Source organism: Pararoseomonas sp. SCSIO 73927, assembly GCF_037040815.1.
Lineage (GTDB): Bacteria > Pseudomonadota > Alphaproteobacteria > Acetobacterales > Acetobacteraceae > Roseomonas.
This window is the reverse complement of record NZ_CP146232.1, coordinates 1,701,678-1,757,871: the sequence shown is the minus strand read 5'-3', so window position 1 is coordinate 1,757,871 and position 56,194 is coordinate 1,701,678. Positions and strand designations below refer to the sequence as shown.

Genomic DNA, 56,194 nt, shown 5'->3' with positions numbered 1-56,194 from the left:
CGTCTCGAGCGGCGTGAGGGCCAGGGTCGTGGAGACGGCCAGGGCCGCGGGCGTGGCGCTGATGCCGATGCAGTCGCCCGGCAGCAGCAAGCGGAAGATCTGCCGCCGGCCGTCCTGCAGCGTCCGCACCGCGCCGGCCCAGCCGCTGCGGATCAGCCGGGGCCGGAGAGGGGCGCCGTGCTCGCCGATCTCGTCGCCGGCCGGGCAGGACCGGGCGGGGCGGGCCAGACCTTCCAGCAGGAGGGCCTCGAAGGGGCCGAAGGGCACCGGCGGGCCCAGGCGACGGGCGAGAAGGTCGCCGTGGGAGAGGGGCCGCGTGGGTTGTGAAAGGGCCAAGGGGTCTCGCTCCCAGAATGTCGTAAGCGACCGTTTGGCGCATTCTCGCACCGTTTGGCCGGACGCCCGGCTAACCTGTATCTAGTCCTGCTGCGTCCCGGTCCGGCGCTCGCGTGGGCGGCGGCGCGGCACGCCAGCAGGAAGAGGCCCCGATGGACCGCTTCCGCACCCGGCGAGGAGGGCTGCCGCCACCAAATCCGATTCTCCGGGCCGAGTATCGGATCATTTCTCCCATCAGCGAAGACTGCCGCGCCTGCGGCGAGACGCGTTCGTGATCATCTCATCGCCATCCCAATATTTCTCCTGCCTGCACAATGATGTGAGTGTCGCCTCGCGCATTTGGGATTCCGCAAGTAACCCCCGACAGGGCGGCACCACCACTCGCGGTCCTAACTCTTCCGGCAGGAAGGAGAACGACCATGACAGACGGTCGCCGCACGACACCTGCCGATCGCGATCACATCGACCTGAGCGATCCGTACTGCGTCCAGCACTGGGCGAGGAGCTTCAGGATTACCGAGCTGGACCTCGCCGTCGCGGTGCAGCGGGCCGGCCCGCTGGCGCGGGACGTGGCCGTGCTGCTCTGCCGGTCCGTTCCCGAGGGTCCGAACCGGGCGCCCGGCTCCGGTGACGCCCGGATGGGATAGGACACGCCGGGTCAGGACTGGGCCGGCCGATCCGGCCGGCCCGTTCGAGGCACGAGCCGGGCAGCACCCGCCCGGGCGGAACGAGGACACAAATCCTTCACCGATCCGCCACAGACGGTTCAAGCGGCGCCGCTAGTTAGCCGCCATGCTGATTATCGAAGGACTGAGCCGCCGCTTCGGCGACCGGCTCGCCGTGGACGACATCTGCCTGGAGGTGCCGCGCGGCAGCTTCGTGGGCGTGATCGGCCGTTCCGGGGCGGGCAAGTCCACCCTGCTGCGCATGATCAACCGCCTGGCCGATCCCACGGCCGGGCGCATCCTGTGGGAGGGCCGGGACGTCACCGCGCTCCGCGGCCGCGAGCTGCGGGACTGGCGGGCGCGCTGCGCCATGGTGTTCCAGCAGTTCAACCTCTCCGGCCGGCTGGACGTGCTGACGAACGTGCTCGTCGGGCGGCTGAACCACGTGCCGGCCCACCGCTCCCTCCTGCGCCTCTGGTCGGACGAGGACCGGGCCATGGCCCTCTCGGCGCTGGAGCGGCTGGACATCGCGACCCTCGCCTCCCAGCGGGCGGAGCACCTCTCGGGCGGGCAGCAGCAGCGCGTGGCGATCGCCCGCACCCTGGTGCAGGAGCCCGACATAATCCTGGCGGACGAGCCCATCGCCTCCCTGGATCCGCGCAACACGCGTGTGGTGATGGATGCGCTGGCGCGCATCAGCCGCGACTACGGCATTACCGTGCTCTGCAACCTGCACTCCCTCGACATCGCGCGCAGCTACTGCGACCGGCTGGTCGGCCTCTCGGCCGGCCGCCTCGTCTTCGACGGCCCGCCCGACGCGCTGGACGAGGCGGCGGCGCGGGAGCTCTACGGGCTCGAGGCGGAGGAGGCGGTGGGCCCCGGCACTCCCGCGCCGGCCACGACCGCCCCGCAGGCCACCCCCTTTACCCTTCACGCCTGACGCCCGGCGCCGCGGCGCCGGACGACACCCCTTCCGCCATCCGGAGAACCACCGATGATCCTGCAACGCCGCGCCCTGCTGGGCGCCACGGCCGCCATGCTGGCCGCCCCCTCCGTCCTGCGCGCCCAGGGTGCGACCCCTTGGGCCAGCCGCTTCCCCGAGCTCGTCTTCGCCATCATCCCGGCCGAGAACGCCTCCGGCGTGACGGAGCGCTACGGCCCCTTCATCTCCTACCTGTCCCGCCGCCTCGGCACGAAGGTCACGCTGCGCATCGCCAATGACTACGCGGCGGTGATCGAGGGCCAGCGCGCCGGCAACATCCACATCGCTTCCTACGGCCCCTCCTCCTTCGCGCGCGCGCTGATGACGGGATCCCAGATCACCGCCTTCGCGATCGAGACGAACCTGGACGGCACGAAGGGCTACTACTCCGTCTTCTACGTGAAGAAGGACAGCCCCTATCAGCGCGTTGAGGACCTGCGCGGCAAGAACCTCGGCCTGGTGGACCCGAACTCCACCTCCGGCAACAACGTGCCGCGCTTCGCCCTGAACAAGATGAACATCAACCCCGAGCAGTTCTTCGGGCGCGTGGTGTACACCGGCAGCCACGAGAACGCCGTGATCGCGCTCAACCAGGGCACGGTCGACATGTGCGCCAACTGGTGGAACGACGAGCAGGAGAGCAACCTGCTGCGCATGGCGCGCAAGGGCATGGTGAAGGCGGAGGACTTCCGCATCATCTTCAAGTCCGACCAGATCGTGAACTCGCCGCTGGCCTACCTGAACGCGCTGCCGGACGACCTGAAGGCCGCGATCCGCACCGCGGTGCTGGAGCTGGCCACCGCCGACAAGCGCGCCTTCGACGCCATCTACGAGGGCAAGCAGGGCCCGCTGCAGGCCGTGGACAACGCCGCCTACGACCCGATCATCGAGCTGAACCGCTTCGTGGACAACCTGCGCCGCCGAGGCTGATGCCGGCGCGGACCGGCCCCGGGCGGAGACGCCCGGCGGCCCGGCCCGCACCCCAGACTTCCCGCCGCCCCGCCCGCGCGGGGCGGCGTGTTCCTTTCCCGGGAGCCTTCCCCTGGCCACCACCATCGCCCCCCTGCCCGATGCGCGCCTGCACGAGCTGCTGGACGGTTACCGCCAGGCCGCGCGCGGCCCGCGCCGCCGCGCCCTCATCCTTGCCCTCGTCGTCGCCGCCCTCACGCTTCTGGCCGGCCGCGTGGCGGAGGTGGACCTGCCCCGGCTGTGGGAGCACATCGGCGGCTTCGTCGGCTACTTCGACCGCATCACCGCGCTGGAATCCGGCGGCGGGCGCGTCTGGACCGATCCGGCGGAGTGGTTCTGGGGCCTGAAGAAGTGGACCCTGCTCCTCGCGGACACGCTCCTCATCGCCTATGTCGGCACCGCGCTCGGCGCGGTCGGCGGCTTCCTCCTCTCCTTCGTCGCGGCCGCGAACCTCGTGCCGAACCCCTGGATCCGCGGCACCGCCCGCCGCTTCCTCGAGTTCTGCCGCACCGTGCCGGACATCGTCTTCGCCCTGATCTTCGTGATCGCCTTCGGGCTCGGGCCGGTGCCGGGCGTGCTGGCCATCGCCATCCACACCATGGGCGCGCTCGGCAAGCTCTTCTCCGAGGTGGTGGAGAACATCGACCGCAAGCCGGTGGAGGGCGCGATGGCCGCCGGCGCCTCCTGGGTGGCGACCATCCGCTTCGCCGCGCTTCCCCAGGTGCTGGCGAACTTCGTCAGCTACGCACTGCTGCGCTTCGAGATCAACGTGCGCCAGGCCTCCGTCCTCGGCTTCGTCGGCGCGGGCGGCATCGGGCAGGACCTGATCGAGGCGATCCGCAAGTTCTACTACAACGACGTCTCGGCCATCCTGCTGCTCATCATCGTCACCGTCATGATCATCGACTTCGGCACGGAGAAGCTGCGCCACAGCCTCATCGGCGCGATGGAGCGTGGGGCATGAGCGCGACCAACCCTACGACGACGAGGCCCATGACGCTGCGCGAGGCCGCGCGGGCCGACATGGCCGGCCTCGCGGCGCGCCACCCCGGCACCTTCCGCCGCCTCACCGCCGCGCGGGTGCGCACCGCCGCCGTCGTCCTCGCTGCCGTCGCGCTGCTCGGCTTCGGGCTCTGGCGCCTGGAGTTCTCGCCCGGCCGCATCGCCGGCGGGTTCGGGCAGCTTCTTCACTTCCTCGGCCTGATGATCCCGCCGGATCCCGGCACCTGGTCCCGCACCGTGCTGATCCTGCGGGGCCTGGCGGAAACGCTGGCCATCGCCTTCCTCGGCACCCTGCTCTCGGCCGCCATCGCCTTCCCGCTCGGCTTCCTCGCGGCGCGCAACACCTCGGTCAACCGCGCCGTGCAGTTCCTCTCCCGCCGCGTGCTGGACAGCATCCGCGGGGTGGACGCGCTGATCTGGGCGCTGATCTGGGTCAGCGTCGTCGGCCTCGGGCCGTTCGCCGGCGTGCTGGCGATCATGACCGGCGACATCGGCACCTTCGGCAAGCTCTTCTCCGAGGCGATCGAGGCCGCGGACCGAAAGGCGGTGGAGGGCGTGACCTCCGCCGGCGGCGGCAAGCTGGCGGGCATCCGCTTCGGCGTGCTGCCGGCCGTGCTGCCCGTGATGGCCGGCCACGTGCTCTACATGTTCGAGAGCAACACGCGCTCCTCCTCCATCATCGGCATCGTCGGCGCGGGCGGCATCGGGCTGATGCTGTCGGAGATGATCCGCACGCTGGAATGGGGCGTGGTGGCCTTTATCGTGCTGCTGATCCTCATCACCGTCGCGATCATCGACACGATCTCCGGCCGGCTGCGCGCCGCCCTCGCGGGAGTGCAGCCGCGCTGAACCCCCTGCCCCGGCACCGCTTGCCGGGGTGCCCCGCCTGCGGTCTAGTCCCCGGCAAAACGATCCGGAGGAGACGCGCATGGCACCCCTGTCACGGCGCACGGCGCTCGCGGCGCCCCTTGCAGGGGCCGCCCCACTCCGGGCGCGCGCCCAGGCTGCGGCCGGGGGCGCAGAGGGCGCCTGGCCCTCGGGCCCCATCCGCATCGTCGTCCCCTTCGCCCCCGGCGGCTCCACCGACGCCGTGGCGCGGCTGGCGGTGCCCGGCCTGCAGCGCGCCCTCGGCGTGGGCGTCGTCGTGGAGAACCGCGGCGGCGCGGCCGGCAGCACCGGCACGGATATCGTCGCCAAGGCCCGGCCGGATGGGCAGACCTTCCTCCTCACCTTCGACAGCCACGCGGTCCTGCCCGCCCTCGTCCCCCGCCTGCCGTTCGACCTGAAGGGCGACCTGGAGCCGGTGACGCTGATCGGCGGTGCGCCCTACGTCGTCGCCTGCAGGCCGGACAAGCCCTTCCGGGACCTGGCGGGGATCGTCGCCGCCGCGAAGGCCAGCCCGGGCGGCGTGACCTTCGCCACGCCGGGGAACGGCACCATCGGCCACCTCGTCATGGCCCTGCTCGGCAGCCGCGCCGGGGTGCAGCTCCAGCACCTGCCCTATCGCGGCGGCGGCCCGGCCGTGAACGACGCGGTGGCCGGGCATGTGGACATGGTGGTGGGCAGCGCGGCCCTTGTCGCGCCGCAGGTCGCGGGCGGCACGCTGCGGCCTGTCGTGCAGTTCGGCCCGCAGCGCCTGCCCGCGCTGGCGCAGGTGCCCACGGCCGGGGAGTCCGGCTTCCCCGGCCTGCAGGCCGAGGCGTGGTGGGGCGTCTTCGCCCCCGCCAGGGTGCCCGCGCCAGTCGTGGCGCGCTTCCACGAGGCCCTGTCGGCCGCCTTCCGCGAGGAGGTGGTGTCGAGGCAGATCACCGAGGGCCAGCAGGCCCGGCTGGTGCTCGGCGGCCCGCAGGAGCTGGGTCGCTTCCTCGATGCCCAGATCGAGACCTGGGGCCGGGTGGTGCGCGAGAACGAGATCAAGGCAGACTGAACGGATGACCACCCCCAGCTTCCAGCGCCTGCCGGCCGCCACCCTGGCCGCCTTCGCCGCCCTGCCCACCTCCTCCATCTCCGACGCGCTGGACCGGCTGGGCCTGCCCGGCGCCGTGGATGGGCTACGTCCCATGTCCCCTGGCCCGCGCGTGGCCGGGCAGGCGGTGACGCTGCGCTACCTGCCCGTGGGCACCGGCGGCGGCACGGTGGGCGACTTCCTGCATCTCGCCGAGGCCGGGGACGTCATCGCCATCGATAACCGCGGCCGGCTGGACTGCACGGTCTGGGGCAACATCCTGACGGAGGCGGCGAAGGCGAAGGGCCTGGCCGCCACGGTGATCGATGGCGTGAACCGCGACGTCGGCGAGAGCCGGGCGTTCGGCTACCCGATCTGGTCCCGCGCCGCGCATGCCCGCACCGGCAAGGACCGCGTGGCGCTGGAGGCGGTGATGGTGCCGATCGTGCTCGGCACCGTCCGCGTGGATCCCGGCGACCTCCTCTGCGCCGACGACAGCTGCGTCGTCGCCGTGCCCTTCGAGAGGGCGGAGGCGGTGCTGGAGGAGGCGCGCGCGATCGAGACGAAGGAGGACGCGATCCTGGCCGATATCCGCGCGGGCGTGGACCTTGCCGAGGCGCGCCGCCGCCACGGCTACCACGGCCTGCAGACCCGCAGGAGCTGACGCCCATGAAGATCGCCGTCCTGGACGACTACGCGGACGCCTTCCGCACCGCCCCCGCCTTCGCGCGCCTGTCGGAGCACGAGGTCACGGTGTTCCGCGACACGGAGAAGGAACCGGAGGCCCTCATCGCCCGCCTGGCCGGGATGGAGGCGCTCGTCCTCACTCAGCAGCGCAGCCCCCTGCCCGCCGCCGTGATCGAGCGCCTGCCCCGCCTGCGCTTCATCATGGAGACCGGCCGGCACACCGGCCACATCGCGATCGACGCCTGCACCCGCCAGGGCGTGGTCGTCTCCACCGGCGGCGCCGGCGGCCCGGACGCGACGGCGGAGCTGACATGGGGCCTCATCCTCGCCGCCCTCCGCCACATCCCCGAGGAGGCGCGGCGCCTGCGCGAAGGGCAGTGGCAGGCCATCGCCGGCACCGGCCTGAAGGGCCGGACCCTCGGCATCTACGCCTATGGCCGCATCGGCGCGATGGTCGCCCGCGTCGGCGCGGCCTTCGGCATGCGCGTCCTCTGCTGGGGCCGCGAGGGAAGCCTCCAGCGCGCCCGCGACGACGGGTACGAGGTGGCCGCGAACCGCGAGGCCCTTTTCGCGGAATCCGACGTGCTGAGCCTGCACATCGTGCTGAACGACGCCACGCGCGGCATCGTCACCGCCGCGGACCTGGCGCGCATGAAGCCCGGCGCCCTGCTGGTGAACACCTCCCGCGCGCCGATCATCGCCCCCGGCGCCCTTCTCGCCGCCCTGGAGGCCGGGCGCCCCGGCAGGGCCGCCGTGGACGTGTTCGACGACGAGCCCGTGCTCGGCGCCTCAGACCCGCTCATCGGCCTGCCCAACATCCTCTGCACCCCGCATCTCGGCTACGCCACGCGTGGGGTGTTCGACGCGCTCTATGAGGTGGCGGTGGACCGCCTTCTCGCCTTCGCGGCTGGGGCGCCCGTGGATGTGGCGAATCCCGGGGCGGCCAAGGGCTGAGGGCGCACGGGCGGCCTCCAGGGGGCGCTGCCCCCTGAAACCCCCGCCGGGGGGCAAACGTGCCCCCCGGACCCCGCGATTGGGCTGCCGCGGATGAGGTGATCGAAGGGCGCCGCCGAGGGCTCTGCGACCTCCGGCCAGCCCGCGCCGCCATACCCCAGGCCGAGGGTCATGGACCCTCGGCGAGATCGCTGCCCCGCATTCCGCGGCAGCCAGCTGGAAAAGCTGAGGGGTGGGGTTCCAGGTGAGGGGAGAACGCCTTCTCCCCTCACCTGGGGCCGCCCTCACACCGCCCGCTTCTCCCGGAGCGGCAGCGCGTTCCCGCGCCACACCGTCGTCCCGGTCGTCCATCCCATCGCCCAGACGCCGAGGACCATCGCGTCCCGCACCGGCATGGCCGCGAGGAGCTTCCAGGAGAGGGGCCATCCCTTGCGCCAGGCCAGCGCCACCTCCGCCCCGTACCAGAGGGCGGGGACGAGGAGGGCGGCGGGCCCGGCGGCGAGGGCGGCCAGCCCCGTCGGCACCGCCGCGCCGATCAGGAGTTCCGGCGCGAAGAAGAGGGGGAAGGTGACGCGGCGCAGGCGGGCCCAGCGGAGCTGGCGAAGCCAGACCTGGCGCGCGGTGCGGCTTCCCAGCGGCTGCTCGAAGGGGGAGTCCACGAGGTGGACGTGGCGGCCGGCGCGGCGCACCAGCTTCGTCGCGGCCGCGTCCTCCGCGATCTCGGCGGCCAGCGCGCGGATGCCGCCATGGGCGTCCAGGAAGTCGCGCTGCCAGAGCATGCTCTTGCCCTGGGCGAAGCCGAGGCCGAGCGCCTCCCCCGTGTACTGCCAGCGGGCCTGGAGGGTGTTGAGGAAGGCGCACTCCACCTCGGCCCAGAAGTTGTCGGGCCGGCTGCCGAGGGGGGTGGAGCAGACGAGGCCCGTGTCCGGGCGCCAGGCCGCGAAGAGCTGCTCCACGTAGTCGGGCGGCATCAGCACGTTGGAATCCGCCAGGATGATCCAGTCGTGCCGCGCGGCGTCCCAGCCCTTGATGCAGTTGTTCAGCTTGGGATTGCCGCTGTGGCGGTTCTCCCCGATCAGCAGCCGGGCCTGGACCTGCGGGTGGGCCTCGATCAGGCGCTCCACCAGGGGGCGCACGGGGTCGTCGGCGCGGTCCAGGCAGAAGATCAGCTCGAAATTTCCGTGCTCCAGCGCGAAGCCGCTGGCCAGCGTCGCCTCGATATGCGGCTCCAGGCCGCAGACCGGGCGCACGATCGTCACCCCCTCCGCCCGCGCCGCGGGGCGGTGTCGTCGCCGCCGCAGCCGCGTGGCGGCCAGCGCGAGGCCCACGAGGTTGACGGCCGTGACCGCCGCGGCCGCCAGGAGGAGAAGGTTCATCGGGAGGTGTTCTATCCCGCGACGGCCGCGGCGGGGAGAGCATTCCGCAGCGCGCGCAGCAGGGCCTCGGCGCCGGCCTCCACCGTGCCGTCGTTGCGCACGGTCTCGACGGTCAGGCCGGCGGGCAGCGGGGCCTCGCGCGCGAGGCGGCGGGCGATGTCCTCCGCACCCTCGCGCCCGCGGGCAGCGAGGCGGGCGGAGAGGACCTCCGGAGAGGCGGTGATCTCCACCACCCGCAGCGGGAAGCGGGCGGCGGCGTCCGCCAGGGCGCGGCGGGAGAGGTTGGCCACCGCCGCGCGGCCTTTCGCCAGCGCCGTCTCCAGCGGGCCGGCCGGGATGCCGTAGAGCAGGCCGTGCGCCTCCCACCACAGGGCGAAGTGGCCGGTGTCCCGCCCGACGAGAAAGGCCTCGCGCGAGAGGGGGAGGTGGTCCTCCCCGCCGGCCTCGGCCGGGCGGGTGATGGCGCGGCGCAGAAAGGCCACGCGCGGGTCCCGCACCAGCGCGGCGCGGGCTGCCTCCATCAGCGTGTCCTTGCCGGCGCCGGAGGGGCCGACGACGGCGACCAGGGTGCCCCTCAAGCCGCTTCCCGCAGCGGCGCGACCTCCAGGATGCGGTCGGCCACGCGGTCGCGCACCTCGATGTCGTGGAAGATGCCCACCAGGGCGGCGCCGCGCGCCTTGGCCTCGCCGATCAGGGCGATCACCACCTCGCGGTTGGCGGCGTCCAGGCTCGCCGTCGGCTCGTCCAGCAGCATCACCGGGAAGTCCGCCGCGAAGCCGCGCGCGAGGTTCACGCGCTGCTGCTCGCCGCCGGAGAAGGTGGCGGGGGGCAGGCCGTGCAGGCGCTCCGGCAGGTTCAGGCGGCGCAACAGGGCGGCGGCGCGGGTGCGCGCCTCATCGGGGGCCACGCCGCGCGCGGTCAGGGGCTCCGCCACCACGTCGATCGTCGGCACGCGGGGGATGACGCGCAGGAACTGCGAGACGTAGCCCAGCGTGTCCCGGCGCAGCGCGATCACCGCGCGCGGAGGGGCGGTGGCGAGGTCCGTGGTCGTGCCGTCGCGCCCGCGGATGAGGATGCTGCCGGCATCCGCGCCGTAATTCCCTTGCAGCAGGCGCATCAGCGTGGACTTGCCGGCGCCGGAGGGACCGGCGAGGGCCACGCACTCGCCCGGCGCCACCTCCAGCGCCGCGTCGCGCAGCACGGGGATCTGCACCCCGCCGCGCAGGTGCAGGGTGAAGCCCTTGGCGACCCCTTCCGCCTTCAGTGCCCAGGTTGTCTGATCCGGGGTCATGCCGCGAGCACCGAGGAGACGAGGAGTTGCGTGTAGGGGTGGCGCGGGTCGTCCAGCACGCGGTCGGTCAAGCCTTCCTCCACCACGCGGCCCTGCCGCATCACCACCATCCGGTGGGCCAGCAGCCGCGCGGCCGCAATGTCATGGGTGACGAGGATCACGGCGATGCCGAGATCGGCCACCAGAGCACGGATCAGGTCCAGCAGCCGCGCCTGCACGGAGACGTCGAGGCCGCCCGTCGGCTCGTCCATGAAGACCAGGCGCGGGCGGGTGACGAGGGTGCGCGCGATCTGCAGGCGTTGGCGCATGCCGCCGGAGAAGAGGCGCGGCGCGTCGTCGATGCGGCTGCGGGGGATCTCCACCCGCTCCAGCCAGCGCGCCGCCTCCTCGCGGATGTTGCCGTAGTGGCGGTCGCCCACCGCCATCAGCCGCTCGCCGACATTGCCGCCGGCGGAGACGGCCATGCGCAACCCGTCGCGCGGGTCCTGGTGGACGAAGCCCCACTCCGTGCGCGCGAGACGGCGGCGCGCGGCCTCAGTCATCCCGTGCACGTCGCGCGTTGCGCCCTGGGGATCGCGGTAGGTCACGATCCCCGCATCCGGCCGCGTCTCTCCCGCCAGCACGCGCAGCAGGGTGGACTTGCCGGAGCCGGATTCACCGACGATCGCCAGGACCTCGCCGGGCCAGATGTCGATCGAGACGTCGTCCAGCGCCCGCACCGGCCCGAAGGAAAGGCGCAGGCCGCTCGCGGAAAGGATGGGTTCGTCACTCATTCCGCCGCCTCCTTCATCGCGGCTTGGCGGGTGCCGCAGTAATCCGTGTCGGAGCAGACGAACATCCGCCCGCCCCGGTCGTCCGTCACCACCTCATCCAGGTAGCTCTCGCCCGAGCCGCAGAGGGTGCAACGGCCATTCGCGCGCAGAGGCACGAAGGGATGGTCCTCGAAGTCCAGGCTTCGCACCGCCGTGTAGGGTGGCACGGCGTAGAGCCGCCGCTCGCGCCCGGCGCCGAAGAGCTGGAGCGCGGGGGACATGTGCATTTTCGGGTTGTCGAAGGAGGGGATGGGCGAGGGCGACATGAGGTAGCGCTCGCCCACCATGACCGGGTGGTCGTAGGAGGAGGCGACGCGGCCGTGCCGCGCGATATCCTCGTACAGCTTCACCTGCATCAGCCCATAATCCGCCAGCGCGTGCAGCCGGCGCGTCTCCGCGCGGCGCGGCTCCAGCCGGAACAGCGGCTCGGGCTGCGGCACCTGGTAGACCATCACCTGGCCTTCCCGCAGCGGCGTCTCGGGGATGCGGTGGCGGGTCTGGATCACCGTCGCCTCCGTCGTGCTCTCCGTGGTGCGCAGCCCCGGCGCCACGCGGGCGAAGAAGCGGCGGATGGAGACGGCGTTGGTGGTGTCGTCCGCGCCCTGGTCGATGACCTTCAGCGTGTCCTCCGGCCCGATCACCGCGGCCGTCACCTGGATGCCGCCGGTGCCCCAGCCATAGGGCAGCGGCATCTCGCGCGATCCGAAGGGCACCTGGAAGCCAGGCACGGCCACGGCCTTCAGCAGGGCGCGGCGGATCATCCGCTTCGTGCCCTCGTCCAGGTAGGCGAAGTTGTAGCCGCTCATTCCGCAGCCTCCTTGAAGGCCTGCGGTGCGGCGCGTTCCGCCTCCACCTGGGCGCGCATGGCGCGGACGGATTCCAGTTCGCTCTGGAAGTCCACGTAGTGCGGCAGCTTCAGGTGCTCGAGGAAGCCCGTGGCCTCGATGTTGTCGGAGTGGTTGAGGACGAACTCCTCGTCCTGCGCCGGCGCCGTGGCGTCCTCTCCCAGCTCCTCCGCCCGCAGGGCGCGATCCACAAGCGCCATGGACATGGCCCGCCGCTCCAGCCGCCCAAAGGTCAGGCCGTAGCCGCGCGTGAACTGCGGCGGCTCGCTGCGCGATCCCTTGAACTGGTTCACCATCTCGCACTCGGTGACCTCGATCTCGCCGATCTCGATCTCGAACCCCAGCTCCTCCGGCACGATGGAGACGGCGACGGATCCCTGCCGCAACTCGCCCACGAAGGGGTGGCTGTTGCCGTAGCCGCGCTGGGTGGAATAGGCCATGCCCAGCAGGAAACCCTCGTCGCCGCGCGCCAGCCGCTGCAGCCGCAGCGCGCGGGTGGCGGGGTAGGTGGTCGGCGTGCGCGTCACGTCCGCCGGCTCCTCCTCGCTCGCGACCTCGGGGGCCATCAGTCCCTCGCCCGCCAGCAGCCCGGTCACGCGCGGGAAGGCCGCGTCCTCGCCGGGCTCGGCCTCCTCGGACCGCGCCGGGGCATAGCCCTCGGCGGCCAGGGCGAAGTCCAGCAGGCGGTGCGTGTAGTCGAAGGTCGGGCCCAGCACCTGCCCGCCCGGCAGGTCCTTGTAGGTGGCGGAGACGCGCCGCCGCACGGCCATTGCGCCCGTGTCCACCGGCAGGCTCGCCGCGAAGCGCGGCAGGGTGGTGCGATAGGCGCGCAGCAGAAAAGCCGCCTCGATTCCGTCGCCCCGCGCCTGCTTCACCGCCAGCGCGCCAAGGCCGGGATCGTAGAGCGAGCCCTCCGACATGGCGCGGTCCACCGCCAGCGTCAGCTGCTCCGCCACCTGATCGGTGGTGAGCTCCGGCACGGAAGGATCGCCGCGCCGCTCCTCGTCCAGCCAGGCATGGGCGTTGGCGATGGCGGTCTCTCCGCCCTTCACCGCGACGTACATGGCCTCAGCCCTCCTCGATCGCTGTGCCGCGCGGCAGGGACGCGACGCGGTCCCCCGCGCAGAGGATGACGTCCACCCCGCGCGGGGAGAGCGCGCGGTTGGTCGCCCACCCCGCCAGGAAGCCATCCGGCGCGCCGGTGACGTGCAGGCGGTGCTCGTGCTCAATCCCCGGGCCGGTCAGGCGCCAGCCGGTGCCTTCCTCCAGCGCGGACACCTGCACGATCAGCGTGGCGGAGCGGTGCGGGTCCTCATCCGTGCCCACTTGCAGGGCGGAGAGCGCAGGCGGCGCGCCGACGGCGAGGACGAATTCGGCCTCGCCCGCGTCGTTCACCACCGGGCAGCCCGCGTGGAAGCGCGCCCACTCCGAAGCGTCCGCCCCGGCATCCAGCCACAGCGGCGTCTCGCCATCCGCCAGCGCCAGCAGCACGGCACCGGCCGCCGGGGAGAGCGGTGCGGGCGGGGCGGGTGGCGCGGAGAGGCGTTGCACCCGGCCCGGGCGGGCCATCGCTTCCAGAACGGCGCGGAAGGTGGACTGGGCGTCGGCGACCGGGTCGGCGAAGCCGGGCAGCAGGCCGGTCATCGGGTGGTCTCCATCGCCAGGAAGCGCACGCGGGTGGCGGCGGCGCGGCGGGCCTCCCGCTCGCGGGCTTCGGACTGCGCGGCGGCCAGCGGCTCCACCACGGCCGCCATCAGCGCCGGGCGGCGCGCCGGGTCCTGAAGCGCGGCGTCCAAAGCCGCCGCCAGTTCCGCCGCGCGGGCGTCACGACCCGCGAGGTAGGCGTGGCCCACCGTGCCGTCCGCCAGACGCACGGCGCAGCGGGTCACGGTCATCTCGCCGAGGTTGAAAGGCGCGCCGTCGCCGCCCGCCCGGCCGCGCACCATCACCAGGCCCGTTTCCGGGCCGCGAAGGCGGGTGTGGGGCGGAAGCGCGGGGGCATCCGCCAACCGCGCCTCGATCGCTACCGCGTTGGACTTGGCGAGAACGCCCATCCAGCGCTGGCGCTCGGTGTTGTCGGCCATCACGCCGCCTCCGCCACGGCCATTACGGCGGGGGACCAGCCGTCGGAATGGATCATCCGCCCCTCGCGCCACACGGCGCGCACCCGCGGCGGCGGGGCGCCGGCGGCCTCGGAGGTCTCCAGCAGCACCAGGTCGGCGCGCAGGCCCGGCGCGATGGCGCCACGGTCCGTCAGCCCCGCCGCGCGGGCCGGGTTCACCGTCAGCAGCGCGATCGCCTCGTGCAGGGGCAGCCGCCCTTCGCGAACCCAGGTGGCCACCGCCGGCAGCATGGCGCCCTGGTGGTAATCCGCCGCCAGCGCGTCCAGCAGCCCCGCCTCCATCACGAGGAGCGCGGTGATGTTCCCCGTCATGCTCCGGCCGCGCAGCGCGTTCGGCGCGCCCATCAGCGTGGCCATCCCCATCTCCCGCGCCGCGCGCGCGGCCTCGATCGTCACGGGGAACTCGGAGATCGTGGCGCCGAGCGAGTGCATCAGCGCCACCTTCTCCGGCGTGTCGTCGTCGTGCGAGGCGATGGGCAGGCCCTGCCCACGGGCCAGCTCCGTCACCGCCCGCGCAATCTCCCAGGCCGGCGGGGCGGCCATGCGGGCCTCGGCGCGCGCCCGCGCCTCCTCCTCCGTCCGGTTCTGCGTGCGGCTGTAATAGGCGACGTACTGCTCGACGTTGCGGTACTGCCCCTGCCCCGGCGTGTGATCGGTCAGGGAGACCATGTCCACCATCCCCCGCGCGATCAGGTCCCGCATCACGGGCTCCGCGCGCGCGTTCGTCACCTCGAAGCGGGCGTGAACGCGCAGGTCGGTGCGGGCGTGGCCGCGCAGCCGCGCCACCGCCTCCACCAGTTCCCCCGCCCGCTCCTCGCTCCGCAGCCCCTTCTTGCCCTCGGCGAAGGAGACGCCGGCATAAGCGGTGGTGACGCCGGAGGCCGCCAGGCGGGAATCCAGGTTCGCCACCGCGACATCCAGCGGGAAGGCGCAGTCCGGCCGCGGCTCCACCTCCTTCTCAATCATGTCCCCGTGCAGGTCCACGATCCCCGGCATCAGCGTCAGGGCCGCCGCCGGGCCCGCGCGCTCCACCACCTCGGCGATCGCCCCGCCCTCGATCCGCACGGCGCCGCGCGCCACCACGCGGTCCGGCAGGACCAGGCGGATTTCATCCAACCACATCGGGCATCTCTCCAAGATCAGCGGCATGCGCGTGGTCTACCGAGAGCTGCACCCGCTCCCCGGCCCAGACCGTTTCCGAGTAGGCGACCGGTACCCCGGCCAGATCGGCGTCCACCTTCCGCACCACCAGCACTGGCCAGCCCGCGGGCTGGTCCAGCAGCCGCGCCTCCTCGGCGTCCGGAAGGCGCGTCAGCACCGTGCTGCTCAGCCGCCGGTAGTCCGACACCCCGTAGGCCGCGAGCAGGGCGGTCACGCTCTCCACCCTCCCCCGCTCCTCACCCAGGCCGGGAAAGCGGCGCGCGGGGTAGTAGGAATCGGAGACGTTGATCGGCACCCCGTCCGCCAAGCCCAGCCGGCGGAGGTTGTGCACCGGCTCCTCCGGCGGCAGGCGCAGCGCCCGCGCCACCTCCGGCGAGGCCGGCAGCAGCGCCGCCCCGAGCGACCGCCCGGACGGCTCCCGCCCCTGACCCAGCAGATTCTCGGAGAAGCGCGTCCGCTCGGAGAGACGGTAGTCCAACACCGGCGCCGGCCGCACGTAGGTGCCGCTGCCCTGGCGCGTCTGCACCAGCCCCTGCGCCTCCAGCCCCGCCACCGCGCGCCGCACGCTGTGCCGGCCCACCGCGAAACGGATCATCAGCGCCGGCTCGGTCGGCAGCCGCTCGCCCGGGCCAGGACTCCCCGCACGGATCTCCGCCGCCAGGGTCGCCTCGACGTCGCGCCAGGAGGTGATGTTGTCGGGTGCTGTCATCTCGGTTCCTGGACACACCCTAGATTCATTCGGATGACTTGAGGAGGATGAATTGATGAAGGATTCAAGGCAGGGGCGGGGGCCGTCCTGTTGGCGCGGTCGGTGGCCAGGGAGAGGAAGGAGGAATTCTTCCTCTCCCCGGACCCCTCACCATCATCTTTTCCTAGTAGGTGGTTTTACCCTGCTGACGGTGCGCCTCGGGTCGATGACCCGAGGCGACTGCAAGGGCAGGAGGAGGCCGTCAGGCAGAGACACCGCTTCAGGACGGCGCTGCGGCAGCCAGGTGGGGGTCCAGGGGCCTCAGGCCCTTGGCGGGGGTTCCAGGGGGCAGCGCCCCCTGGTTCCAGACCGATGGGAATGAGAGGCGGGGGCGGCGTTTTAGTTCAGCTGTGCCCGCCATTCCTCGATCATCTCCCGCCCGCGTGCCGCGGCATCGCCGACAGGGACGAGTTCCAGGAAGCGGTCCATCGCCTCGATCGCCGCGCCCAGCTGGCCCAGGCGGGCGTTCATCACGGCGGCTTCCCGCCAGAGCGGGGCGGCATCGGGCGCCAGACGCAGCATGTCGCTGGTGCAGGCCAGGGCGCCGTCCAGATCGTTGGCCTGGAGGCGGCGAAGGCGGATGTTCGTCTGCAGGCGCAGCAGCACGGCGCGGCGGCTCATCGGGGCCAGCATGCCCGGGCGCAGTTCGGCCTCCGGGCCTTCGACGCGCTTGATGAGGGCGCGGAGTGCGGGCGCGGGCAGGGCCACGCCGCCGCCGAAGGGGTCCACCACCACGGAGCCGCGGCGGGTGGTGCCGTCGATGGCGATGAGGAAGTGGCCGGGGAAGTCGAGCCCGCGTGCCGCCCAGCCCGCCGCCTCCGCCGCGTGCAGCCAGAGCACGCCGATGGTCACGGGCAGTCCGCGCCGGCGCTCCGTCACCCGGATCAGGTTGGCGTTGCGCGGGTCGTCGTAGGTGTCACTGTCGCCGGCGTAGCCGCCCTCCTCGTGGATCACGCGGGCGAGCAGGGCGCGGCGCGCCTCCGCCTCCTCCGGGGCCGGGCCGGAGAGCACGGCGCGGACGAGGTCGGAGATGCGGTCGGCGGCGGCGTGCCAGTCAGCCTCCGGCGCGTCGATGCGGGCGAATTGCAGCGCCACGGCGGCCAGGTCCAGCTCGTCGTCCGGCAGCCGGCCGGCCGCCTCGATCGCGGCGCGCGCCTCGGCGACGGGATCCGGCATCAGGCCCCGCTGGCCGGGACCATGCGCCCCAGCGGCCGGCCGCCGAAGAGGTGGACGTGGAAGTGCGGAACCTCCTGCCCGCCTTCCGGCCCCATGTTCGTCAGGGCGCGGTAGCCCCGCGCCTCAAGCCCGAGCTCCTTCGCCACGCGGCCCACGGCGCGCCAGAAGCCGGCGATCTCGGCCTCGGAGGCGGAGGCGCTGAAATCGGCGAGGGAGACGTAGGCGCCGCGCGGGATCACCAGCACGTGCACGGGGGCCTGCGGGTTGATGTCGTGGAAAGCGACGGCGAACTCGTCCTCGTGCACGCGGCGGCTGGGGATCTCGCCGCGTAGGATGCGGGCGAAGATGTTCGTGTCGTCATACGGCGGCAGGCCGGTCGGGGGCATAGGTATATCCTGGCGCAATACTTGGTCTTTCCTGCGGCCATGCCGGGGATCGCGCAAGGGGTGGTCCGCGCGCGCCCGGGAGGGGAGGAGGGATTCTCCCCTTCCCGGTCCGGCCCCTCACCTTCCTATGTCAGGCAACCGCGGAATGTTGATCGGGCGGCCGCGTCGCCCGGTCCGGGACATGGCCGTCCGCCCCGCGAAATGGCGGCAGGGGAGGCCCGGAGAGGTGGGAACAGGGCCGGGGAGAGGCGCCTTTTCCACCCCGGTCCTTCAGCCCCGGCCGATGCGCCCGTCCAGCACCGGCGTCACGGGCCCGCGCGCCCGCAGGTGGTCCGCCACCACCTCCTCCAGCAGCGGCCCGTCGTCATAGGCCTCCAGCGCCTCGTTCCGCAGCACGCCGTAGCCGTCGCCGCCGGCGCGCAGGAAGTTGTTCGTCACCACGCGGTAGGCCCGGTCCGGGTCCAGCGGGCCCTCGGCCGTCCGCACCTCGCGCAGGCGCTGGCCGGGCGGGGCGGCGGGGTCGAAGGTCAGGCGCAGCCCGGCGATCTGGGGGAAGCGGCCGGCGGGCGCTGGCAGGCGGGAGAGGCCGTTCTCCAGCACCGCGCGCAGGGCGCCGCCACGGATCGTGAGGGTGGCCAGGGTGTTGCCGAAGGGCAGCACGGCCAGCACGTCGCCATAGGTCAGGGTGCCGGCGGGAAGGCCGGCCCGCAGGCCCCCGCCGTTGACGATCGCGATCTCCGCGCCGGGGGTGCGGGCGAGAACGGCCTCCGCCACAAGGCTGCCGAGGGCGCACTCGCCGTTCCGGCAGGGCTCGTTGGGGAAAGGGGCCTCCGCCCGGCCAGTGGGGCGGCGCCGCAGCTCGCCCAGCGGCCTCGCGTACTCCGCGACGATTGCCGAGACCTCCGGGTCCGCCGCCACCTCCGGGTCGATGGGGCGGACGGCGCCGGCATGCGCCGCCACGCGCCCGTCCGGGGCGAGGTCCAGGTCCAGTCGGCCGAGGTAGCGGCCGTGGCAGGCCACCTGGGTAATTCGCACGTCGCGGTCCCGCCCCTGCACGAGGGTGGGATGCGGCCCGACCGCGCCGGGCAGCCCGTCGGCGAGGAGGAGGTGGGAGTGGCCGCCGACGATCGCGTCGATCCCCGCCACCTCCGCCGCCAGCCGCCGGTCCAGCGCCAGGCCGAGATGGGAGAGGACGACCACGGTGCCGATCTCCCGGCGGCGCAGGTCGTGGACGGCGCGCTCGGCGGCCGCCAGCGGGTCAGTGAAGACGAGGTTGGGGCCGGGGGAGGAGGAGGTGGCCGTCTCGGTAGTGGTGAGGCCGACCACGCCGATCCGTGCGCCGCCCGATTCGAGGACCGCGGTGGCGGTGACGCGGTCCCGCAGCAGCGGCTCCGCGCGCGCGTCCAGGTTCGCCGAGAGCAGGGGGAAGGGCACGGCGGCGGCGTAGCGGGCCAGGGCCTCCGGCCCGTTGTCGAACTCGTGGTTCCCCAGCGCCATGGCGGCGGTGCCGACCGCGCGCTGCACCGCCGCCTCCGCCAGGCCGCGGTGGTGGGTGTAGAACAGGCTGCCCATGAACTGATCGCCCGCGTCCAGCAGGAAGGGCGCGCGCCCCTCCGCCAGCGCGGCGGCGCGGGCTTCGCGGATGGCGCCGGCCAGGCGGGCGGAGGTGCCGTTGCAGGGGCGCCCCTCGCGGCAGGCCGCGCCGCCCTCGGCCACGCCCTCGTGCCGGGAGTGGAAGTCGTTGAGATGCACCAGCGCGATCCGCGCCCCCTCCGCAGCGGGAGCGCGGCGGATGGCCGGGGCGGCCAGGGCGGCCGACAGCGGCAGGGTGGCCGCGGCGCGCAGCAGCGCGCGGCGGGGCAGGAATGGGGTGGGATCGTGCCGCATGATCGCCCTTTTCGGCCGGTACTCCCGTCCGGCCCTCCTTCTGGGATGCCGGGGTTCTAGCGCCGTCGCGCCGCGGTGCGGAATGGGCCTTGCACAGGACCGTTCGCGGGTTCAAACGGCCCGCAACGGCCGCCCGCCCGCCGGGACCACCCTGTCGCGGGAAGGCCGGCGATCGCGCCGCGCATCACGCGCGGCCCCGCCCGCGCGCGGCCCGCGCGGATGCTGTCTTGCCCCTCTCGCCGGGGGCGGAGCGGGAAACCTATGCCGGTTTACCTGCCGATCGCCGAAATGTCGGTCGATGCCGGGCTGCTGCTCGGCATCGGCCTCGGCGTGGGCTGGCTCTCCGGCCTGTTCGGGGTGGGCGGCGGCTTCCTGCTTACCCCGCTGCTCATCCTCATCGGCATCCCCGCCCCGGTCGCCGTGGCGTCGGGGGCGAACCAGACGCTCGGCGCCTCCGTCTCCGGCCTCATCGCCCAGTGGCGGCGCGGCAACGTGGATGCGCGGATGGGGATGGTGCTGCTGGTGGCCGGGCTCGCGGGCTCCTTCGCCGGCACGCAGCTCTTCGTGCTGCTGCGGCGGCTGGGGCAGGTCGATCTCGCCGTCTCGCTCTTCTACGTCGTCGTGCTGGGAACCGTGGGCGCGCTCATGGTGCGGGAGAGCGTGCGCGCCATCTTCCGCCGGCGCCGCGCGGCGCCGGCGCGCACGCACCAGCACTCCTGGCTGCACGGGCTGCCCTTCAAGATGCGGTTCCGCCAGTCCCGCCTCTACATCTCCGTCATCCCGCCGATGCTGGTAGGGTTCGGGATCGGCATCCTCTCCGCCATCATGGGCGTGGGCGGCGGCTTCATGCTGGTGCCGGCGATGATCTACGTGCTGGGCATGCCGACCGGCACGACGATCGGGACCAGCCTGTTCCAGGTGACCTTCGTCTCCGCCAATGTCACCCTGCTCCAGGCCCTCCAGACCGGCTCGGTGGACGTGGTGCTGACGCTGCTGCTGCTGGCGGGCGGCGTGGCGGGCGCCCAGTTCGGCGCGGCCATGGGCACGAAGCTGCGCGGCGAGGAGACGCGGGCGCTGCTCGGGTTGCTGGTGCTGTCGGTGGCCCTCAGCCTGCTGGTGGCGCTGGTCCGCACGCCGGGCAGCCTCTACCTCCTCGGCCCCGCGACTTGAGAAGGGGCGGGGTGAGAGGAGCGGCGTCGGCGGCGCTGCTGGCCCTTCTCCTCCTAACCGCGCCGGCGCGCGCCCAGCGCGAGGGCCAGCCCGCCCCGCCGCCCCAGGCGAGGCCAGAGCTAGCGGGCCCGGCGCTGGCGGCCGAGATCGCCCAGCCCCGCATCGCTGTGGACACCGCCTTCACGGGCGCCGACCTGCTGGTCTTCGGCGCTACGGACCGGCTGCTGGGGCCGGCGGGGGACAACGTGGTGGTGCTCGGCCTCGGCGCCCCGCGGGACGTGGTGGTGCGGCGGCGGGTCCGGCGCGTGGGAATCTGGGTCAACGGCCCCTCCGCCCGTTTCCGCGAGGTGCCGAGCTACTACGCCCTGGCCGCCAGCGCCCCGGTGGCCGGGCTGCTGGACGAGCCGGCGCGGCGGGAGCGGCGGCTGGGGCTGGAGGTGATGACCGCCCGCCTGCCCGGCCCGCGGGACCCGGCCTTCCGACAGGCGCTGATCGATCTCAAGCACGCCTCCGGCGCGTGGAACGAGGAGGCGAGCCCGGTGGAGGTCTCCGGCGGCCGGCTCTTCCACGCGCGCCTCCCCCTGCCCTCCACCATCGCCACGGGGGATTATGTGGTGCAGGTGATGCTGGTCCGGGCCAACCGGATCATCGCGCGGCAGGAGCTCTCCTTCCGGGTGGACCGGGTGGGGGCCACGGCGCGGATCGCCGACTTCTCCCGCGGGCAGCCCCTGCTCTACGGCCTGGCCTGCGTCGTCCTGGCCGCCTTGGCCGGGTGGCTGGGGAGTGTGGTATTCCGCCGGGGCTAGGGCGGACCGCGCCGGGCGGCATCGCCCGGAAGCGCGAATTCGCGCCTCGAACAACAGTCCCGAGGGGTTTTCCATGCCGCAGGACCGCGTCTTCCTCGTCGTGGTGGACGACAGCCCGGAGCGGGCGGTGGCGCTGCGCTACGCCTGCCTGCGCGTGCGCAAGTCCGGCGGGCGCGTGGCGCTGCTGCGCGTGACGGAGCCGCCGGAGCTGCAGGAATGGGCGGGGGTGGGCGCGCTGATGCAGGAGGAGCGGCGGCAGGAGGCCGAGCAGCTCCTCTCCGCGCTCGCCGCCCAGGTGCAGGAGATCACGGGCGGGCTGCCCCTGCTGCTGATCCGCGAGGGCGACGCGGTGGAGGAGGTGCTGGCCGTGCTGGCGGAGGACCCCCGCATCTCCATCCTCGTGCTGGCCACCGCGACGGAGGGCGGGCCGGGGCCGCTGGTGACGGCGCTTGCGGGCCGGCAGGCCGGCCAGCTGCGCTGCCCGATGACGATCGTGCCGGGCGGGCTGGCCGATGCGGAGCTGGACCGGGTCACCTAACAGGATGACGGGAGCGGGCGGCGCCGGTGAGGGCCGCCGCCACTGCACCCCACCGCTGCGCCGATCGCCGTTGCAGCCCGCCCCGCCCTGCCCCACATGCCCCGCCGGACGGCGGAGGAACCGCCGCAGAGGAATTCCCGCATGTTCATCGAGACCGAGGCGACCCCGAACCCCGCCACCCTGAAGTTCCTCCCCGGCCAGGACGTGATGGGGCCGCGCGGCACCGCCGACTTCACCGGCCCCGAGGCCGCCGCCCGCTCCCCCCTCGCCGCCCGGCTCTTCGAGCTGGACGGGGTCGCGCGGATCTTCCTCGGCGCGGATTTCGTCACCGTCACCAAGACCAACGAGGCGGACTGGGCGGACCTGCGCCCGCAGGTGCTCGGCGCCGTGATGGAGCATTTCATGGCCGGCCGCCCGGTGATGGCGGGCGACGAGGCCGAGGAGATGGCGGAGGACACCGACCCCGCCGATGCCGAGGTGGTGGCCCAGATCAAGGAGCTGCTGGACACCCGCGTGCGCCCGGCCGTGGCCGGCGACGGCGGCGACATCGTGTTCCGCGGCTTCCGGGACGGCATCGTGCGGCTGCACATGCAGGGCGCCTGCTCCGGCTGCCCCTCCTCCCGCGCCACGCTGAAGCACGGGGTGGAGAACATGCTGCGCCACTACGTGCCGGAAGTGGTTGCCGTGGAGCAGGTCGAGGCCTGAGCCCGGTCCAGATCACGGCCGGCTTAATTCACAACCGGGATGACGGCGATCCCCGGCGGGGATTGGCCGCCCTGCCCGGGCCGGCCCATCATGCCGGGCAAGGAGACCCTTCCATGCCCGACACCCACATGCCCGACACCCACATGTCCGCCCCCGGCACCCCCCTGGACGACGCGGCGCTGGACCGCCTGTTCCGCACGGCGCGCACCGCCAATGCCTGGCAGGACCGGCCGGTGACGGACGAGACGCTGCGCGAGCTCTACGGCCTCGTCGCCCTCGGCCCCACCAGCGCCAACCAGTCCCCCGGCCGCTTCGTCTTCGTCCGTAGCCCGGAGGGGAAGGAGAAGCTTCTCCCCACCATCTCCGCGGGGAACCAGGATAAGACGCGGACCGCCCCGGTAACGGTGATCGTCGCCTTCGACCCGCAGTTCTACGAGCACCTGCCGCGCCTGTTCCCGCACGCCGACGCGCGGTCCTGGTTCACGGGGAACGCGGCCTTCGCCGAGCGCAGCGCCTTCATGAACTCCACCATGCAGGCCGCCTACCTCATCCTCGCCGCTCGCGCGCTGGGGCTGGATACCGGGCCGATGGCCGGGTTCGACTCCAAGAAGGTGGACGAGCTCTTCCTCGGCGAGAGCGGGTGGAAGTCCACCATGCTCATCAACCTCGGCTACGGCGACCACTCCAAGACCTTCGGCCGCCTGCCGCGCCTGGGCTTCGACGAGGCCGCCTCCCTGGCCTGACGGGCGCGGCACCCGTCGCCCGGAAAAGAGGAGGGGCTTCCCGGGCAGGGGGAGGAAGAATTCCTTTACCCCCTCCCGGAGGCCACAACCTCTGCGCGTTTTCCGCGCTTGACCCGTTCGGATGACCAGGGCATTCGGCCCTGTCACCGCCGGGACGTTTCGACATGCTAGCGCTCCGCGTCATTCCCTGCCTGGACGTGAAGGACGGGCGCGTCGTGAAGGGCGTGAACTTCGTCTCCCTGCGCGACGCCGGCGATCCGGTGGAGCAGGCCCGCGCCTACGACCGGGAAGGGGCGGACGAGGTCACCTTCCTCGACATCGGCGCCACCCACGAGAATCGCGGGACCATGCTGGATGTTGTTTCGCGCACGGCGGCGGAGGTGTTCATTCCCCTGACCGTCGGCGGCGGGGTCCGCAGCGTGGAGGACATGCGCGCGCTTCTTCTGGCCGGTGCCGACAAGGTCTCCGTCAACTCCGCCGCCCTGGCCGATCCGGACCTCGTCCGGCGCGGGGCGGAGGCCTTCGGCAGCCAGGCGATCGTGGTGGCGGTGGACGCCCGCCGCGTGGCGCCGGGCCGGTGGGAGATCTTCACCCATGGCGGGCGCCGGGAGACGGGGGTGGACGCGGTGGACTGGGCTCGGCGGGTGGAAAGCCTCGGCGCCGGAGAGATCCTGCTGACCTCCATGGATCGGGACGGCACGGGCGAGGGCTTCGACCTGGAGCTGCTGCGGGCCGTGCGCGCCGCCGTGCGCCTGCCCCTCGTCGCCTCGGGCGGTGTCGGCCGGCTGGACCATTTCGTGGCGGGCGCGGCGGCCGGTGCGACGGGGCTGCTCGCCGCCAGCGTGTTCCACTACGGGCAGTTCCGGATCGCGGAGGCGAAGGCGGCGCTGGCGGAAGCCGGCTGGCCCATCCGCCCTGTGCCCGAGGCGAGGGAGGCGGCCTGATGGCGAAGAGAGCAGGTAAGGCCGCGGGCGGGAACGCATCGCCGGGCAAGGCGGCCCGCCCGGCCTCCCCTCCGGCGAAGCAGGCAGCCGCCGCTCCGGCCAGGAAGGGACCGAAGCTGAAGCCCGCGAAGTGGAAGGACCACCCGCGCGCGGCGCAGCCCCTGCCCGTTCCGCAGGACCTGGCCGATTCCCCCATCGCGGCCGATGCGCGCGCGCCCAAGCGGGTGCGCCGCGCCGAATCGCGCCACCTGGCGCCGCTGGACCCCGGCGAGGGTGTGGCCGAGGCGGCGGTGCTGGACCGGCTGTGGGAAACGGTGGAGGAACGCCGCCTCTCCGGCGACACCACCACCTCCCACTCCGCCCGTCTGCTGGCCCGCGGCACAGCGAAAGTGGCCCAGAAGCTCGGCGAGGAGGCGGTGGAGACCGTGATCGAGGCCATGGCCGGCAACCGCCGCGCCCTGATCGGCGAGAGCGCGGATCTGCTCTACCACCTCATCGTCACCTGGGTGGATGCCGGCATCCGGCCGGAGGACGTCTGGGCGGAACTGGTCCGGCGCGAGGGCATCAGCGGCATCGCCGAGAAGGCGGCGCGCCAGAATCTCTCCTCGGCCGGCGTCGTGAGGGCCGGGGAGACGACGAAGCTGCCCTGAGGGCGTGCCTGTCGCCCCAGGGAGGCTCTGCCTCCCTGGACCCTCCGCCAGGAGGCTGAGCCTCCTGGACCTGCATCGGGCTGTCGCGGATACGATGATCGAAGGGCGGCACCAGAGGCTTTTCAGCACCGTGTCGGCCCGGCCGCCGTGTCAGTCGCCTGAGGTCATCGACCTCAGGCGCGCCCCCAGCAAAACGTCCCGCGGCAGCCTTTCAGAAAAAGATGAGAGGGGGTCCAGGGGGAGAGAATTCTTTCTCTCCCCCTGGGGCCACCGGCGCTTCCTAAGCCGGCCCGCGTTCCGCTCCGCGCCTCTTGTCATCCCCTCACGCTTGCGCCCGGTCTCGCCGCCCCTGATCTTCCCCCCGCCGCGAGGAGAACGCCATGCCGGACGACCTGACGCCTGCCCCTGCCGGGGCGGAGGGGATGCGGAGCGCGCTGCTGGCCGAGGGCGAGGCGGCGCTGGCGCGGCTGGCGCCGGCGCTTCCGCCCTCCGCCGGGGCGCTGCTGCGCGGCCTGGGCGCCGCCCTGCCACTGGAGGAGCTGGCGGGGATGGCGCCGGAGGCGCTGGCGGGCTGGGCGGCCTCGCTCTTCGGCGTGGCGGCGGCGCGGCGGCCGGGGGAGGTGTCGCTGCGGCTGACCCCGCCGGCGGGCGGCATGGGCGCGGGGGCGGTGGCGGAGATCGCGACCGAGGACATGCCCTTCCTCGTGGACAGCGCGCTGGCGGCGATCACCCTGTCGGGCCGCAGTGTGCGGCGGCTGCTGCACCCCATCCTGTCGGTGCGGCGCGGGGCGGATGGCGGGGTGGTCTCGATCGGGCCGGCGGTGCCGGGAGAGCCGAACGAGAGCGTGATGCGGATCGAGATCGCGCCGCACGGCAGCGGGCGCGGCGCGCCGGCGGACTGGCCGGCGGTGGAGGCGGCGCTGCGCGGGGCCCTGGCCGAGGTGCGGCAGGCCGTGGGCGATTTCGGCCCGATGCTGGAGCGGCTGCGGGCCGCGGAAGGGGAAGTGGCCGGGGCGCCGGAGGGGGAGGAGGCGGCCGCCTTCCTGCGCTGGCTGGCGGAGGACAACTTCGTCCTGCTCGGGCACCGGCTGCTGCGGATCTCGGCCGATGGCGGCGCCATCTCGCCCGAGGAAGGGCTGGGGCTGCTGCGCGATCCGACCGTGGTTCCCTTCGACGCGCTCCGGAACCTGTCCGCGGTGCCGGTGGCGGTGCGCCACTCCCTCACCGAGGCGGCGGCGCTGACGGTGGCCAAGGGCAACCTGCGCATGCGCGTGCACCGGCCCAGCCACGCGGACGTGGTGGCCACGCGGATCCTGGCGCCGGACGGAAGCGTGGCGGGGATCCGGCTCTTCATGGGGCTCTTCGCGGCCACGGCCTACAACCGCAACCCGCGCGGCATTCCCTGGCTGAAGTCGAAGGTGGCGCGCATCCTCGCGGCATCGGGCGCGGCGCCGGAGAGCCACGACGCGCGGGCCTTCCAGTCCATCCTCGACACCTGGCCGCGCGACGAGCTGTTCCAGGCGAGCGAGGCGGAGATCCTGGCGGGCGCGCGGCGGGCGCTGGACCTGACCATCCGCCCGCGGCCGGCGCTGGTGGTGCGGCGGGACAGCTTCGGCCGCTACGTCTCCGCCATCGCCTGGTTCCCGCGCGAGGTCTTCGACACGCGGCTGCGGGAGAGGGTGGCGCGGCTGCTGGCAGCGGCTTTCGGCGGGCGGCTCTCCGCCTTCTACATCGCCATCTCCGACACGCCGCTGGCGCGGGTGCACTACGTGATCGGCACCGATCCCGGCGCGCCGGTGGAGGTGGACGTGGCCGCGCTGGAAGCGGCGGTGGCGCAGGCCTCGCGCGGCTTCCCGGAGGCGCTGGCGGGCGCGCTGACCGAGGCCTCCGGCGAGGCAGAGGGCGCGCGGCTGGCGGCGCGCTGGGCGGAGGCCTTCCCCGCCGCCTACACGGAGGCGATGACGCCCGCGCAGGCGGTGGCGGATTTGCGGCTGGCCGAGGCGGCGCTGGCGGCAGGACGGCCGGTGGCGGACGTTTCCCACATCCCAGGCGAGGGGCCGCGCCGGCTGATGCTGCGGCTGGCGAATCCGGGCGGGCCGCTGCCGCTGGCCGATGCCCTGCCGCTGTTCGAGAGCCTGGACCTGCGCGCGATCGAGGAGCAGCCCTGGCGGCTCTCTCCCGCGGGCGGCGCGCCGGTGGTGCTGCACCTTTTCGCGCTGGAGGCGGGGACCGAGGCGCCGGAGGACCGATTCGACGAGCTTCTGGGCGCCCTCTCCGCCCTGCTGGAGCACCGGGCGGAGGCGGACGGGTTCAACCGGCTGGTGCTGCGCGCCGGGCTGGAGTGGCGGGAGGCCTGGCTCATCCGCGCCCTGTTCCGCTGGTGCAAGCAGGTGGGCTTCGCCTTCCCTCAGCCGGCGGTGGAGGCGGCGCTGGCCGCGAACCCGGGGGCGGCGCGGCTGCTGATCTCGCTGTTCCAGGCCCGCTTCGACCCGGACGGGGCGAGCCAGGAGGCGGAGTCCCAGGCCCGGGCCGGGTGGACGGCGCTGATGGAGGGGGTGGCGGACCCGGATGCGGACCGCATTCTCTCGCGTCTCCGCACCGCGCTGGATGCGGTGGTCCGCACCAACTACTTCCAGGGCAAGGACTACCTCTCCCTCAAGATCGAGAGCGCGCGGGCGGGCGAGATGCCCGATCCCCGGCCCTGGCGGGAGATCTTCGTCTCCGCCATGCACATGGAGGGCTGCCATCTGCGCGCCGGGCCGGTGGCGCGCGGCGGTATCCGCTGGTCCGACCGGCGGGAGGATTTCCGCACGGAGATCCTCGGCCTGATGAAGGCGCAGCGGCTGAAGAACGTGATCATCGTGCCCACCGGCGCGAAGGGCGGCTTCATCCTGAAGGGCACGGTGCCGCCGCCGAGCGAGCGCGAGGCCTTCATGGCCGCGGGCGTCGCCGCCTACAAAACCCTGATCCGCGCCATGCTCGACGTGACGGACAACCTCGGCGCCGATGGCGGCATCATCCCGCCGGACCGCGTGGTGCGGCTGGACGGGGACGATCCCTACATCGTGGCGGCGGCGGATAAGGGCACGGCCACCTTCTCCGACATCGCGAACGCGCTCTCCATCGAGTACGGCTTCTGGCTCGGCGACGCCTACGCCTCCGGCGGCTCGGCGGGCTACGACCACAAGGAGATGGGCATCACCGCCCGCGGCGCCTGGGTAATGGTGGCCCGCCACTTCGCGGAGATGGGGCGCGACATCCAGGCGGAACCCTTCACCTGCGTCGGCGTGGGCGACATGTCCGGCGACGTGTTCGGGAACGGGCTGCTGATCTCGCGGAAGACGCGGTTGCTGGCGGCCTTCGACCACCGCCACATCTTCCTCGACCCCGATCCGGACATGGAGGCCTCCTTCAACGAGCGGGAGCGGCTGTTCGGGCTGCCGCGCTCCTCCTGGGAGGACTACGACAAGGCCCTGATCAGCGCGGGCGGCGGGGTCTTCCCGCGCAACGCGAAGACCATCCCGCTCTCGCACCAGGCGCGGGCGCTGCTGGGGATCGAGGCGGAGCGCGCGGAGCCTGCGGCCGTGATGCGCGCCATCCTGAAGGCGGAGGTGGACCTGCTCTACTTCGGCGGCATCGGCACCTACGTGAAGGCGGCCACCGAGAGCCAGGCGGAGGCGGGCGACCGCGCCAACGACGCGCTGCGCGTGGACGGGCGGGAGATCCGGGCGAAGGTGATCGGGGAGGGCGCGAACCTCGCCGTGACCCAGGCCGGGCGGATCGAGGCGGCGCGCCTTGGCAACAACGGGGCGGGCGTGGCGATCGACACGGACGCGCTGGACAACTCCGCGGGCGTTTCCACCTCCGACCATGAGGTGAACATCAAGATCCTGCTGGCCGCCGCCGAGCGCAACGGCGCGCTGACCCGGCCGCAGCGGGACGCGCTGCTGGAATCCATGACGGACGAGGTGGCCGCGCTGGTGCTGGCGGACAACGCCGCGCAGTTCGCCGCCCTGACCCTGGAAGGGGCGGCGGGGACGGAGGCGCTGCCGGCGCAGGCGGCGCTGATGACCCGGCTGGAGGCGGAAGGGCTGCTGGACCGCGCCGTGCTCGGCCTGCCGACGGCAGCGCAGATGGCGGAGCGGATCGGCTCCGGCGACGCGCTGACGCGGCCGGAGATCGCGGCGCTGCTGCCGGTGGCGAAACTCTGGCTGACGGACGCGGTCGAGGACGGGACGCTCGCCGACGACCCGGCCTTCCTGCCCCTGCTGCGGAGCTACTTCCCGCAGGCCCTGCAGGAGCGCTTCCCGGAGCTGATCGAAGGGCACCAGCTCAGGCGGAATCTCGTCGCCACCTTGCTGGCGAACGCGGCGGCGAACCGCCTGGGCCCGGCCGGCCTCTCCCGCCTGGCGGAGGGCGACCCGGCGGCGGTGGCGCGGGCGGCCTGGCTGGCGGACCGCCTCTTCGGGATCGGCGCGGCGGCGGATGCGCTGGACCTCGTCGCCCCCGAGGCGCGGCGCACGGCCCTGCCGGCGCTCCGCCGCCTGCACGAGGAGGCCGCGCGCGCCCTGCTGGACGACACCGCCCCGCTGGCCGAGGCCGAGGCGCGGCTGCGGCCGGGCATCGCCGCGCTGATCGAGGCCGTGCCCGTGCCGGAGGGGAGCGGCCTTCCGGAGGCGGCGGCGCGGCTGGTGGCGGGGGCGGGCTCGCTCTCGGCCGCCATCGGCGTCGTGCGGCTGGCCGAGGCGGCGGGCGTCGCCCCCTCCGACGCGGCCGGCGCGTGGGACGCCGCGGGGCGCGACTTCGGGCTGGAGGCCCTGCGCGCCGCCGCCCGCGCGGCCCCGGCCCCCGGCGCCTTCGGCCCGCGCGCCCGCGCGGCGCTGCTGGAGGACCTGGGCGCCTTGCAGATGCGCCTGGCCCGCGCCACCCTCTCCGGCGCAGCGCCGAAGCCGCCGGAGGCGGTCCTGCGCATGGTGCGGGAGGCGGCGGGTTCGGGCGAGCTGGCGGCCGTCTCGGTCGCGCTGCGCACCCTGTCCACCGCCACTCATGCCGGGGCAGCCCGTACCGGGACAACGGAGGCCGCTTGAACCGCCGCGAATTCGCCTGGGCCCTCTACGACTGGGCGAACAGCGCCTTCCCCACCGTGGTCACCACCTTCGTCATCGCCACCTGGTTCGCGCAAGCGGTGGCGGGGGACCCGGTGGCGGGGCAGGCGCAGTGGGGGTGGATGCAGACCGGCGCCGGCATCGCCATCGCCCTCCTCTCCCCCGTGCTCGGCGCCGTGGCCGATGCGGGCGGGCGGCGGCGGCTGATGCTGGCGATCTGCACCCTCGCCACCGCGGCGCTGACCGCCGCCCTCTGGTTCGCCCACCCCGCCCCCGCCTGGGCGGGCTACGTGCTGCTCTGCGTCGGGCTGGCGACGGTGACCTTCGAGGTCGGCACGGTGTTCTACAACTCCATGCTCCCCGACGTGGCCGCGCCGTCCCGCATGGGCCGCCTCTCCGGCCTCGCCTGGGGGATGGGCTACGCGGGCGGGCTGGCCTGCCTTCTCGTCTGCCTCTTCGGCCTCATCCGCCCGGACCCCGCCCCCTTCGGCCTGGACCGCGCGGCCGGCGAGCCGATCCGCGCCACCGCCCTCCTCGTCGGCGCCTGGATCCTCGCCTTCGGCTGGCCCGTCCTGGTGGCCATGCCCGACCCGCGCGGCCCCCGCCCGGGCCTGGGCGCCGCCGCCCGCGCCGGCCTGCGGGAGATCGCGGCCGTGCTGCGCGCCCTGCCCGCCCGCCCGAACATGCTGCGCTTCCTCCTCGCCCGGCTGTTCTACACGGACGGGCTGAACACCCTCTTCGCCTTCGGTGCCATCTTCGCCGCCGGCGTCCACGGCATGTCCTTCCAGGACGTGCTGCTCTTCGGGATCGCCATGAACGTCTCCGCCGGGCTCGGCGCCGCCCTGTCCGGGCTGGTGGAGGATCGCGTCGGCTCCAAGCGCATGGTGCTCGCCTCCCTGTGCTGCCTCGTCATCCTCGGCACGGCGATCGTGCTGGCGGAGGGCGTGACCCTGTTCTGGGGCCTCTCCCTCCTCCTCGGCCTTTTCTTCGGCCCGGCCCAGGCCGCCTCCCGCACCCTCATGGCCCGCCTCGCCCCGCCGGAGGAGATGGCGGCCCATTTCGGCCTCTTCGCCCTCTCCGGCCGCATCACCGGCTTCCTCGGCCCCGCCGTGCTGGCCGCCGTGACGCAGGCCAGCGGCAGCCAGCGCGCGGGGATCGCGACGACGGCCGCTTTCATGGCGATCGGCGCGGTGCTGCTGGCGGGCGTGCGGGAGAACGGCGCGGCGCGGTCCTGAGCCGGTGCGCGGGCGGCCCCAAGGGGCGCCGCCCCTTGGATCCCCGCCGGGGAGCCGGCGGGCTCCCCGGACCCCGCGTCCGGGCTGCCGCGGGCGCGATGCCCAAAGGGCACCCCGATCCCACCGCGACGGTCCTGCGCTGTCGGTCGCCTCGGGGCCAGGCCCCGAGGCGTGGGTCAGTGAAGCCGGGGCCAAACCGCTAGAAGAAGATGATGGTGGGAGGTCCGGAGGGAGGAAGAATTCCTTCTTCCTCCCTCTGGCCACGGCGGGCCGGCGAAGGGCGAGGAAGAGAGGGCTCTTCCAGTGCCCGGGACGTTCCGGAAAGGGAGGACTGGCATGCCCGGCTATCTCTGGATCGCCCTTGGCGGTGCCATCGGCAGCGTGGCGCGGGGCTGGTTCAGCACCGCCGCGGCGCGCTGGTGGGGGGCGGGGTTCCCCTGGGGCACGGTGGCCATCAACGTCGGCGGGTCGTTCCTGATCGGCCTCCTCGCGGCCCTCACCGCGCCGGGCGGGCGCTACGGGGGAAACGCCGACCTGCGCGCCTTCGTCATGGTGGGGCTCTGCGGCGGCTTCACCACCTTTTCCTCCTTCAGCCTGCAGACGCTGGAGCTGCTGAGGGAGGGGCGGGTCCTGGCGGCGCTGGGGAACGTCGCGGGCTCCGTGCTGCTCTGCCTGGCGGCGACGGCGGCGGGCTATGCGCTCGCGGCACCGCCCGTTCCCCCGCCGGGGATGGTGGTGATGGCGGGCGACTCGGACCTGCCCTCGTCCCGGCCGCCCACCAAGCGCTGAGGACCTCTTGCGGCACCGGGGCCTGCACGCGGCGCCTCGGCGGCCGCCCGGGCCAGGGTCGGCCCCTGGTGACAGGCTGGTCGAAGCCCGCATCCGCCTCTCCGCGCGCCCGCTCGGAACCGCAGCGAGGGGCGGGCCGGGCCCGGGGCGGAAATGGGCTCTCCCCCGCCCCTTGGCGATCCGGGCGCCCGCGCAAACAATGGTGGGATGACGATGGAACGACGGACCCGGGGCTGGACCCTGCACCGCGGCGGGCGCGGCACGCCGGCGGAGGTGCTGCGCAAGCTGACGCGCGCAATCATGGGCGTCTGCCTCTGGGACCCGGAGGAGGAGGGCATCTCCTGGGCGCTGGGCGACATGCGCTTCCTCACCGTCTCGGCGATGCTGCCGGGCATGGCGGAAGCGGCCTACGCCCAGGTCTTCTCCGCCCCCTTCGCCAGCAGCGCGGTGGAGGTGGCCTCCGGCCGCTTTGCCGCGCGCGGCGCCTTCTCCAAGCTCCCCGTCTCGGCCCGCAAGCGCGCCGCGGTGCTGAAGGATCTCGGCCTCACCTTGCCGCCCCATGGCCGGGAGGACTGGTCGCGCGACCTGCCCCCGCTGGACGAGGCCGGCTGCGCCTCCCTCGCCCGCACTGTGCTGGAAGCGCTGACGGGCGCCTTCGGCTGGACCCCGGAAATTCCCCTCCAGGCCTCCGTGATCCACGAGACGGCGCTGGGCGAGACGGAGGCCTTCATGGAGGGGCTGCGGCCCATCCACGTGGAGGGCCTGCTGCGCGAGGCCGGGCTGGAGATCGTGGAGGGCGAGCCGGAGGACGAGGATTCCGCCCCCGCCTTCCTGGTGCAGCACGGCGCCCCCCTGCCCTTCCAGGTGGAGCTGACCGACCCGGTGGAGGAGGAGGACCCGCCGGCGCTGGCCTGGCACTACGGCACCATCGTCTTCTCCCTCGCCATCAACGTGGAGGAAGGGGACGCCCTGGCCCTGGCACTGGCCCTGCACGCCCTGACCCGCTGGGCGCGGGTGGAGCTGCCGGAGGAAAAGCGCGTGGTCGTCTCCCGCCTCGACGGCGTGGAGGGCGTCACCCCCGAGGGCCTGCGCGCCATGCTGGACCGCTGGCTGGAGGAGCTGACCGCCGTTCGCAGCCGCCTGGAGCAGGGTCCGCAGGAGATGCGGGACGAGGAGGATTAGGACGCGGCCGGACGGAGCGGGGACACCGCCCGCGCGTTAAGCCGGGGCGGCATACCGGAGCGCTGGCATGGCCTACATCCTCGCGGCGATCGCGGGCGTCCTCAACATGCTGCAGTCCGGCAGCAACGCCACGCTGAACGAGAGGCTCGGGGCCGGCTCGGTCGTGCCCGCCCTCGTCGTCTACCTCGTCGGCATCCTCGGCGTCCTCGCCGCCGCCCCCTTCATCGGCAGGCCCGCGGACGGCCTGCTCCGCCACGCCGGCACCGTGCCCTGGTGGGGCTGGATCGGCGGGCTGCTCGGCGCCTTCTACGTCGTCGTCACCCTCACCCAGGCAAAGGCCATGGGCGCCGGCCCCTTCACGGCCGTGACGCTGACCGCGGCCATCGTCACCAGCCTCGTGCTGGACCATTTCGGCCTGCTGGGCTTCGAGGTGCACCCGGCCTCCGCCCTGCGCCTCCTCGGGGGGGCGCTGATGGTGGCGGGGGTGGTGCTCGTCGCCAGGTTCTGAACGGCCGGAGGTCCGGGCACCGATCGCCGCGGCCGCTCGACAAATCCTCGGGCCAGCGGCCGGACCGCAACCCCGGCCGCCTCACGCCGTCAGGCCTCCGCCCTGGTCTTTCGCTGGGCCTCCGTGGCCGGAGGGAGGAAGAAGGAATTCTTCCTCCCTCCGGACCTCCCGCCATCATCTTCTTCTTCGAACTGGTCTCGCTTCGCTGACGGTGCGTTTCGGGTCGATGACCCGAAACGACTGCAAGGGCAGAACTGACTGCCCTGGGTCAGAGACCCTTTCGATCGTCGCATCCGCGGCAGCCCTCTCGCGGGGTCCGGGGTGGCCGTTGCCACCCCGGTGGAGGGGGTTCCAAGGGGGAGGCAAAACCTTCCCCTGGGGCTGCCCGCCCCAGCAGGTCGGGACAGGGACACGCCGGTATCACACGAAGTAGCAGACGCGGTTCTTATCCTCGCCGAACGGCATCGGATCGCGGTTCAGGCGCAGCTCGAGGAAGGTGGTCGTGAAGGGCCAGAACAGGCGCGCCCTCGCGTCGCCGAACGTCTCGGGAAGGCTCACTTCCGCATCCCAGACCCCGTCCCGCGTCATCTTCACTCCATCGGGGGTGATCCTCTCGCTTCCCAGCCCGTGATAGCCCACCAGATCGGAGCCGGACGAGGCGATGACCCGCACCTTCAGCGGCGGGATATTCCCGTCGGGCCACAGGCCCCCGAGGTCCGTCAGATTCACATGGAAGCAGCGCAGGCTGGGATCTGCGCGGTAGGCGTGCACGTTCAGGTCGAAATCAACCCGCGTGCTCGTTCCGTCCGGCGCGGTCTCGAACAGCTCCATGTACCAGTCCGATATGGGATCGCGGCGCTCGTCCACCGCGCGCACCACGAACTGCTGCCATTGCGGGGCGGACCCCATCGTATCCTTCGTCGCCGCCTCCGCTTCCTGCTGCCATCCCGTAAAGCCGTCCTCGTCCTTCACGCGCAGGGCGGAGAGGACGAGGTTCAGGGCCGCTCCCTCCGGCGTGCTGAGGATGGTCGTGTGGTCCCGCCCCGCGATCAGCCAGACCGGCATGGGCAGCGTGCTGTCGGCAACGATCTCCGAGCTGTCGAACCGCTTCGCGTCATCCGGCCGGCGGGCCGCGCCGTCGCGCGCCAGGTCGATGGTGATCTTCTGGGTGTTCAGGGCGCAGCCGGCCCAGCGGACGGTGCCGTCCGTGCCGGGCTCGTTGACGAGGCCGCGCAGACCTCCATAGCTCTCGGTGCCGCAGAGAATGAACACCCAGGGCGAGTCCGGGCCCTTGCCGAAATAGGGTTTGCGGTCGGGGTTCTGGCCCAGCACGTCGATATGGGTCAGGTCCCAGGTGAAGCGGCTGCCGAGCTCAAGACCGTCGAGGATCAGGTCACCCGCCTCCATGAAGTCGGGCCCCGGTATCCTGTTGCCCTTGAACATGGCGCCGAGGAAGCCGCGCCCCTTGTGGGCGAGCGGCGACCCGAATGTGGCCGGGGCCAGGGCGATGAGACGCTTCAGGCGCCCACGGCGGCCCGGGTAGGTGCTGAGCCAGGAGCGCAGCACGAGCATGCCGGTCGAGTGGACGATCGCGTCGAAGGGCTTATCAGGGTGAATCCCGTGGCGGGTGCGCAGCGCCCGGTCGAAGCCCTCGGCGACGTCCTTGATCGTCACCTCGTTGGTGAGCGACTTGTACTCGCAGACATGCACCTCCTCCTCCTTGTAGCCCTCGCGGATGAGGGCCTGCTTCCAGGGCTTGAAGGAGGCTGCCTGGTCCGAGTAGCCGTGGATGAGTACGACCGGGTTGCGCTCTGCCATCGTCATCGGTCCCCCTGGCCTCGACCGGACGGGCATCTCTCGCCGGCCGACAGGCCCCGCGATGATAACAGCAGATCAGTGCGCAGTCGGAACCAAAAAGGCTGAGGCGGCGCCCGATGCCGAGGGCAGGCCAACCGCTCCCCCGATCGGCCGCGCGGAACCGGTTCGATCGGGCGGCCTTTCCCGGGCCGGCACATCCTGTCTGGTAAGGCGGCGGCGTGCTCGGGCGGTCCTTAGTCCACCTTCAGGAACAGGAACCCGACCGCCGCGATCAGGCAGCCCATGGCGGCGAGGTAGTTCCAGCGCAGCGGTTCCCCCAGCCCGGCCACCGAGAAGACCGCGAAGACGCCCAGCGTGATCACCTCCTGCATCACCTTCAGCTGCTGGCCGGTGAAGGTGCCGTAGCCGATGCGGTTGGCGGGCACGGCGAGGCAGTACTCGAAAAAGGCGATGCCCCAGGAGGCGAGGATGGCGAGCCAGAGGGGCCAGGCGGGGCGCTTGAGGTGCCCGTACCAGGCGAAGGTCATCAGCACGTTCGAGCCAATGAGGAGGAGGGGCGTCCAGATTGCGGCGGGTGTCATGCAAGGGGCTCCGCAGGGGATTCCACGCGGCGCGCCGGTTCCGCGGGCGGCAGGCGCCAGAGGAGGAAGAGCATGATCGCCATGGCGGGCAGGGCGGCGGCGGTGGTCATGAGGAAGAAGCCCGGCCAGCCCAGGGACTGCGCCAGCGTGCCGGAAAAGGCGCCGAGCGTGCGCAGCGGCACGGCGGCGAGCGAGGAGAGCAGCGCGTACTGCGTGGCGGTGAAGGCGCGGCTGGTGAGGCCGGAGAGGTAGGTGACGAAGGCGGCGTCGGCGAGGCCGTCCGTGAAGTTCTCGATCCCCACCTGGAGCCAGAGCATCGGCAGGCTGTGCCCGGCACCGGCGAGCGCGACGTACATGAGGTTGGAGAGCATCTGGCCGAGGCCGGTGAGGATCAGCGCGCGGGCGGTGCCGAGGCGGGCCACCACCCAGCCGCCGGCGAGCGCGCCGCCCAGGGTGGCGAAGAGGCCGAAGACGGTGCCCACCGCCGCCACCTCCTCCCGGCTGAAGCCGAGGGAGCGGTAGAAGGGCGTGGTCATGACCCCCGCCAGCGCCTCCCCGAGCTTGAAGAGGGCGATGAAGAGCAGGATGGCCAGCCAGTAGGGACGCCGCATGAAGTCCGCGAAGGGCTGCACGACGGAGGTGCTGAGGCGCCCGCCCCAGGAGAGGACGGGGGCGGGGCGCGCCGGCCCCTCACGCGAGGCGAGGGTGGCGGCCACGCCCACCAGCATCAGCGCCGCGGCGTAGGCGTAGGCCCCGCCCCAGCCGAGCGCGCCCACGAGCCAGAGCGTGCCGCCGCCGCTGGCCAGCAGCGCCAGCCGGTAGCCCCAGACGTAGCAGGCCAGGCCGTAGCCCTGCTCCTTCTCCTCCAGGATCTCGATGCGGTGGGCGTCCACCACGATGTCCTGGCTGGCGGAGAGGAAGGCGACGAATGCGGCGAGGGCGGCCGTGGTCAGCGGCGCGGCCGCCGGGTTGCTGAAACCGGTGGCGAGGATCGCGAGGATCAGGAGCGGCTGGATCAGCAGCAGCCAGCCGCGCCGCCGGCCGAGCCGCGCCAGGAGCGGCGGCGCCACCGCGTCCAGCGCCGGGGCCCAGAGGAACTTCAGCGAGTAGGCCAGCCCGATGAGCGCGGTGAGGCCAATATCGGTCAGGGAGAGCCCGCTCTCCGTGAACCACTGGCGCAGCACCTGGCCGGCCACCAGCGGCAGCGGGACGCCGGCGGAGAAGCCGAGGGCGAGGAGGACGAGGAAGCGGCGTTCGCGAAGCGGGTGCATCGGGCCGGACCGTGCCACGGGGGAGGGCCGCGGGGGAGGGCTTGGTTGGCGGTGCGGGCGGCCCCAGGGGGAGAGAGAGTTCTCTCCCCCGTTGGAGGCAGTGCCTCCAACCCCCTCACATCTTCTTCTAAGAAGCTGCCGCGGAGTGTTCGTGAGGCGGTGCGCCTGAGGCCAATGGCCTCAGGCGACTGCCAGCGCAGTCCCGGCAGCTAGGGACTCCAGAAGCACGCTCGGCCGTCGTATCCGCGGCAGCCCGATCGCGGGGTCCGGGGGGCCCGTTGGCCCCCCCCCGGCGGAGGGGTCCAGGGGAGGCGGCGCCTCCCCTGGCCACGGTCAGACCGCCCAGATGTCGGCCGAGCTGATCCCCGCATTGGCCTGGGCGAAGCCGACGACGATCCCGATCTCGCCGCCGGCGCCGTCGGCGTCGTAGACGATCCGGCCGGTGCCCGGGTCGTAGACCACCCGCTGCTCTGCCGTGGCCGCGACGCGCCCGATGCCGAACTGCTCGGCCGCGATCTCGCCGTCCACGGTGAAGGCGGTGAAGACCGAGCGGCTCAGCTCGATCCGGTCCACGCCCGCCTCGAAGTCGGTGATCGTGTTGCGCGTGGCGCCGCCATCCGCGGGGGCGTTGAAGCGGAAGCGGTCCGCGCCTTCCTCGCCCGTCAGCGTGTTGCGGCCCGTCCCGCCGATGAGCAGGTCGTCGCCCGCGCCGCCGAGCAGCGCGTCGCTCCCCGCGCCGCCGTTCAGCACGTTGCCCAGCTCGTTGCCGATGATGCGGTTGTTCAGCGCGTTGCCGAGGCCGGAGACGGCCGTGCCCATGAGGGTGAGGGCTTCCACCTCGGCCGTCAGCGCGTAGTCCGCATAGGCCAGGACACGGTCGGTGCCGTTGCCCGCCAGCTCGATCACCACGTCGCCGGCCTCGGTCACGGTGTAGATGTCGTTCCCGTTGCCGCCGGCCATGGTGTCGTTGCCGGCATCGCCGATCAGGCGGTCGTTGCCCTCGCCGCCGAGAAGCCGGTCGTCGCCCTCGCCGCCGAGGAGGACGTCGTCGCCCGAGCCGCCCTCCAGGCGGTCGTTCCCCGTCCCGGCCACGATCCGGTCGTTGCCGCCCAGGCCCTGGATGATGTCGTCGCCGTTGAGGTTCGTGGCGCGGCCGTAGAACTCCCGGAAGGCGCGGGCGTCGATGACGTCGTCGCCCCCCGTCGCGATGGCGGCGGAGCGGGCCACGACGAAGGAGACGACGGAGGGGTCGTGGTCCGAGATCTGGTCGGCGAACTCGGCGTTCATGTGCACCGCGTCGTACTCCATCCCCGCATTGGCGGCGGCGGAGAGCAGGATCTGGTCGAGGACCTGGGAGTTGCCCTCGAACACGTAGGTGTAGCGCTCGTTCTCCGGCAGGCTCTCAATCGTGGAGTAGAGGATCTGCGTGCCGGGGATGAGGGTGGGGGGCGTGTTCTCCGCCGCGCCGCCCTGCCAGGTGCCCGTCATCTCCAGCTCGCCCGTCAGGATCTTGGTGGCGGGGAAGAACTGGTACTCGTTGATGTCGCCGGTGACGACGACCTTCGGCACGGTGCCGAGCATGCTCTCGATGTAGTCGCGCACCGCCTCGGCCTGCGCCTCGCGGCGGTAGGCGGACTGGTTCTTGTCCTCGTTCGGCAGCGGCGTGTCCTGGTCCGTGCCGAAGAGGGCGTTGGAGCCGCCCTTGGAGTTGAAGTGGTTGTTGACGACGAGGAAGTTCTCGCCGCTCAGCACGCTCTCGAACACCACGGGCACGGACTTGCGGGTGCCGCCCTGGGTGGCGCCGTTGGCGTCCACGTAGGGCTCGAACTCCGGCGCGTCCACGCCGATGCGGTTCTCCGTCGGGTAGCTGTAGATCAGCTCCTGGTAGGCGGTGGTGGGATCGTCGGAGCCGGAGACGAGGGTAAGGTTGTTGATCCCGTCCAGCTCCGCCGTGCCGCCGGCGCGCACCGCGGTGGCGTCGAAGAGGTAGGCGGTCCGGATGTTGCCGCCCGGCGCCCCGCCGTCCTGGTTGTTCTCGGGCGGCGCGTCGATCGCGGCGTAGAGCTTGCCGGTCTGGTTGTAGATGGCCTGGATCAGCTCGCGCAGCGTCGCGGTGGCGTCCACCACGCCGTTGTCGGTGGCGCCGGTGCTGTCCTGCACCTCCTGGAGGGAGATGATCTCGGGCAGCTTCAGGTTGTCGCGGATCGCGGTGACGAGGCGGTCCAGCTTGTCCGGGGTGGCGTCCAGCACCGGCGTGCCGTCGCTGGGGGCCAGGTTCTCCACGTTGAAGCTCGCGATGCGGATGCGGTCCGCATGGGCCTCGATCGTGGTGACCTCCTTCTCCGTCAGCGTGTCCACGGGGGACTGCGCCTCGGTCACGTGCACCTCGAAGGCGCCGCGGTCGTAGCTCACGATGCCCGTGGCGTCACCGAATCCGGCCCCGGTGTTGTTCGTCCAGTTGAAGTCGTAGGCGCCGTCCTTGTTGTTATCCAGGTCGTTCTCGAGCTGGACGCGCTCCGGGTTGAAGTCGTAGCTGCCGGTCTGGCCCGGCTCATGGCTGACGAAGGGCGTCTCCTCCTTCGCGATCACGCCGCCATTCGGCGTCCGGTCGGGGTTGGAGGCGCCGTTGGTCACGCCCCAGCTCTCGGTGAAGGAGGAGGAGGGGGCGGTGGCCTGGAAATCCTCCAGCGTGACCGCCATGCCCTCCAGGCTCTCGTAGAAGTCGATCGAGTCGCGGACGACGTCGAAGGTGCCGGTCTCCGGGTCGTCGCCGAAGCTGCCCGTGGGCGCCACGCGCTCGCCGGGGGCGTTGCCGTTGCCGATCACCACCGGGGTGATGTTCACGGGCAGGCCGGTCTCGGGGTTCACCGCCACGGCGCCGGTCTTGAGCACGGTCGCGCCCGTCAGCTCGGTGAGGGAGAGGTTCCCGGCCTGGCCGGCGCGGGTGAACTCCGTCACGCGGGCCGTCACCTGCACCAGGTCACCCACCGCCACGTCCGCGTAGCTGCCGCCGGTGAAGACGAGGACGCCGTCGGAGGTGGCGTCGTTGCCGTCGCCCTCGGGGTCCTGGATGAAGAAGCCGCGCTCGCCGGTCGCCTTGCGGTAGATGCCGGTCACCACGCCCGTGGTGGTGACGGTCTGCCCGGCGAAGTCGGAGGTGTGGCCGGCGCCCTGGATGTCGAAAATCCGGGTGACCGCGACGTCGTCGTTCGTGATGGTGCCGGTGCCCGCGGCGTCGGTGACCTGCACCCCGCCGGTGGCGCCGGAGAGGTTGAGGGTGAGGGTCTCGTCACCCTCCACCGCCGTGTCGCCCGCGACGGCGACGGTGACCGTGCGGGTCAGCCCGTCGCCCACGCCGAAGGAGAGGGTGCCGGCGGCGGCGGTGAAGTCCGCGTCCGCGGTCGCAGTGCCGGCCGCCGTCGCGTAGTTCACCGTGAAGGCGCTGTCCGCGTTGCTGCGGGTGACGGTGAAGACGAGGTTCTGCGTGCCGTCGTTCCCCTCGACCACCGTCGCGTCGGAGACGGTGAGGGTGGTGGTGCCGGCCTCGAGCGGGGAGGAGGTGACGGCGATGTCGTCGATGCCGACCCACTCGTCACTGCCGCCGGCGTTGGTGGTGATGATCCGCACCTCGACCTGGCCCTGGTTCGCCGCGTCGGGCGGCAGGGTGACGGAGACGTCCGTGGTCTGGGTTGCCAGGCTCGGGCCGGAGGTCGCGTCGGCGACGTAGCCGTTCGGCAGGTTCGTCCAGGCGCCGGTCCCGCCCACGCGGTACTGCACGGCCAGCTGCTGCACGGCGTTGTCGATGGTGCCGTCGATGTCGCGCGCTGTGAAGGCGAGCCGCACGTCCTGCACGCCCGTGGTGTCGAGGTAGATCACGAGGTTCGGGGCGTCGGCGGTGCCGGAGCCCTGCAGGGCGACGGTCGGGTTCGCGATCTCGAACTCGGCGATGCCGCCGTTGTTGATGCTCGTGTTCGTCTGGTTGGCGATCACGTTCGCCGGGCTCGCGGTGCCGGCCGTGAGCGTCCGCGGATCCGCGCCGGTGGCACCCGTCAGATCGTCGCCACGGTAGCCGACGATGGAGGGCACGCCGGACCAGTCATCGGCGGCGGAGATCAGCCCGGCGGCGGACCAGTTCTGGGTAAGGCTGCCCTGATTGCGCAGGGACCAGTAATTGGTGCTCATGATCGCTCCCCGTAGCCCGCCGTGCCGGGCCGCCATTCGCCCGGGCAAGGCCGGGGCTGGGGGTGCTTAGGGGCGGTCTGTGACACCCCGATGAAGGCTCCATGTCGGGACGTGGTATTCTGGTAACCGGTACTGAAGGTGTGAACGGATCGCGGGCAAGGCGCAGCGGCACGCCGGGAAACGGCGCTGGTTCTTGATTTTGCGAGGTTTTGCGCCATCTACGGGATTGACGCCGCATCGGCAGGGTGCTTAGGCTTCCGGCCGGTGCAGAGCCGCAGGTCGCCCTCGTGGCGCCCCTCGGCCATCACCCTGCCCCTGCCCGGCAGCGCCCCTGCCAAGACCAGGGGCCAGGATCAGGGCACCGTCCCCGGAACCCCGCCGCCCGGCGGAGGCGCGTCCCGCGTCGATCCAGGTTCCGCGCACCCCTCCCCCATCGGCCCGCCGAACCCGGTCGGGCGATCGAGATCACCCGAATGCACCTATCCGAACTGAAGGCCAAGAGCCCCGGCGACCTCCTCGCCTTCGCGGAGGAGACCGGCGTCGAGAACGCCTCCTCGCTCCGCAAGCAGGACATGCTCTTCGCCATCCTCAAGCAGCTCGCCGACAACGACCAGGCGATCTACGGGGACGGCACGCTGGAGATCCTCTCCGACGGTTTCGGCTACCTGCGGAACCCGCAGTCCAACTTCCTTCCCGGCCCGGACGACATCTACGTCTCCCCCGCCCAGGTGCGCCGCTTCGCGTTGCGCACGGGCGATACGGTGGAAGGCCAGATCCGCGCGCCGAAGGACGGTGAGCGCTACTTCGCCCTGTTGAAGGTCAACTCCGTCAATTTCGAGCCGCCCGAGGCCGTGCGGCACCGCGTGAACTTCGACAACCTCACGCCCCTCTACCCCACTCGCCGCCTGCGGATGGAGAACCCCGAGGTGGAGGCGCAGCCCGCCGATAAGAAGGGGCCGCTGAAGGACAACACCCACCGGGTGATCGACCTCGTCTCCCCCATCGGCATGGGGCAGCGCGCGCTGATCGTGGCGCCCCCGCGCACGGGCAAGACGGTGATGCTGCAGAACATCGCCAAGTCCATCTCCGCCAACAACCCCGACGTCTTCCTCATGGTGCTGCTCATCGACGAGCGGCCGGAGGAGGTGACGGACATGGCGCGCACGGTCCGCGGCGAGGTGGTGGCCTCCACCTTCGACGAGCCGGCGACGCGCCACGTGCAGGTGACGGAGATGGTGCTGGAGAAGGCCAAGCGCCTGGTGGAGCACAAGCGCGACGTGGTGGTGCTGCTGGACTCCATCACCCGCCTCGGCCGCGCCTACAACTCCGTCGTGCCCTCCTCGGGCAAGGTGCTGACGGGCGGTGTGGACGCGAACGCGCTGCAGCGCCCGAAGCGCTTCTTCGGCGCCGCGCGCAACATCGAGGAGGGCGGGTCCCTCACGATCATCGCGACGGCCCTGATCGACACGGGCAGCCGCATGGACGAGGTGATCTTCGAGGAGTTCAAGGGCACCGGCAACTCGGAGATCGTGCTGGACCGCAAGCTCTCCGACAAGCGCGTCTTCCCCGCGATCGACATCACCAAGTCCGGCACCCGCAAGGAGGAGGTCCTGGTGGACCGCGCCGAGCTGTCGAAGATGTGGGTCCTGCGCCGAATCCTGAACCCGATGGGCACGCAGGACGCGATGGAGTTCCTGCTGGACAAGCTGAAGTACAGCAAGACGAACCAGGACTTCTTCGACGCGATGAACACCTGACCTGCCCAGGGGCTGGCCCCGGAAATGGCGAAGGGCCTGCCCCGGTCTCCCGGGGCAGGCCCTTCCTTTTTCAGACCCCAGGTATCAACCCGGGGATCGAGGCACGGGGCCGCGGATCAGTTGCTGCCGCCGCCCTGCTGGGACGGGGGCTGCGTGCCCTGGTTGCCGGCCTGCGGGTTCGGCGGGCCGCCGGCGGAGCCGAGCGGGGCGGCGGGGGAGGCGGACATGCCGGGCACGCCCGCGCCCTGGTCGCGGGTCACGCCGCCCGGGGCGTTCGGGGTGGGGGCCGTGGACACCTGCGCGAAGGCCGGCGCGGCGATCAGGCCGGCGGCGATGGCGAGCGCGAAAGCGGTGGTCTTCATCACTGTCTCTCCTGGTCTGTATGGTCTGCCGTGGACCAACGCGCCCTTCATGAGTCGGTTTCGTCCGGCGGACCTGCCGCCCCTGTCATCCGGCTCCGGATGTATGATCCCCGTTGTTCCGCTCCGGTCATTTGTCCCCGGTGCATTTGGCACGCCGCCGCCGCGGGTTCATCCTGGTGGCCTGGACAGGGGTCGGGGGCATGATGGATCGCGCGGCAGGGCTGGACGGGGCGGATGCCCCGCTGCTGGAACGGGCGGCGCTGAACGCCGTGCCGGCGCCGCGCGTGGCCTGGGACGGCTCCTTCGTGCTGCGCGCCTTCCACGGCGGCACCGGGCGGGCGAACGCCGCCTCCTCCCTGGACCTCGCCGATGATCCGGAGCTGCCGGCCCGCATCGCCCGGGCCGAGGCGCACTACGCCCGCCTCGGCCTGCCCTGCCGCTTCCGCTCCACGCCGCTGGACCCGCCCGGGTTGGCCACCCTGCTCCTCGACCGCGGCTATCGCGAGGCCGAGGGCGCGCTCGTCATGACCGGGCGCGTGCCGCCAGCGGACGACCCGGCGGCGCATCTGTGCGAGGGGCCGGACGCCGAGTGGCTCTCCGTCCTCGCCACCGCCGAGTACCAGGACGAAACCCGCCGGGCGGAGAAGAGGGAGGCGGTGGCGCTGATGGCCCGCCCCGCCGCCTGGCTTGTGCTGCGGGTGGACGGGATGGCGGCGGCCTGTGGCCACGCCGTGGCGGATGGCCGGCTCTGCGGCCTGTTCGATCTGGCGGTGCGGCCGGAGTTCCAGCGCCAGGGGCTGGGGCGCCGCCTGCTCGGCGCCCTTGCCGGCTGGGGCGCGCGGCAGGGCGCCGGCCTGTGCTGGCTGCAGGTCGCCCCCGGCAACGCCGCCGCGCGCCGGGTCTATGCGGCGTCCGGCTTCGCGGAGGTCTACGGCTACCGCTACTTCCTGCGCGACTAGCGGCGCATCCCCGGGCACGGGGCCCTCCCCGGTCAACATCGCCCGGGCTGCTGCGGATCAGGAGGCAGGGGTCGCGCCCGGGGCGGTGCCCATCGGCGCGGGCCATGGCGCACACACCCGGGGGCCCGCCGGAACCACCTCACCCGCCCCGCATCCCCTGCACCCCGGCCGGCGTCATCCCGAAGGCCGCGCGAAAGGCCGCCCCGAAGGCAGGGGCGGAGGCGTAGCCCACGGCCGCGCCCGCCCTGGCCGGCGGCACGCCCTGCGCCAGCAGGGCCGCCGCCTCCGCCAGGCGCAACGCCTGCCGCCACGCACCGAAGGACAGTCCCGTCTCCGCCCGGAACAGGCGGGAGAGGCTGCGCGGGGAGGCGCCGACATGCGCCGCCCACTCCTCCAGGGACCAGGGAATGGCGGGATCCTCCCGCAGGGCCGCCGCCATCCGGGCCAGGCGCGGCTCGCGCGGCTCCGGCACGCCGAAGGGCAGGCTGGGGGCGCGGCGGATCTCATCCAGGATCAGGGCGGCGAGGTGGCCGCCGCGACCGCGCTCGTCCCATTCCAGCGGCTCATCGCAGGCCGCCAGGATCAGTTCCCGCAGCAGGGGTGAGGCGGCGAGGACGGCCACGCCCTCCGGCCCCGCCCGCGCGGCGTCCGCGCGCAGGAACAGGGCCCGCATGGCGACCGCGCCGACGATGGCGACGGAGTGCGGCTCCCCCGCCGGCACCCAGAGGGCGCGGCCGGCCGGCACCACGAAGCTCGCCGCGTCCGTGGTGATCCGCATCACCCCGCGCAGGGCGTAGAGGAGCTGCACCCGCGCGTGCCGGTGCCGCCCGGTGACCTGGCCGTCCTCGTAGTCCCGCAGGAAGGCCGCCATGGGCCGGTCCACCGCGTCCTGCGGCAGATCCAGGTTCGGAATGACAGTTTGGCCGGCTCGCGACATCTTATGGCCCAACGTCTTGGCCCGGCCAGGATAGGTTAGGGGTGAGGAGAACGCCAATGCCAACCGACCCCGCCACTCGGCAGATCTGGTTCATCAACGCCGCGCACTTCGTCTGCCACTACATGCTGCTCATCCTCGCCACGGCCGTGCTGGGCATGGTGGCCGCCAACGGCGCGGTCTTCGGCACGGAGTACGGGCCGGTGCTGGCGCTGGGCACGGGCATGTTCGTCCTCTACGGCATCGGCGCCCTGCCCATGGGCTGGCTGGCCGAGAAGGTCGGGCGCCACGCGCTGATGGCGGCCTTCTTCCTCGGCGTCGGCGGATCGCTGCTGCTGGCTGGTTTCGTCTCTGGCCCCTGGGGTCTCGCCGCCGCGCTCGGGCTGGCCGGGCTGTTCAACGCCATCTACCACCCGATCGGCACGGCCATGCTGGTGGAGGCGGCGGGCGACCGCGTGGGCCGCGCCATGGGCAACAACGGCGTGTTCGGCAACCTCGGCGTCGCCTCCGCCCCCGTGGTCACCGCGCTGCTGGTCACCCAGGCCGGCTGGCGCTGGGCCTTCCTCGTCCCCGCCACCGCCGCCCTCGTCCTCGGCCTAATGTGGCTGCGCGAGCCGCCCTACGACGCCCGCCAGCATATCAAGAACGCCCGCCCCTTCCCGCAGATCCCGCCCGCGGTCGTGCGGCAGGCCGTGATTTCCCTCATGCTCATGGCCGTCGCCTCCGGCTTCGTCTTCAACGCCTTCACCCTGTTGATCCCGAAGCTGATGCAGGAGCGGATGGCGGACAGCCCGTCCCTCCTGCCCCTCGTCGGGGCGCTGGCCTTCACCGCCACGCTCTTCGGCGGCCTCACTCAGTTCACCGTCGGCCGGATGATCGACCGCACCACACTCAAGCGCGTCTTCCTGCCCCTCGCCCTCGCGCTGGTGCCGGCCCTCCTCGCCCTCTCCTTCCTGCGGGGCTGGGCCGTGCTCCCCGTGGCCGCCATTGCCGCCGCCGCGGTCTTCGGGCAGGTGACGGTGAACGAGACGATGACCGCCCGTTACGTCGCCCCTGCCCTGCGCGCGAAGCTCTACTCCCTGCGCTTCTTCGTCGGCTTCCTGGGCGCTGCTGCGGCGTCGCCGGCCATCGGCTACCTCCACGACGCCTTCGGCAATCTCGGCCTCACGCTCATGGTGCTCTCCGCCTTTGCCTGCATCACCCTTGCCTGCGCCCTGCTCTTTCCGGACCGGCCGGAGGAGCTGAACCCGGCCCTCTGGACCGGCAGCGCCGCCACGCCGGCCGTGGCGGCGGAGTAGGCGTCCTTTCGGCGCCTGTGGCCTCCAGGGGCGCTGCCCCTGGAACCCCGCCGGGGTGGCAACGGCCACCCCGGACCCCGCGATTGGGCTGCCGCGGATGCGATGATCAAAGGGCGGTGCCGAGCGGCTATGAACGCCGCGTCGACCTAGGCGGCCCTGTTCGTCGCCTGAGGTCATGGACCTCGGGCGCACCGTCGGACGAGCATTCCGCGGCAGCCTCTCAGAAAAAGATGAGAGGGGGTCCAGGGGGAGAGAATTCTTTCTCTCCCCCTGGGATCTCCGGGGTCGGCATGCCGAGAAGTGCCTCCACGTAGGCGCAATAGCAGGCCTGTGCGCCTACCGCTCCGGATTCCGGCTCGCAGCGCCAAGCCACGACCAAGCAGGGCCATTCCTCTCGTATATGCCTGCATTCATCGGGCCCTTCTACAACCCTTGCGCGTATCTTTAGTTTGCCTAAAGTCGGCTCATGCCCGATCTGAAACGTCTGTTCCGAGAGAGCGGCAAGCGCCAGAGCGACATCGCCGCCGCGGTTGGCCGCAGCGAGGGTGCCGTCAGCCAGTGGGTAAGCGGGGAGCGGGAGATTCCCGCCGATATCGTGCTCCGGATTGAGGAGTTCACGGGCATCCCGCGCCACCGCCTCCGGCCCGACCTCTGGGAGACGAGCGTGACGAGCAGCTCGCGGCCGACGCCGCCGGACCTGACTCATCTGCAGCGGCTGGAGGCGGAGAGCATCCACATCTTCCGCGAGGTGGCGGCCGAGGCGCGCAAGCCGGTGATGCTCTACTCCGTCGGCAAGGACAGCGCGGTGATGCTTCACCTGGCGAAGAAGGCCTTCGCCCCGGGGGTGCCGCCCTTCCCGCTGCTGCACGTGAACACGACCTGGAAGTTCCGGGACATGATCGCCTTCCGCGACGAGCGGGTGCGCGCGGCCGGCATGGAACTGATCGAGTGGATCAACCGGGACGGCGTGGCGCAGGGCATCAACCCCTTCGACCATGGCGGCGCCTACACGGACATCATGAAGACCGTGGCGCTAAAGGCCGCGCTGGATCACCACGGCTTCGACGCGGCCTTCGGGGGCGCGCGGCGCGACGAGGAGAAGAGCCGCGCGAAGGAGCGCATCTTCTCCTTCCGCTCCGAGGCGCATCGCTGGGATCCTAAGCGCCAGCGCCCGGAGCTGTGGAACCTCTACAACGCGCGGATCAACCCCGGGGAGAGCATCCGCGTCTTCCCGATCTCCAATTGGACCGAGCTGGACATCTGGCAGTACATCCACCGGGAGGGCATCCCCATCGTCCCGCTCTACTTCGCGGCGGAGCGCCCGGTCGTGACCTATAACGGCCTGACGATCATGGTGGATGACGAGCGGATGCGCGTTCCTGCCGGCCAGACCCCGGCGATAAAGCGCATCCGGTTCCGCACCCTCGGCTGCTACCCGCTGACGGGCGCGGTGGAGAGCGAGGCGGCGACCCTGCCCGAGATCATCCAGGAGATGCTGCTCACCCGCACCAGCGAGCGCCAGGGCCGCGCGATCGACCACGACGCCGCCGCCTCGATGGAGAGGAAGAAGCAGGAGGGGTACTTCTGATGGCTCATGTCAGCGACCTGATCGCGACCGACATCGGGGCCTACCTGAAGCAGCACGAGACGAAGGGCCTGCTGCGCTTCATCACCTGCGGATCGGTGGACGACGGCAAGTCCACCCTGATCGGGCGCCTGCTCTACGACAGCAAGATGATCTTCGAGGACCAGCTCGCCGCGCTGGAGTCCGATTCCCGGAAGATGGGCACCCAGGGCGAGAACATCGACTTCGCCCTCCTGGTGGACGGGCTGGCGGCGGAGCGCGAGCAGGGCATCACCATCGACGTCGCCTACCGCTTCTTCTCGACCGACAAGCGCAAGTTCATCGTGGCGGACACGCCGGGCCATGAGCAGTACACGCGCAACATGGTCACCGGCGCCTCCACCGCCGACCTGGCCGTGATCCTGGTCGATGCGCGCAAGGGCGTGCTGACCCAGACGCGCCGCCACTCCTACCTCGTCTCGCTGCTCGGCATCCGCAACGTGGTGCTGGCGGTGAACAAGATGGACACCGTGGGCTACGGGCGGGAAGCCTTCGACCGCATCCTCGGCGACTACATGGCCTTCGCCGCCTCGCTCGCGATCGACAAGGTCGTCCCGATCCCCGTCTCCGCGCTGATGGGCGACAATGTCACGGAGCGCAGCGGCAACATGGCCTGGTACGCCGGCCCCACGCTCATGGCCCACCTGGAAACGGTGGGCATCGCCCGGCAGCCGGGGAACGCGCCCTTCCGCATGCCCGTGCAATGGGTGAACCGCCCGAACTCGAGCTTCCGCGGCTTCTCCGGCCTCATCGCCTCCGGAACCGTGCTGCCCGGCGATGCCGTGAAGATCATGCCCTCCGCGCGGGAGAGCCGCGTCGCCTCCGTGCTCCTTGATGGGGAGATGCCCCACGGCACCGCCGGCCAGTCCGTCACGATCACGCTCGAGGACGAGGTGGACTGCAGCCGGGGTGACGTGATCTGCGCCGCCGAGAGCCCCGCCGAGGTCTCCGACCAGTTCGAGACCACCCTCATCTGGATGAATGATAGCCCGATGCTCAGCGGGCGCGGCTACCTGATGAAGATCGGGGCGAAGACGGTCGCCGCCTCCGTCACCACCCTCAAGCACAAGGTCAACGTCAACACGCTGGAGCAGAGCGCGGCGCGCGAGCTGAAGCTGAACGAGATCGGGGTGTGCAACATCAGCCTCGACCAACCGATCGCCTTCGATCCCTATGCGGAGAACCGCGGAACCGGCGGCTTCATCCTTATCGACCGAATGACGAACGAGACGGTGGCGGCCGGGCTGATCCACTTCGCGCTGCGGCGCGCGCAGAACATCCACTGGCAGTCCGTGGACGTGGGCCGCAATGCGCGGGCGGAGAGGAAGCGGCAGCGCCCCTGCGTGCTGTGGTTCACCGGCCTCTCGGGCGCCGGAAAGTCCACGATCGCCAATCTGGTGGAGCGCCGCCTTTTCGCCCTGGGCAAGCACACCTACCTGCTGGACGGCGACAACCTGCGCCACGGCCTCTGCCGCGATCTCGGCTTCACCGACGCCGACCGCGTGGAGAACATTCGCCGCGTGGGCGAGGTGGCGAAGCTGATGGCCGATGCCGGCCTCATCGTCCTCGCCTCCTTCATCTCTCCCTTCCGCTCGGAGCGCGACATGGTGCGCCGCCTGCTGCCGGAGGGCGACTTCCTGGAGGTCCACGTGGACGTGCCGCTGGAGGTGGCGGAGAGCCGCGATCCCAAGGGCCTCTACCGCAAGGCCCGCGCGGGCGAGATCAGCAACTTCACCGGCGTCTCCAGCCCCTACGAGCCGCCGCTCTCCCCGGAGCTGCACATCGAGACCGCGCGGATAGGGCCGGAGGACGCGGCCGAGCTGATCGTGGCGGGGATGGAGGCCCGTGGCCTGCTGCGGGGCGGCGATGCCTGACGCCGCGCTCGACCTCGCCGGGCTCCTCGCGGCCGTCCGCCCGGTGGCGGAGGAAGCGGGGCGCGCCGCGATGCGCTTCTACGGCGCTTGCACCGCCGCCTATAAGGCCGATGGCAGCCCCGTGACGGCGGCGGACCAAGCGGCGGAGAGGGTGATCCTGCCCGCGCTGCGCGCCCTGACTCCCGACATCCCCGTGGTGTCGGAGGAGGAAGCCTGCGACGACCTCTCCCCGGCGGTAGCTGGCCCGCGCTTCTGGCTGGTGGACCCGCTGGACGGCACGCGCGAGTTCATCAGCGCCAACGGCGAGTTCACCGTGAACATCGCCCTGATCGAGAGCGGCGCGTCGGTGCTGGGCGTGGTCGTCGTGCCCGCGCGGGGCGAGACCTATCTCGGCGCCGGCCCCGGCACGGCAAGGCTGGCCGACGCCACCGGCGAACGCCCCATCGCCGCGCGCCCCGCGCCGCTGGAAGGGCTGACCGTGGTCGGCTCCCGCTCCCACGGCGACGCGGCCGCAATGGAGGCCTTCCTTCTCGGCCGCAAGGTGGCCGCCTTCCGCGCCGCCGGCAGCTCCCTGAAGCTATGCCTCCTGGCGCGCGGCGAGGCAGACCTCTACCCCCGGCTCGGCACCACCATGGAGTGGGACATCGCTGCGGGAGACGCTGTGCTGCGCGCCGCCGGAGGACGGGTGGAAACGCTGGACGGCAAGCCTCTCGCCTACGGAAAACCCGACTACCGCAACCCGCACTTCGTTGCCCTGGGCGCCGCGGAGTAGTCCTGCGCGGGCGGTCTGTGGCCAGGGAGAGGAAGAAGGAATTCTTCCTCTCCCCGGACCCCTCTCCATCATCTTTTTCCAGGCTTTGGAATCAACCGGGCTGGCGGTGCGCCTCGGGTCCATGACCCGAGGCGACTGCAAGGGCAGGATCAGGTCCATCACGAGGAGGCCCCGTGTCAGGACCGCACGGCGGCAGCCAAATGGGGATCCAAGGGCCTCAGGCCCTTGGCGGGGGTCCAGGGGGCGGAGCCCCCTGGTGCTGGCGCGCGCGTCCTCAGGCCCCTGCCATCGTCAGCCCATCTATCCGCAGCGTCGGGCTGTCGGTGCCCCGCCGGAAGCGCAGGTCGTTGGCGGGGGTGATGTGCAGGAACATCTCTCGCAGGTTTCCCGCCAGGGTCACGCCGGAGAAGGGCTCGGCGAGCTCCCCGTTGCGGATCATGAAGCCGGAGGCGCCACGGCTGTAATCGCCGGTCGTGGCGTTGATGCTGCTGCCGATCATCTCCGTGACCAGGAGACCCTCGGCGATATCGGCCATCAGGGCCTCGGGCGTTAGCGCGCCCGGTTCCAGCCACAGGTTGGTGGTGGAGGGCGAGGGCGGGCCACCCACGGCGCGGGAGGCACGGCCGTTGGAGGCGAGGCCGAGCTGCCGGGCGGAGCGCCAGTCCAGCAGCCAGTGCTGCAGCACCCCGTCCTCCACGATCGCCAGCGGGGCTGTGGGCATGCCCTCGGCGTCGAAGGGCCGGGAACGGGGGCCGCGCGGGCGGGTGGGATCGTCCCGCACGGTCAGGCCCGGGGCCATGATGCGCTGGCCCATGCTGTCGCGCAGGAAGCTCGTGCCGCGCGCGACGGAGGCGCCGTTCGCCGCCCCTGTCAGGTGGCCGAGGATGGAGCCGGCCACGCGCGGGTCGTATAGCACGGGCAGGCGGGCGGTGGCGGGGCGGATGGGGTTCAGGCGGCGCACCGCCCGCTCCCCCGCGTTGCGACCCAGGGTCTCCGGCTCGTCCAGGTCCGAGAGGTGGGTGGCGGAGGCGTAGTCGTAGTCCCGCTCCATCCCCGTGCCCTGCCCGGCCAGGGCCGTGACGGAGAGGCTGTGGCCGCTGCGGGTGTAGGTGCCGGAGAAGCCGTTGGAGGCGGCCAGCGCGATCACCGTGCGCTGCCAGCCGGCATCCGCGCCCTCGGAGTTCGTCACGCCGGGGATGGCGCGGGCGGCCTCCTCCGCGCGGCGGGCGCGCGCGGAGAGGGAGGCCACGTCCGGCTCCACGCCGTCATCCATGTCGAGCGGCAGGTCGGCCACCGAGGGCACGAGGTCCGGCAGGAAGCCGAAGGGGTCCTCCGGCACGGCGCGCGCCATGGCGACGGCGCGCTCGGCGAGGGCCTCGAAGCCGCGCGGGTCGGAATCCGTGGTGGAGACGATCGCCTGGCGGCGGCCGACGAAGACGCGGAGCCCGATATCGAAGCCCTCGGAGCGCTCGACCTGCTCCACCTCTCCCAGCCGCATCCCGACGGAGAGGGAGGCGCCGGCGGCCAGCATCGCGTCCGCCGCGTCGGCCCCCGCGGCGCGGGCGGCGGCGACGAGCCCGGCCAGCGCCTCCCGCGCGTCTGCCGCGGGAAGCTCGACCGTCGCGCTCACGCCGCCAGCCTCTCGGCCACTTCAGGCAGGCGCGGCACGCGCCCGGCGGGGCCGAGAGCGGCCAGCGTCGGCGGGGCGCGGAAGGTCTTCGCCGCGGCGGCCTGCACCTGCTCCACCGTCACCGCCGCGATCCTCGCCTTCGTCTCCTCCACCGGGATCAGGCGGCCGTGGACCTGCAGCTGGCGCGCCAGCCCCTCGCAGCGCGATCCCGTGGATTCCAGGGACATGAGGACGGAGGCGCGGAGCTGCGCCTTGGCGCGGGCCAGCTCCTCCTCCGTCACGTCCTTCTGCACGCGGCGCAGCTCCTCCAGCGTGGCGGGCATCAGCTCCGCCGCCTGCTCCTCGCCCGTGCCGGCATAGACGGTGAAGAGGCCGGCATCCCGGTAGGGGGAGTGGAAGGAATAGACGGAGTAGACCAGCCCCCGCTTCTCCCGGATCTCCTGGAACAGGCGGGACGACATGCCGCCGCCGAGGATCGTGGAGAGCAGCATCGTCGGGTAGTGCATCGGGTCGCCATAGGCCGGGCCGGGGAAGCCCAGCAGCAGGTGGACCTGGTCGAGGTCCCGCTCCTCCCGGAACTCGCCGCCGGTGTAGCGGGCGGGCTCGGCGCTGTGCCCGTCGATATCAGGCAGGTCGGCGAAGTGGGTCTTCACGAGGTCCACGAGGTTGTCGTGGTCCACCGCGCCGGCCGCGGCCACCACCATGCGGGAAGGGCCGTAGTGGCGGCGCATGTAGCCCGTCAGCGCCTCGCGCGGCAGCGTCTCGATGATGGAGGCGGGGCCGAGCGTCGGGCGGCCCATGGGCTGGCCGGCGAAGGCCGTCTCCTGGAAATGGTCGAAGACAATGTCGTCGGGCGTGTCGTTCGCCTGCCCGATCTCCTGCAGGATGACGCCGCGCTCCCGCTCCACCTCCTCCGGCGCGAAGCTGGAATGGGTGAGGATGTCGCCGAGGATGTCGGCGGCCAGCGGCAGGTCCTCCTTCAGCACCTTGGCGTAGTAGGCGGTTGTCTCCCGCGCCGTGTAGGCGTTCAGGTGCCCGCCAACGTTCTCGATCTCCCGCGCGATGGCGGCCGCGTCCCGCCGCTCGGTGCCCTTGAAGGCCATGTGCTCGAGGAAGTGGGAGACGCCGTTCTCCTGCGCCTCCTCGTCCCGCGTGCCGGTGTGGGCGTAGGCGCCGATGGAGGCGGTCTCCACCCGGGCCATGGTGTCGGAGACGACGGTCAGGCCGTTGGGCAGGCGGGTGAGGCGCACGGCGCCGCCGTTCAGCGCGGGATCGGTGGCGGCGGCGAAGGTTTCTTCGGTCATGCGGCGGGGGTTGCTTCCAGGGGACGGGGCGTTCCAGCCCGTGAATGTAGTGTGCCGGGGCTTCGGGTGCGAGGCACCGGCACCGATCGTGGCGGGCGCAAGCCCTTTCATCCCCTTGCCCCCGCCGGACAGCTCGGCCGCGAGGGGTCTTGGATCTGCCGGGATGAACCCCGGGGATCATGCACCGCCCGCCCGGACCGCCCCCCGGCCGTTCGGCCCGGTCGGCATGATCCCCGCCCGTGTCTTTCCCCGGCGCGGGTGCCGCAACAAGCTGCGGGCGGCCGCTCGACTTGCGTTGAGGGGACAGCTACTAGGCAGAACTCAACAGGCATGTAGGGCTCGTGTCGCAGGTTGCGCCCTCCACACGCCCCGCTTCGCCCTCCCCTGCGCTTGAGCAGGAGCGGCCCCGGTGGCTTCCCTTCGCCGAGGCGTTCACGATCCTGCTCCTCATGGCGATGGGCCTCTGGGCCGTCCGCCCTCTGCTGGAGGAATGGGGCCTGTTCGCCATCTATGCCAGCTCGGGCCTGTCCTACCTGTTGGGCACCTTCTCCGTCGTTGCGCTACGCCCTCTCCACCTAACGCCCTCTGCCCTGCAATGGATCCTGGGGGGCGGGCAGGTATGGGGGGTCGGCGTGGTGGCCGCCCTTCTGCTGGCGACCCGGTATGCCGTGGCGCGATGGGCTGTTGCGCCGGTGCTGCCGCCCGTCCAGCGATGGGCCTTCGCAACGGCCTGCACGGTCCTGGTCGGCTGGCCGGCACTATGGCTCGGCCGGTTCCACCCTGCGCAGTTCTCCGCGACACTGTTCTTCGTCCTGCTGGGCTGCGGTCTCCGGCTCTGCATCCGGAACACCGTCCTGCCCCACGTCATGGGCGCGCTGAGCCTCTGCGCGCTTCTCATGACCTATCAGGCGGTCGCTCTCCTGGTGTGCACCATCCCCTTTCTCGCCGGCCTGTGGGTGCCTCCGGGGAAGGCCGGGGACATGCCGGCCCGCCTGCGTCGGGGCGCCAGATCCGCGATCATGGTGGCGACGGGCTTCGCCCTCTACGCGCTCTACGTGGCAGTGATCTATGCGACCATGGACGGCGTCTATGAGCTGGCACTGGCGGCGGGAGTGGTGAGGTCCAATCCGGTGGCGCTGCTGCTCGGCAACATCGCCACCGTCTACGGGGCAACCTTCGGGCGCTCCCCGGAGATCCTCGGCTTGCTCATGGCCCTGCTCTGCGCTGCCGCATCCGGACCGGAGCCGCGGCGCGGCAGGCTCCATGCCCTCCTGGGCTCGCTGGCCGTGCTGCTGCTCCCGCTGCTGTCCCTCACTTACATCCTTCCCGCTCACCTCCAGGATCCCGAGCGCGCGATGTTCCCGATCGCCTGCGGCGCCACGGTGCTCCTGCTCGCCCTCCTCATGGTCGGGAGACCCGGGCGGATCGCCAGCCCGCCGTGCATCCTCCTCGTCGCGGCCCTGCTGGCCTCCGGGGCGGCGTCCGCTCATCAGGCCCGTGCCAGGTGGAATTTCCAGAAGGACATCGGCGCGCAGGTCGCGAACCTCGCGCGGACCTCCGGGGCCGGGCGCATCCTGTTGCGCGATGAAACAGGGCTGCTCGGCGACGTCTACACCTATCTCGGCAACACGCTGTCGGAGGCCCTGCTCGTCCTGGGCGTCAGGTCATGGGTCAACCTCTGCACCCCGGATGGCGTGGACCGCATTCACCCCGATGCCCTCCGGTACCCGATCGCCACCACCCCGCGCTGCGCAGCACCTGCCGCGCAGGACACGCTGGTCGCGGTCGCGCGGATGCAGGGGGGCAAGGTCGTCATCGAGCGTGCCCCCCCTGGAACCGCAGGACAGTAGGGCATCGGGCGACCGCTCGACGGAGATTCGCGGGACCGCTACTACGCAGCATCATCAAGCAACGATGCAGGACCAGCCTTGTCGCAAGCCGCACCGATCGCGCCAAGCGCTTCCCTTCCCCTGACGGCAGGGCAGGAGCAGGACCGGCCTTCCTGGCTTCCCTACGCCGAAGTTCTCACTGTCCTGGTCCTCGCGGCGGCGAGTCTCTGGGCCGTTCGCCCCCTGCTGGAGGAGTGGGGGTTGTTCCGGGCCTACAACG

General features: G+C 72.4%; 50 protein-coding genes (2 of these 50 only partly in view). 28 read left to right on the top strand and 22 right to left on the bottom strand.

Annotated features, from left to right (window positions below; all coding sequences use genetic code 11):
- Positions 1-336, bottom strand: partial view of a Crp/Fnr family transcriptional regulator gene (locus VQH23_RS08335; protein ID WP_338665170.1) — the 5' portion only. It extends 441 nt beyond the left edge of the window; the window shows 336 of its 777 coding nt (coding positions 1-336); the start codon lies at positions 334-336; its stop codon lies off the left edge, out of view.
- Positions 337-755: 419 nt separating this feature from the next.
- Here VQH23_RS08335 and VQH23_RS08330 point away from each other — a divergent pair, with 419 nt between their 5' ends.
- From VQH23_RS08330 to VQH23_RS08295, 8 genes are all read left to right on the top strand, one after another.
- Complete coding sequence (locus VQH23_RS08330) at positions 756-983, top strand: DUF3606 domain-containing protein (protein WP_338665169.1); 228 nt, start codon at positions 756-758, stop codon at positions 981-983.
- Positions 984-1,128: 145 nt separating this feature from the next.
- Positions 1,129-1,941 (top strand): phosphonate ABC transporter ATP-binding protein, encoded by an 813-nt coding sequence (gene phnC, locus VQH23_RS08325; RefSeq protein WP_338665168.1) that lies wholly within the window; start codon positions 1,129-1,131, stop codon positions 1,939-1,941.
- Positions 1,942-1,995: 54 nt separating this feature from the next.
- Positions 1,996-2,913: a phosphonate ABC transporter substrate-binding protein gene (phnD, locus tag VQH23_RS08320; protein WP_338665167.1), complete on the top strand. Its 918-nt coding sequence runs from the start codon at positions 1,996-1,998 to the stop codon at positions 2,911-2,913.
- 112 nt (positions 2,914-3,025) lie between these two features.
- Positions 3,026-3,916 (top strand): phosphonate ABC transporter, permease protein PhnE, encoded by an 891-nt coding sequence (gene phnE, locus VQH23_RS08315; RefSeq protein WP_338666073.1) that lies wholly within the window; start codon positions 3,026-3,028, stop codon positions 3,914-3,916.
- Positions 3,913-4,803 carry a phosphonate ABC transporter, permease protein PhnE gene (gene phnE, locus VQH23_RS08310; RefSeq protein ID WP_338665166.1) on the top strand — a complete coding sequence of 297 codons (891 nt, stop codon included), beginning with the start codon at positions 3,913-3,915 and terminating at the stop codon, positions 4,801-4,803. Before phnE (VQH23_RS08315) ends, phnE (VQH23_RS08310) begins: the two co-directional genes overlap by 4 nt.
- Positions 4,804-4,882: 79 nt before the next feature.
- Positions 4,883-5,881: a tripartite tricarboxylate transporter substrate binding protein gene (locus VQH23_RS08305; RefSeq protein WP_338665165.1), complete on the top strand. Its 999-nt coding sequence runs from the start codon at positions 4,883-4,885 to the stop codon at positions 5,879-5,881.
- Positions 5,882-5,885: 4 nt separating this feature from the next.
- Positions 5,886-6,563 (top strand): hypothetical protein, encoded by a 678-nt coding sequence (locus VQH23_RS08300; protein ID WP_338665164.1) that lies wholly within the window; start codon positions 5,886-5,888, stop codon positions 6,561-6,563.
- A 5-nt stretch (positions 6,564-6,568) separates the two neighbouring features.
- Positions 6,569-7,540, top strand: a complete 972-nt coding sequence (locus VQH23_RS08295; RefSeq protein ID WP_338665163.1) for a D-2-hydroxyacid dehydrogenase family protein — start codon at positions 6,569-6,571, stop codon at positions 7,538-7,540.
- A gap of 284 nt (positions 7,541-7,824) precedes the next feature.
- Here VQH23_RS08295 and VQH23_RS08290 read toward each other — a convergent pair whose 3' ends face one another.
- From VQH23_RS08290 to VQH23_RS08230, 13 genes are all read right to left on the bottom strand, one after another.
- Positions 7,825-8,916 carry a glycosyltransferase gene (locus VQH23_RS08290; RefSeq protein WP_338665162.1) on the bottom strand — a complete coding sequence of 364 codons (1,092 nt, stop codon included), beginning with the start codon at positions 8,914-8,916 and terminating at the stop codon, positions 7,825-7,827.
- 11 nt (positions 8,917-8,927) lie between these two features.
- On the bottom strand, positions 8,928-9,494 hold the full coding sequence (gene phnN, locus VQH23_RS08285) for a phosphonate metabolism protein/1,5-bisphosphokinase (PRPP-forming) PhnN (protein ID WP_338665161.1): 567 nt from the start codon (positions 9,492-9,494) through the stop codon (positions 8,928-8,930).
- Positions 9,491-10,207: a phosphonate C-P lyase system protein PhnL gene (gene phnL, locus VQH23_RS08280; protein ID WP_338665160.1), complete on the bottom strand. Its 717-nt coding sequence runs from the start codon at positions 10,205-10,207 to the stop codon at positions 9,491-9,493. The genes phnN and phnL overlap by 4 nt, the downstream gene beginning before the upstream one ends.
- Complete coding sequence (gene phnK / locus VQH23_RS08275) at positions 10,204-10,980, bottom strand: phosphonate C-P lyase system protein PhnK (RefSeq protein ID WP_338665159.1); 777 nt, start codon at positions 10,978-10,980, stop codon at positions 10,204-10,206. Before phnK ends, phnL begins: the two co-directional genes overlap by 4 nt.
- Entirely contained in the window at positions 10,977-11,825 is an 849-nt protein-coding gene (locus tag VQH23_RS08270) for an alpha-D-ribose 1-methylphosphonate 5-phosphate C-P-lyase PhnJ (protein ID WP_338665158.1), read from the bottom strand. Before VQH23_RS08270 ends, phnK begins: the two co-directional genes overlap by 4 nt.
- Positions 11,822-12,928, bottom strand: coding sequence for a carbon-phosphorus lyase complex subunit PhnI (locus VQH23_RS08265; RefSeq protein WP_338665157.1), 1,107 nt, complete (start codon positions 12,926-12,928; stop codon positions 11,822-11,824). Before VQH23_RS08265 ends, VQH23_RS08270 begins: the two co-directional genes overlap by 4 nt.
- Before the next feature lie 4 nt (positions 12,929-12,932).
- A complete protein-coding gene (phnH, locus tag VQH23_RS08260; protein WP_338665156.1) occupies positions 12,933-13,508 on the bottom strand; it encodes a phosphonate C-P lyase system protein PhnH in 576 nt (191 codons plus the stop codon).
- Positions 13,505-13,948 (bottom strand): phosphonate C-P lyase system protein PhnG, encoded by a 444-nt coding sequence (phnG, locus tag VQH23_RS08255; RefSeq protein ID WP_338665155.1) that lies wholly within the window; start codon positions 13,946-13,948, stop codon positions 13,505-13,507. Before phnG ends, phnH begins: the two co-directional genes overlap by 4 nt.
- Complete coding sequence (locus VQH23_RS08250) at positions 13,948-15,108, bottom strand: alpha-D-ribose 1-methylphosphonate 5-triphosphate diphosphatase (protein WP_338665154.1); 1,161 nt, start codon at positions 15,106-15,108, stop codon at positions 13,948-13,950. The genes phnG and VQH23_RS08250 overlap by 1 nt, the downstream gene beginning before the upstream one ends.
- On the bottom strand, positions 15,095-15,856 hold the full coding sequence (gene phnF / locus VQH23_RS08245; RefSeq protein WP_338665153.1) for a phosphonate metabolism transcriptional regulator PhnF: 762 nt from the start codon (positions 15,854-15,856) through the stop codon (positions 15,095-15,097). Before phnF ends, VQH23_RS08250 begins: the two co-directional genes overlap by 14 nt.
- A gap of 378 nt (positions 15,857-16,234) precedes the next feature.
- Positions 16,235-17,071: a transglutaminase-like domain-containing protein gene (locus tag VQH23_RS08240; RefSeq protein WP_338665152.1), complete on the bottom strand. Its 837-nt coding sequence runs from the start codon at positions 17,069-17,071 to the stop codon at positions 16,235-16,237.
- Positions 17,071-17,457, bottom strand: a complete 387-nt coding sequence (locus VQH23_RS08235) for a histidine triad nucleotide-binding protein (protein WP_338665151.1) — start codon at positions 17,455-17,457, stop codon at positions 17,071-17,073. Before VQH23_RS08235 ends, VQH23_RS08240 begins: the two co-directional genes overlap by 1 nt.
- Before the next feature lie 270 nt (positions 17,458-17,727).
- Positions 17,728-19,344 carry a 5'-nucleotidase C-terminal domain-containing protein gene (locus VQH23_RS08230; protein ID WP_338665150.1) on the bottom strand — a complete coding sequence of 539 codons (1,617 nt, stop codon included), beginning with the start codon at positions 19,342-19,344 and terminating at the stop codon, positions 17,728-17,730.
- Positions 19,345-19,605: 261 nt separating this feature from the next.
- Here VQH23_RS08230 and VQH23_RS08225 point away from each other — a divergent pair, with 261 nt between their 5' ends.
- From VQH23_RS08225 to VQH23_RS08170, 12 genes are all read left to right on the top strand, one after another.
- Entirely contained in the window at positions 19,606-20,514 is a 909-nt protein-coding gene (locus VQH23_RS08225; protein WP_338665149.1) for a sulfite exporter TauE/SafE family protein, read from the top strand.
- Positions 20,515-20,525: 11 nt separating this feature from the next.
- Positions 20,526-21,320, top strand: a complete 795-nt coding sequence (locus VQH23_RS08220) for a TIGR02186 family protein (RefSeq protein WP_338665148.1) — start codon at positions 20,526-20,528, stop codon at positions 21,318-21,320.
- A 73-nt stretch (positions 21,321-21,393) separates the two neighbouring features.
- Positions 21,394-21,858, top strand: coding sequence for a universal stress protein (locus VQH23_RS08215; protein ID WP_338665147.1), 465 nt, complete (start codon positions 21,394-21,396; stop codon positions 21,856-21,858).
- Between the two features lie 141 nt (positions 21,859-21,999).
- The gene (locus VQH23_RS08210; protein WP_338665146.1) at positions 22,000-22,563 is read left to right on the top strand and encodes a NifU family protein; all 564 of its coding nucleotides are present in this window, start codon (positions 22,000-22,002) and stop codon (positions 22,561-22,563) included.
- A gap of 113 nt (positions 22,564-22,676) precedes the next feature.
- Positions 22,677-23,306: a malonic semialdehyde reductase gene (locus tag VQH23_RS08205; RefSeq protein WP_338665145.1), complete on the top strand. Its 630-nt coding sequence runs from the start codon at positions 22,677-22,679 to the stop codon at positions 23,304-23,306.
- A gap of 164 nt (positions 23,307-23,470) precedes the next feature.
- A complete protein-coding gene (gene hisF / locus VQH23_RS08200; protein WP_338665144.1) occupies positions 23,471-24,250 on the top strand; it encodes an imidazole glycerol phosphate synthase subunit HisF in 780 nt (259 codons plus the stop codon).
- A gap of 224 nt (positions 24,251-24,474) precedes the next feature.
- Entirely contained in the window at positions 24,475-24,900 is a 426-nt protein-coding gene (locus VQH23_RS08195; RefSeq protein ID WP_408904330.1) for a phosphoribosyl-ATP diphosphatase, read from the top strand.
- A gap of 380 nt (positions 24,901-25,280) precedes the next feature.
- The gene (locus VQH23_RS08190) at positions 25,281-29,987 is read left to right on the top strand and encodes an NAD-glutamate dehydrogenase domain-containing protein (RefSeq protein ID WP_338665142.1); all 4,707 of its coding nucleotides are present in this window, start codon (positions 25,281-25,283) and stop codon (positions 29,985-29,987) included.
- Positions 29,984-31,240, top strand: coding sequence for an MFS transporter (locus tag VQH23_RS08185; RefSeq protein WP_338665140.1), 1,257 nt, complete (start codon positions 29,984-29,986; stop codon positions 31,238-31,240). The genes VQH23_RS08190 and VQH23_RS08185 overlap by 4 nt, the downstream gene beginning before the upstream one ends.
- 336 nt (positions 31,241-31,576) lie before the next feature.
- Complete coding sequence (gene crcB / locus VQH23_RS08180) at positions 31,577-32,029, top strand: fluoride efflux transporter CrcB (RefSeq protein ID WP_338665139.1); 453 nt, start codon at positions 31,577-31,579, stop codon at positions 32,027-32,029.
- A gap of 213 nt (positions 32,030-32,242) precedes the next feature.
- Positions 32,243-33,211: a hypothetical protein gene (locus VQH23_RS08175; protein ID WP_338665138.1), complete on the top strand. Its 969-nt coding sequence runs from the start codon at positions 32,243-32,245 to the stop codon at positions 33,209-33,211.
- A 67-nt stretch (positions 33,212-33,278) separates the two neighbouring features.
- Positions 33,279-33,719 carry a DMT family transporter gene (locus VQH23_RS08170; RefSeq protein WP_338665137.1) on the top strand — a complete coding sequence of 147 codons (441 nt, stop codon included), beginning with the start codon at positions 33,279-33,281 and terminating at the stop codon, positions 33,717-33,719.
- Positions 33,720-34,139: 420 nt separating this feature from the next.
- On the opposite strand, the gene VQH23_RS08165 is transcribed toward VQH23_RS08170, so the two are convergent.
- From VQH23_RS08165 to VQH23_RS08150, 4 genes are all read right to left on the bottom strand, one after another.
- The gene (locus VQH23_RS08165; protein WP_338665136.1) at positions 34,140-35,543 is read right to left on the bottom strand and encodes a hypothetical protein; all 1,404 of its coding nucleotides are present in this window, start codon (positions 35,541-35,543) and stop codon (positions 34,140-34,142) included.
- Between the two features lie 227 nt (positions 35,544-35,770).
- Positions 35,771-36,118 (bottom strand): DMT family protein, encoded by a 348-nt coding sequence (locus VQH23_RS08160; protein WP_338665135.1) that lies wholly within the window; start codon positions 36,116-36,118, stop codon positions 35,771-35,773.
- Positions 36,115-37,389, bottom strand: a complete 1,275-nt coding sequence (locus tag VQH23_RS08155) for an AmpG family muropeptide MFS transporter (protein WP_338665134.1) — start codon at positions 37,387-37,389, stop codon at positions 36,115-36,117. Before VQH23_RS08155 ends, VQH23_RS08160 begins: the two co-directional genes overlap by 4 nt.
- Positions 37,390-37,722: 333 nt before the next feature.
- Positions 37,723-41,571: a Calx-beta domain-containing protein gene (locus VQH23_RS08150; protein ID WP_338665133.1), complete on the bottom strand. Its 3,849-nt coding sequence runs from the start codon at positions 41,569-41,571 to the stop codon at positions 37,723-37,725.
- 473 nt (positions 41,572-42,044) lie between these two features.
- Between VQH23_RS08150 and rho the strand changes: the two genes are divergently transcribed.
- Positions 42,045-43,328, top strand: a complete 1,284-nt coding sequence (gene rho / locus VQH23_RS08145) for a transcription termination factor Rho (RefSeq protein ID WP_338665132.1) — start codon at positions 42,045-42,047, stop codon at positions 43,326-43,328.
- 116 nt (positions 43,329-43,444) lie between these two features.
- On the opposite strand, the gene VQH23_RS08140 is transcribed toward rho, so the two are convergent.
- Positions 43,445-43,690: a hypothetical protein gene (locus VQH23_RS08140; protein WP_338665131.1), complete on the bottom strand. Its 246-nt coding sequence runs from the start codon at positions 43,688-43,690 to the stop codon at positions 43,445-43,447.
- Between the two features lie 200 nt (positions 43,691-43,890).
- On the opposite strand from VQH23_RS08140, the gene VQH23_RS08135 reads away from it, so the two are divergent.
- Positions 43,891-44,649 carry a GNAT family N-acetyltransferase gene (locus VQH23_RS08135; protein WP_338665130.1) on the top strand — a complete coding sequence of 253 codons (759 nt, stop codon included), beginning with the start codon at positions 43,891-43,893 and terminating at the stop codon, positions 44,647-44,649.
- Positions 44,650-44,788: 139 nt separating this feature from the next.
- Here VQH23_RS08135 and VQH23_RS08130 read toward each other — a convergent pair whose 3' ends face one another.
- A complete protein-coding gene (locus tag VQH23_RS08130) occupies positions 44,789-45,586 on the bottom strand; it encodes a helix-turn-helix transcriptional regulator (protein ID WP_338665129.1) in 798 nt (265 codons plus the stop codon).
- Positions 45,587-45,642: 56 nt separating this feature from the next.
- On the opposite strand from VQH23_RS08130, the gene VQH23_RS08125 reads away from it, so the two are divergent.
- From VQH23_RS08125 to cysQ, 4 genes are all read left to right on the top strand, one after another.
- Positions 45,643-46,881: an MFS transporter gene (locus VQH23_RS08125; RefSeq protein WP_338665128.1), complete on the top strand. Its 1,239-nt coding sequence runs from the start codon at positions 45,643-45,645 to the stop codon at positions 46,879-46,881.
- A 466-nt stretch (positions 46,882-47,347) separates the two neighbouring features.
- Positions 47,348-48,469 (top strand): sulfate adenylyltransferase subunit CysD, encoded by a 1,122-nt coding sequence (gene cysD, locus VQH23_RS08120; RefSeq protein WP_338665127.1) that lies wholly within the window; start codon positions 47,348-47,350, stop codon positions 48,467-48,469.
- Positions 48,469-50,379, top strand: a complete 1,911-nt coding sequence (gene cysN / locus VQH23_RS08115; protein WP_338665126.1) for a sulfate adenylyltransferase subunit CysN — start codon at positions 48,469-48,471, stop codon at positions 50,377-50,379. Before cysD ends, cysN begins: the two co-directional genes overlap by 1 nt.
- Positions 50,372-51,151: a 3'(2'),5'-bisphosphate nucleotidase CysQ gene (gene cysQ, locus VQH23_RS08110; protein ID WP_338665125.1), complete on the top strand. Its 780-nt coding sequence runs from the start codon at positions 50,372-50,374 to the stop codon at positions 51,149-51,151. The genes cysN and cysQ overlap by 8 nt, the downstream gene beginning before the upstream one ends.
- A 274-nt stretch (positions 51,152-51,425) precedes the next feature.
- Here cysQ and VQH23_RS08105 read toward each other — a convergent pair whose 3' ends face one another.
- Positions 51,426-52,781 carry a TldD/PmbA family protein gene (locus VQH23_RS08105; RefSeq protein ID WP_338665124.1) on the bottom strand — a complete coding sequence of 452 codons (1,356 nt, stop codon included), beginning with the start codon at positions 52,779-52,781 and terminating at the stop codon, positions 51,426-51,428.
- Positions 52,778-54,085, bottom strand: coding sequence for a pitrilysin family protein (locus tag VQH23_RS08100; protein WP_338665123.1), 1,308 nt, complete (start codon positions 54,083-54,085; stop codon positions 52,778-52,780). The genes VQH23_RS08105 and VQH23_RS08100 overlap by 4 nt, the downstream gene beginning before the upstream one ends.
- Before the next feature lie 449 nt (positions 54,086-54,534).
- Between VQH23_RS08100 and VQH23_RS08095 the strand changes: the two genes are divergently transcribed.
- Both VQH23_RS08095 and VQH23_RS08090 read left to right on the top strand, forming a co-directional pair.
- Entirely contained in the window at positions 54,535-55,935 is a 1,401-nt protein-coding gene (locus VQH23_RS08095) for a hypothetical protein (RefSeq protein WP_338665122.1), read from the top strand.
- Between the two features lie 78 nt (positions 55,936-56,013).
- Positions 56,014-56,194: the 5' end (the start) of a hypothetical protein gene (locus VQH23_RS08090; RefSeq protein WP_338665121.1), read on the top strand. 1,331 nt of this gene lie beyond the right edge of the window; 181 of the gene's 1,512 nt are visible here — the first part of the coding sequence; its start codon is at positions 56,014-56,016; the stop codon falls past the right edge of the window.

Bases quoted from the DNA above. Each gene is read 5' to 3' on its own strand.
- VQH23_RS08160 (WP_338665135.1), bottom strand. From the start codon at position 36,118: ATGACACCCGCCGCAATCTGGACGCCCCTCCTCCTCATTGGCTCGAAC.
- VQH23_RS08230 (WP_338665150.1), bottom strand. From the start codon at position 19,344: ATGCGGCACGATCCCACCCCATTCCTGCCCCGCCGCGCGCTGCTGCGC.
- VQH23_RS08305 (WP_338665165.1), top strand. From the start codon at position 4,883: ATGGCACCCCTGTCACGGCGCACGGCGCTCGCGGCGCCCCTTGCAGGG.
- VQH23_RS08175 (WP_338665138.1), top strand. From the start codon at position 32,243: ATGGAACGACGGACCCGGGGCTGGACCCTGCACCGCGGCGGGCGCGGC.
- VQH23_RS08240 (WP_338665152.1), bottom strand. From the start codon at position 17,071: ATGCCGGATCCCGTCGCCGAGGCGCGCGCCGCGATCGAGGCGGCCGGC.
- VQH23_RS08225 (WP_338665149.1), top strand. From the start codon at position 19,606: ATGCCGGTTTACCTGCCGATCGCCGAAATGTCGGTCGATGCCGGGCTG.
- VQH23_RS08300 (WP_338665164.1), top strand. From the start codon at position 5,886: ATGACCACCCCCAGCTTCCAGCGCCTGCCGGCCGCCACCCTGGCCGCC.
- VQH23_RS08330 (WP_338665169.1), top strand. From the start codon at position 756: ATGACAGACGGTCGCCGCACGACACCTGCCGATCGCGATCACATCGAC.
- phnH (WP_338665156.1), bottom strand. From the start codon at position 13,508: ATGACCGGCCTGCTGCCCGGCTTCGCCGACCCGGTCGCCGACGCCCAG.
- VQH23_RS08140 (WP_338665131.1), bottom strand. From the start codon at position 43,690: ATGAAGACCACCGCTTTCGCGCTCGCCATCGCCGCCGGCCTGATCGCC.
- VQH23_RS08095 (WP_338665122.1), top strand. From the start codon at position 54,535: ATGGCGATGGGCCTCTGGGCCGTCCGCCCTCTGCTGGAGGAATGGGGC.
- phnG (WP_338665155.1), bottom strand. From the start codon at position 13,948: ATGGCCGACAACACCGAGCGCCAGCGCTGGATGGGCGTTCTCGCCAAG.
- cysQ (WP_338665125.1), top strand. From the start codon at position 50,372: ATGCCTGACGCCGCGCTCGACCTCGCCGGGCTCCTCGCGGCCGTCCGC.
- VQH23_RS08155 (WP_338665134.1), bottom strand. From the start codon at position 37,389: ATGCACCCGCTTCGCGAACGCCGCTTCCTCGTCCTCCTCGCCCTCGGC.
- VQH23_RS08295 (WP_338665163.1), top strand. From the start codon at position 6,569: ATGAAGATCGCCGTCCTGGACGACTACGCGGACGCCTTCCGCACCGCC.
- phnK (WP_338665159.1), bottom strand. From the start codon at position 10,980: ATGAGTGACGAACCCATCCTTTCCGCGAGCGGCCTGCGCCTTTCCTTC.
- VQH23_RS08235 (WP_338665151.1), bottom strand. From the start codon at position 17,457: ATGCCCCCGACCGGCCTGCCGCCGTATGACGACACGAACATCTTCGCC.
- VQH23_RS08135 (WP_338665130.1), top strand. From the start codon at position 43,891: ATGATGGATCGCGCGGCAGGGCTGGACGGGGCGGATGCCCCGCTGCTG.
- VQH23_RS08130 (WP_338665129.1), bottom strand. From the start codon at position 45,586: ATGTCGCGAGCCGGCCAAACTGTCATTCCGAACCTGGATCTGCCGCAG.
- phnC (WP_338665168.1), top strand. From the start codon at position 1,129: ATGCTGATTATCGAAGGACTGAGCCGCCGCTTCGGCGACCGGCTCGCC.
- VQH23_RS08170 (WP_338665137.1), top strand. From the start codon at position 33,279: ATGGCCTACATCCTCGCGGCGATCGCGGGCGTCCTCAACATGCTGCAG.
- cysD (WP_338665127.1), top strand. From the start codon at position 47,348: ATGCCCGATCTGAAACGTCTGTTCCGAGAGAGCGGCAAGCGCCAGAGC.
- VQH23_RS08215 (WP_338665147.1), top strand. From the start codon at position 21,394: ATGCCGCAGGACCGCGTCTTCCTCGTCGTGGTGGACGACAGCCCGGAG.
- VQH23_RS08165 (WP_338665136.1), bottom strand. From the start codon at position 35,543: ATGACGATGGCAGAGCGCAACCCGGTCGTACTCATCCACGGCTACTCG.
- VQH23_RS08205 (WP_338665145.1), top strand. From the start codon at position 22,677: ATGCCCGACACCCACATGCCCGACACCCACATGTCCGCCCCCGGCACC.
- VQH23_RS08150 (WP_338665133.1), bottom strand. From the start codon at position 41,571: ATGAGCACCAATTACTGGTCCCTGCGCAATCAGGGCAGCCTTACCCAG.
- hisF (WP_338665144.1), top strand. From the start codon at position 23,471: ATGCTAGCGCTCCGCGTCATTCCCTGCCTGGACGTGAAGGACGGGCGC.
- cysN (WP_338665126.1), top strand. From the start codon at position 48,469: ATGGCTCATGTCAGCGACCTGATCGCGACCGACATCGGGGCCTACCTG.
- phnF (WP_338665153.1), bottom strand. From the start codon at position 15,856: ATGACAGCACCCGACAACATCACCTCCTGGCGCGACGTCGAGGCGACC.
- crcB (WP_338665139.1), top strand. From the start codon at position 31,577: ATGCCCGGCTATCTCTGGATCGCCCTTGGCGGTGCCATCGGCAGCGTG.
- VQH23_RS08290 (WP_338665162.1), bottom strand. From the start codon at position 8,916: ATGAACCTTCTCCTCCTGGCGGCCGCGGCGGTCACGGCCGTCAACCTC.
- VQH23_RS08125 (WP_338665128.1), top strand. From the start codon at position 45,643: ATGCCAACCGACCCCGCCACTCGGCAGATCTGGTTCATCAACGCCGCG.
- phnD (WP_338665167.1), top strand. From the start codon at position 1,996: ATGATCCTGCAACGCCGCGCCCTGCTGGGCGCCACGGCCGCCATGCTG.
- VQH23_RS08250 (WP_338665154.1), bottom strand. From the start codon at position 15,108: ATGTGGTTGGATGAAATCCGCCTGGTCCTGCCGGACCGCGTGGTGGCG.
- VQH23_RS08190 (WP_338665142.1), top strand. From the start codon at position 25,281: ATGCCGGACGACCTGACGCCTGCCCCTGCCGGGGCGGAGGGGATGCGG.
- rho (WP_338665132.1), top strand. From the start codon at position 42,045: ATGCACCTATCCGAACTGAAGGCCAAGAGCCCCGGCGACCTCCTCGCC.
- VQH23_RS08270 (WP_338665158.1), bottom strand. From the start codon at position 11,825: ATGAGCGGCTACAACTTCGCCTACCTGGACGAGGGCACGAAGCGGATG.
- phnL (WP_338665160.1), bottom strand. From the start codon at position 10,207: ATGACCCCGGATCAGACAACCTGGGCACTGAAGGCGGAAGGGGTCGCC.
- phnE (WP_338665166.1), top strand. From the start codon at position 3,913: ATGAGCGCGACCAACCCTACGACGACGAGGCCCATGACGCTGCGCGAG.
- VQH23_RS08210 (WP_338665146.1), top strand. From the start codon at position 22,000: ATGTTCATCGAGACCGAGGCGACCCCGAACCCCGCCACCCTGAAGTTC.
- VQH23_RS08100 (WP_338665123.1), bottom strand. From the start codon at position 54,085: ATGACCGAAGAAACCTTCGCCGCCGCCACCGATCCCGCGCTGAACGGC.
- VQH23_RS08265 (WP_338665157.1), bottom strand. From the start codon at position 12,928: ATGTACGTCGCGGTGAAGGGCGGAGAGACCGCCATCGCCAACGCCCAT.